This is a genomic window from Epilithonimonas bovis DSM 19482 (assembly GCF_900108115.1).
GTDB classification, from domain to species: domain Bacteria; phylum Bacteroidota; class Bacteroidia; order Flavobacteriales; family Weeksellaceae; genus Epilithonimonas; species Epilithonimonas bovis.
This window is the reverse complement of the sequence record NZ_FTPU01000011.1, coordinates 1-57671: the sequence shown is the minus strand read 5'-3', so window position 1 is coordinate 57671 and position 57671 is coordinate 1. Positions and strand designations below refer to the sequence as shown.

Genomic DNA, 57671 nt, shown 5'->3' with positions numbered 1-57671 from the left:
ACGATGATGATTATGAAGCAGCTTTGGAATGGGCTTGTCGTAATATCAATTTAACTTTGGAAGAACTAAAAGAAGAATTAATTAACCATCCTTCTATCATTTTTGGTATCGAACAAGCTTTGCTCAATCTTGAACATCAAGGAGAACTCTATTTCCCAAGCGATTTTACAGAAGGAAAAGATTCTATCAAAATTAATGGATTAATCTGGATGGGAGATGCAGACTATATGCACTCTCAGATTGAGGAAAAGTTAGACTTAGAATTTTCCTGCATCAAACTGAAAATTGGCGTTGATTGGAATTCCGAAAAAGAAGTCATCAAATCTTTAAGACAAAAATTCCCGAAAGAAAAAATCGAGCTTCGTGTAGATGCAAACGGCGCATTTTCTCCAAAGCAAGCCAAAGTTGTTTTGCAGGAATTAGCAGAATTAGACATTCACTCTATCGAACAACCCATACAAGCCGGCAATTGGAAAGCTATGGCTGAACTTTGCAGAACCACTCCTACTCCAATTGCTTTGGACGAGGAACTAATCGGTGTTCTGAATTTTGAATCTAAAAAAGATCTTCTCAGAGAAATCAATCCTCAATATATTATTTTAAAACCTAGTTTAATCGGTGGATTTTCAGGCGCTGATGAATGGACTGATTTAGCAGAAAAACAAAACATCGGTTGGTGGATTACATCGGCTTTGGAAAGTAATATTGGGCTCAATGCTATTGCTCAATATACTTACACTAAAAATAGTCCGATGCCACAAGGATTGGGAACCGGAGGATTGTTTACCAATAATTTTGAAACGCCATTACTATTGGACGGAGAAAACCTGTGGTTCAAAAAGTAAATTTTCTGCCAAAATTTCAGTCCATCAAATAAAAAACTGCCAAATCTATCTTCTGAGTTACAACTTCTAACCTGCATCCTATTTGGCACATTGTTGGAGAATATAGAGACAGAATAACTATAAAAAAATAATATATAATTATGTCAGTAAATTTTAAACCATTAGCAGACCGAGTTCTTGTAGAACCAACTCCGGCTGAGACTAAAACAGCATCAGGAATTATTATCCCTGATACCGCAAAAGAAAAACCACAAGAAGGTACCGTAGTAGCAGTAGGTCCCGGTAAAAAAGATGAGCCTACAACTGTAAAAGTGGGTGACAAAGTTCTTTATGGAAAATACTCCGGAACTGAACTAAAATTTGAAGGCAAAGATTATTTAATTGTAAAAGAAGGAGACCTTTTAGGAATAATTGGGTAAAATTTGTAAAAAGTAAAATGTAAAAAGTATTAAGGACTTTTTATTAATCAAAATTAAAAAATCATTGTACATATTACATTGTACATCAATACAAAATCAAAATTATGGCAAAAGAAATAAAATTCGATATCGAATCCAGAGACGCTCTTAAAAGAGGTGTTGATGCATTGGCAAATGCAGTAAAAGTAACATTGGGACCAAAAGGTAGAAACGTTGTCATCGAAAAATCTTTCGGTGCGCCTCATGTAACTAAAGACGGTGTATCTGTAGCAAAAGAAATTGAGCTGGAGGACAAAGTGGAAAACATGGGCGCACAGATGGTAAAAGAAGTCGCTTCTAAAACCAATGATATTGCTGGTGATGGTACTACTACCGCTACAGTTTTGGCTCAGGCTATCGTAAGAGAAGGTCTTAAAAACGTAGCTGCCGGCGCCAACCCAATGGATCTGAAAAGAGGTATTGACAAAGCAGTTTCCAAAGTTGTGGAAAACCTGAAATCACAATCACAAACTGTTGGTGATAACAATGATAAAATCAAACAGGTTGCTTCTGTTTCTGCTAATAATGACGAAACAATTGGTTCATTAATCGCCGAAGCATTTGGAAAAGTAGGTAAAGAAGGCGTTATCACTGTAGAAGAAGCAAAAGGTATCGATACAACAGTTGATGTTGTAGAAGGTATGCAGTTTGACAGAGGTTTCCAATCTCCTTACTTCGTGACAAATCCTGAGAAAATGGTGGCAGAATTGGACAATCCATACATTCTTTTGGTTGAGAAAAAAATCTCATCTATGAAAGAATTGTTACCAGTTTTGGAACCGGTTGCACAAGGCGGAAAATCACTTTTGATTATTTCTGAAGAGGTAGAAGGTGAAGCTTTGGCGACATTGGTCGTAAATAAATTAAGAGGTTCTCTTAAAATTGCTGCGGTTAAAGCGCCTGGATTCGGTGACAGAAGAAAAGCGATGTTAGAAGATATTGCTATCTTAACTGGCGGACAGGTGATCTCCGAAGAGAGAGGTTTCACTATGGAGAATATCACAACAGATATGTTGGGAACAGCTGAAAAAGTGGTTATCGACAAAGATAATACAACCATCGTAAACGGTGGCGGCGAAGAAGCTCAGATCAAAGGAAGAGTTTCTCAAATCAAAGCTCAGATGGAAACTACAACGTCTGATTACGACAGAGAAAAATTGCAGGAACGTTTGGCTAAATTAGCTGGCGGTGTAGCTGTACTTTATGTAGGGGCTGCTTCTGAAGTGGAAATGAAAGAGAAAAAAGACAGAGTGGATGATGCCCTTCACGCAACCAGAGCTGCAGTTGAAGAAGGTATTGTTGCCGGAGGTGGTGTTGCATTGGTAAGAGCTGTTGCTGCCCTGGATTTCGAAGGTGATAATGCGGACGAAACTACTGGTATCAAAATCGTAAAAAGAGCGATTGAAGAACCGTTGAGACAGATTGTTGCCAACGCCGGCGGCGAAGGTTCTGTGATTGTTGCGAAAGTAGCAGAAGGTACAGGTGATTTTGGTTACAATGCCAAATCTGACGAATATGTCAACATGCTGGAAGCCGGAATTATAGACCCAACTAAAGTAACAAGAGTTGCTCTTGAAAATGCAGCTTCTGTTTCTGGTATGCTTTTAACAACCGAATGTGTTATCACAGAAGTTAAAAAAGATGAGCCAGCTATGCCAATGGGTGCCGGAATGCCAGGAATGATGTAATCGAGCATCAACCGAAACAAATAAAGAAAAACCGTTCTACTTTTAGAACGGTTTTTTTATTTCATAAAAAGTATGATTTTAAGGATTTTCCTCGGCAAGCCACTCACCATAAGAATTTTCGGTCTCATGGAGTTTAAGATAAGCCAGTTCAATATTTCCCGATAAATTGGATTTGATTTTGGCTGCAATATCATAGAGCATATTTTCGCAGGTTGGCTGGTAATCGCAAAAAATGACTTTGTGGCCGGCACTTTGCAGATTCTCACCCAAAATCTTATGAGGAGAGTTGCCATTCACCAGGACTGCATGATCCCAAACATCTACCACTTCTTTTTTCACAATATCCTTAATCTCACCGAAATCCACTACCATCCCATTTTTATGATCATCCAGATTATTAATAGGATTCCCCTTGACTGTTACAAATAATTTGTAAGAATGGCCGTGCATATTTTTACATTTACCATCATAATTATAAAGAACATGAGCTGTTTCGAAAGTGAAAATTTTTGTAATTCTAATCATCCTGCAAAGATAATTAAAAAACCGATCTCTATTTTTTGATCAAAGATTTGTATATGAATTTTACATTAGCTTAATTTGTAACCAATACACATACAAATGAAAAAATTATTTATTCTGACTGGGATTATATCTGCGTCCTTTTTTAACGCGCAGAGTTACTCAGCAATTAATGATCTTCTTCAGAAAATAGAAGCTAAGCATGCAAAAATGATTGACGCATCCGGCTACACTATTAACAACAAAAAATTTGTACTGATAGAAGATTTTGAAGATCACAGTGAGCGTCATATTTTAGAATTCAATGCCGATAATACGTTGACATTAATTGAGTTGATTGATGACAAAGAAACCGGAAAATCTTATTCTAACATCTTCACAGGTGACTTCGTCCGCAAGAGAAATGCAATATCTGTAAGAGCTGACCTATTGGAAGGTAAAAAAATCGTGCGTCCGCTGGTATACAACCTTTATATTATGAAAGCTAATGATATCTGGTACCTTACCGATATCAACAGCAAAAAACGATGGATAGAAAATAATAACATTATAAAGAAAAAATAGCAAAACAAAAGGCTGCCCAATAACGGGCAGCCTTATTTTTGTAATTCTACAACTGATTATTTTAAATGAGATCTCAGCATCCAGGCTGTTTTCTCATGTTTTTCCATAAGGGTTGTCAAGAAATCACTTGTACCAAAGTCATATTCTTCTTCGATTTTATCGATATTCTCTCTTAAGAAAATAATGATGGCTTCGTGATCAGAAAGTAAATCTTTTATAAAGCTAAGGCTGTCATTTTTCTCAATACGCTGCTCAGTAAGGTGGGTCAATTCAAGATATTCCTGCAATGTGGCTGGTGCGTAATGACCAATTTGCCTGATTCTCTCTGCAACATCATCTATATACGTTTCCAACTCATGATACAAGGTTTCAAAATACAAATGAACGGTGTGGAAATCTGGTCCCTGCACGTTCCAGTGTGCATTCCTTGTTTTGGCATACAATACAAATTCATCTGCTAAAAGAGATGATAAAACTTCTGAGATAGACTCTGCTTTTTTGGGTTCTAGACCTATTTGTGCTTTCATAATTTATAATATTTAATAAACTAATAACCACAAAAACTAAACCAAACTACCAATTGAATATTACAAAATCTTAACAAAAAGATTTAATAAAACTATCAATTTTTTTTGATAAAATTAATGATTCTTTCTGTTGCAAGTTCCAAACCTATAGGCAGCTCTTTATCGTCCCACGGCTCTTTTGCACCAAATGTATGGTTTGCATTTTCAATCCATTTGATTTGAGAAGCTTTTGTCCATCTGTGAAGATTTTCAGAATGCTCCGGTTTCACGGACTCATCCTTAGTACCATGAATAAACAAGGCCGGGATATCCAATTTTACGCAGGCTTTTTCTACATCCAATCTCTCTTTATTATTTTCAAAATCCTGGTAGAACTGGAAATAATGAGGCATATTTTGATGAGTCCTGGCATTTTCTACAAAATAAACACCTTCTTTTTTCCAGTTTTCAAAAGCTTCATCTTTCGGAAACCGGTCAAGTGTAGAAACGCTGGCTAACGTAATCAATTTAGAAATTGATTTATTTTCAGAAGCTTTGATAACCGAAATTCCGCCGCCACGGCTGTGTCCCAGCAAAATAACTTCATCAGGATCTACTTCTTTCTGATTTTTGAAATGATTGATAACCACCTCCAGATCATCCAATTCTTTGGAATAATTATTCTGTCCAAACGCTTCCAGATCTGCAAATTCTTTCGGATTCTCAATCGTAGTTCCGTTATGAGAAAAATTGAATTTAACAAAATAAAATCCGGCTTTGGCCAGCTTCTCTCCCATCAGTTCCCAGGCGCCCCAATCTTTGTAACCTTTGTAGCCGTGGACAAAAATAATCAACGGCAGTTTCTCGTCAGATTCAGGAAAAATAGCATCTGCTAAAAATTCCCTGAAACTTTTTAGAACAATATTTTTATGTTTGATTAAATCCATAGTAAAAGAATTGTTTAAAAATTAAAATTGTCATTCCGCAGGAATCTTAGAGTTTAGATTCTTTCAGAATGACAAAGTGAATATTTTTTTATTTTAAGAACAGAATCAAAAGTCTATCATCTTTTCTCTATTATCTCAAATTCTCCCTAAATCGTCATCGAGAAAATCCGGGTTTCCGGTTTGTTTCTCATCATTCTGAGATCAAAAACCATTGCGACATTTCTGGTAAAAGCGCGTCCTTTTTCGGTAATTTTAATTTGATTGTCTGAAATTTCTACCAAACCGTCAGATTCCATTTCTTTCAGTTTTTCCAGAGAATTTTCCAGTTCAGGGAAAGAATTTTGCAAATCCCAGCTTGTCTCCAATTGGCACATCAGGTCGAGAATATGCCTTCTCACAATCAGATCCTCTTCATCCAAAATATGCCCCCGGAATACGGGAATCTTGCCTTCTTCTACAACCTTTTGATATTCTTCCACCGTTTTTACATTCTGTGCAAAAGCATACCAAGAGTCCGAAATTGCTGACATACCCAAACCAACCATCAGTTGCGTTTTGCTGGAGGTATAGCCCATAAAGTTGCGGTGCAGTTTTTTCTGGATCAGGGATTGATAAAGGTCGTCGTGTTCCAACGCAAAATGATCCATCCCTATTTCTATATAACCGAGATCTTCTAACAATTTTTTCCCATCCTCATAAAGTCGCCTTTTCTCATCTCCGCTTGGCAAATCATTTTCATCAAAACCTCTTTGCCCAACGCCTTTTACCCAAGGCACGTGCGCATATGAGTAAAACGCCAATCGGTCTGGTTTCAGTTCCAGGGTTTTTCGGATGGTAAATTCCATTGCTTCCCAGGTCTGATGCGGCAATCCGAAAACCAAATCGTGGCTCACGCCTTTATATCCGATTTCCCTTGCCCACTCTGTCACGTTTTTCACATTTTCAAAAGGCTGAATCCGGTTAATGGCTTTCTGAACTTTGGGGTCATAATCCTGAACGCCAAAACTCACCCTCCTGAAACCTAAATCAAATAAAGTCTGCAAATGTTCCTTTGTGGTATTATTAGGGTGCCCTTCGAAACTGAATTCCTGTTCATCTGCAATTTCTACAGTATCAAAAATCCCCTGAAGAAGCGTTTTCAGGTTTCCCGGAGAAAAAAAAGTTGGTGTTCCGCCTCCCAAATGAAGTTCTTTCAGTTTTGGTTTTTCATCGAATAATTCAAGGTACAATTTCCATTCTTTCAGGACACTTTCCAGATAAGGAACTTCTACAGAATGCTGTTTTGTAATCCTCTTATGACAGGCACAAAACGTACACAAAGCCTCACAAAAAGGCAAATGGATATAAATGGAAATCCCTTCTTTTGCGTTGCTTTCTGAAAAGGATTTGATAACCGAATTTTTCCAAAGTTCTGCTGCAAAATCTTCTTCGTTCCAATAAGGAACTGTGGGATAAGAGGTGTAACGCGGACCGGGGATATTGTATTTTGTAACGAGCGAATTCATTGGTGCAAAGTTACGAAAATTGATTTTGGAATATTTTTGAATTAAGGATGATTTTCATTGGTAAATTCTATTAAAAGTTGAGTGGATGACTAATGCCATAGCCCCGATAGCAACGGCATCCTTTTTTTGGAGCGAGGCGGCGGAGCGCAGCGGAGCCGACCGAGATCCAAAAAAAGATATAGTGGATAGCGGGATTAAGCTCCTAAAAAATAAAAGTTGTGAATAAAAAACTCTGTCAGAGTTTAAAACTCTGACAGGGTTATAGCATAAAATAAATTTTGTCAAAGATTTGATGAAAATTATCTCAATTCTGCTTTGAATTCTTTTTCAAAAGACTTGATGAGAGAGTTCATTACTTCTGTAATGTCTTTATCTTCTAAGGTTTTTTCTTCGTTCAGAAGTTCAAAACTCAAGGCGTAAGATTTTTTACCTTCCGGAAGGTTTTTGCCTTCGTAAACATCAAACAGATTGATATTTTTCAGGAAAGGTGATTTGTTGGATTTTGCTAACTCATACAATTCTGCATAGGTAATGGTTTTATCAACCAACAAAGCCAAATCTCTTCTAATTTTATTGAATTTCGGAATATCAACAAATTTCAGGTTGGTTTTAGATCTCAATGCCTGGCAATTTTCCAGTTCTATTTCTGCATAGAAAACGTCTTGGCTGATGTCAAAATCCTTCAATAATTGTGGTGCAACTTTACCTAATCTTGCCAAGGTTTTACCTTCTGATTTGATTTCCAGAGCATCAGAAAAACGCTCGTCTTCCAGGGCAGATTCATGCAGAACAAGGTTCAGTTTTTCCAAAAGAATTTTTACATAAGCTTTCAGATGATAAAAATCTGTTGCGCTTTTTGGCTGCAGCCAGTTTTCTGCCACTTCTCTTCCCGAAGTCAAAATTGCCAACTGTTTTCTTTCTTCGTATTTCTCTTTTTTATGGTAAATTTTCCCTAATTCGAAAAACTTGATGTCAGATGATTTTCTATTGATATTGTAGATTGCATTTTCCAAAAGCCCTTCCAGCAAAGACTTTCTCATAAATGCCAAATCACTGCTTAATGGATTAAGCAATTTTACAGCATCCGTTTCGTCTTTTACAGAAGTCAACGAGTTGTTCATCACTTCGTGGAAACCGTTGGATTGCAATGTTCTGGCCCAAGAGTTTTCTAAAGCATCCTGATCTTCAAAACTTAGTTTTACCGGTGTAAAGGAGATTTTCTTAGGCGCATCGATCTTGTTGTAGCCGTAGATCCTCAACACTTCCTCGATCACATCAATTTCTCTTGTGACATCTGCTCTGTAAACCGGAACGGACAATTCCAATCCATTTTGGATTTCATTAAGAATCTGAATACCAAGTGATTTCAAAATTTCTTTGATCTTTTCCCTATGGATTTTTGTCCCAAGGATCTGATCTAACTTAGAATACCTGAAAACCACATAATGGTCTTTGATTTTTTCAGGATAATGTTCTAAAATCTCACCCACCAATTTTCCGCCTGTTAATTCATGAATCAGATTAATCGCGTGCGTCAAAGCTGTTCTCGCATTGTTAGGATCTACGCCTCTCTCGAAACGGAAAGAAGCATCTGTATTAAGACCATGGAATTTGGAAGCTTTCCTGATAGCAACCGGGTTGAAATAAGCACTTTCCAGGAAAATAGTTTTGGTTTCAGAAGAAACGCCACTGTCACTTCCACCGAAAACGCCGGCAATGCAAAGCGGCTGATCTTTTCCGTCTTTGATAATGATTTCGGAACCGTTCAATGTTCTTTCCACACCATCCAACGTTTTAAATTTTGTTCCTTCTTTTATCGTACCGACTTTCACGGTTTTATCAGCAATCTTGTCTGCATCAAAAGCGTGAAGCGGCTGTCCAAGACCGTGAAGGACATAATTGGTGATATCTACCACATTATTAATTGGCGAAAGGCCAATCGCTTTGAGCCTGTTTTTCAGCCAATCCGGTGAATCTTTTATTTCAACATTTTCGATAACTGCTCCTAAATACCTTGGCGTTAATTCAGAATCCTCAACTTCCAGTTTAAAATCGTGAGAACCTTCGATATTTAATGGAACAGAAGTGATTTTTTCAAACTCAGATTTCAAATCATTGGAAATGAGAAATGCCTGCAAATCCCTGGCAACGCCATAATGCGACATTGCATCGGTTCTGTTTGGTGTCAGTCCAATCTCATAAACCTCATCGTTTGTCAAATCAAAATAATCAGCAAATGGTAGTCCAACTTCATATTTAGTTTCATCCAAAACCATAATCCCGGCGTGATTATCGCTCAGGCCTAATTCATCTTCTGCGCAGATCATCCCTTCGGAAACCTCGCCACGGATTTTAGCTTTTTTGATCTCGAAAGAACTGCCGTCTTTGGCGTAGATTTTTGTTCCGACAACCGCAACCGGAACCGTCTGTCCGGCAGCAACATTGGGTGCGCCACAAACGATATTAAGGATTTTCCCATTCCCGACATCAACAGTTGTTTTGCTTAGTTTATCGGCATTGGGATGTTTTTCGCAAGTCAAAACTTTACCAATAACAATCCCTTCCAGACTTCCTTTTACGCTTTCGAATTTATCAACACCTTCTACTTCCAAACCAATGTCGGTAAGGTAAGCACTGATTTTTTCTGTGTTAAGGTCTGTATTGATGTAATCTTTAAGCCAATTATTAGAAATTTTCATTTGATTGATTTGAAATTCTAGGTTTGAAATACAAACCCAATTAAGTTTGCAAATATCGTGATTTTTTGAGAAACAGGAAAGTGATTGTAACCAATCCATCAATTAAAATATTTCATTAACTTTGAAATAAGCAAATCAAAAAAAATAATGGATACAATAATAGATATCAGAAAAAGAATCCACGCCTTTGTAGACCAAGCCGATGAGAAGATGTTGCGAATTTTCAATGAATTGATCAGTGCCAAAAGTTCTGAGGATGAATCATCCATTCCAAAATCATTTTATGAAGAACTAGATAAAAGAAGAGAAAGACATCTAAAAGGGGAGTCTAAATCTTACACCTGGGAAGAGGTAAAGAATAAAGCAAGAACTTCTGCAAAGTAATGTATACTTTAGAAATCAAAGAAGAGGCAAATCTAGAAATCATTGATGCCTATTCATATTACGAAAGCCAACAACCCGGATTAGGAGAAACATTTTTCGAGCAATTAGGGTTATACTTCAAAAGAATTACTGAGAATCCAAAACATTTTGAAATCAAAAATAATTACAGAGAAGCTTATATCAAGAAGTTTCCTTATCTGATAATTTACAGAATTGAGGAAGATAATGTGGTTGTATATTCAGTTTTCAATACGGCACAAAACCCAAAAAAGAAACCAAACTAAAGTTCTTCGACTCCGCTCAGAATGATAATAAAAAAATGCGACTTAAAAATTAAAGTCGCATCTTTTTTATTGTTTCAATAGATAATCAATTATCATTCATCAATTATCGTCTATCTTAAAGCCCTATCACCGGCATTGACAGCATTAGGATACTCTCGTTCTCCTCTAGTCCATCAACCGGTTCTACGATACCAGGTCTGTTGGGTTGAGACATCTTCATCGTAATATCATCAGATGCCAACACAGATAACATCTCCATCAAAAATTTGGAACTGAAACCAATGTTGATATCATCACCGTTATAGTCACAAGGGATCTGCATATCCGCTTTGTTAGCGTATTCTGTATCTTCTGCGTGAAGATGAAGCACATTTCCTGACAATTTGAATCTTACCTGATTGGTCGATTTGTTTGACATAATAGACGCTCTTCTTATCGAACTCAAAAGCAAACCTCTGTTAATGGTCAAAACATTGGGGTTTTCTTTCGGGATTACCGCATTGTAATTCGGATATTTCCCATCAATCAAACGGCAAATCCAGATGTTGTTCCCAAATGTAAATTTCGCCATATTATCACTGAATTCTATCACAACATCATCGCTGGAATTATTCAGAATATTCTTGAAAATTGACAACGGTTTCTTTGGCATAATAAATTCCAAAGTTTCCGGATTCACGATATCTGTCCTTTTGTAAACCACCAGTCTGTGAGAATCTGTAGAGACAAAATTGGCTTCATCTTCTTTGAACTGAAACAAAACGCCTGTCATCACCGGTCGCAGAGAATCGTTGCTGGTCGCAAACAGTGTGTTAGCCAAAGCTTCAGCCAAAACACCGCCAGGAATCGTCACCTTTTGGGAAGCATCAAATTCCGGCAACTCTGGATAATCATCCGCATTGTCCAGCGCTACTGCAAAGTTGTCTTTCTCATCCAGAATTTCCAAAACGCTTCCATTTCCGTCTTCTGAATCTTTCACAGCTAATGTCAAAGGTTGCTCGCCGTAAGTTTTAAGGAAATCCTGAAAAATCTTACCCGGAACTGCTATTTTCCCTTTGTCATCCGACTTTACTTCGAGAGAAGTAATCAGCGTTGTTTCGCCGTCAGAAGCCGTCACTGTCAACAAGTTCTGATCTAGCTCGAAAAGAAAATTCTCCAAAATTGGTCGGGACTGCGAGCCGGAAATTACGCCACTCACCGTCTGTAAAGCTTTTTGCAAATCGCCACTGGCAACAATAAATCTCATAAACTGTATTTATTTCAATTCTACAAAGATAATGATTCTGATTCGATTTCAAAAACTGTATTTCTTTAGTTATTAACAATTTTTGGATTGGAGTAAAATAAGTTTGAATAACTTTGTGGAAATTTGATTATTGCTGAATTTTTACACGCAAAGTCCGAAAAGATTTTTTTGAACTTATTGAAAATATTTTTATGGTTCGCAAAGACAATTCGACAAGCTCAGTGTAAACTTCAAACTTAGCAAAAATTAAAAGATTAGTTTAAATCTGGATATTGATTTTATTGAATTAATAATGAAAAAACCGCCATTTTATAAAAGTGTACAATTCACTATCAATGGATTGATCTGGATCCTGAGAAACGAGCGAAATTTTCAGTTTCACATTGTAGGCTTGCTTATTAATCTGTTTCTGATTGTTTTCCTCGGCCTTTCTAACCTAGAAGCGGCTTTGATTCTGTTATGCAGCTTTTTTGTTTTGGTAACCGAAGCTTTGAACACTTGTGCAGAGAAAATCTGTGATTATATCCAACCGAATTTTGATACAAAAATTGGCGTTATCAAGGATTTAGCCGGTGGTGCGGTTCTGCTGTCGGTCATTGCCGCAGTCTGTGTTGGGATTTTGGTTTACTGGCCTTATTTGAAATTATATTTTTATTGATTTGATTAATCCAAAGGCGCGACGATTTTCTTAATATTGGAATGTTTTAAGGCACAAGGAAATCAATGTCAGGCTGAGGCTCTCGAAGCCTTTATTATTAAATTTAATGAAATTAAACTTTGTGCCTTAAATGCAATAAATTTGTCATTGACTCTTGTGCCTTTGTGTTTAATTATTTCATACATTAATTCGTCATTTTAAAAAATCAGAAAAATTTAATCCTGTTTTTTATAAAATCTTTACATTTGTTTTCAAGAAAATTAGATAATGAGCAAAAAAAATGTAGCCGTTGTAATGGGCGGTTATTCTGATGAATACAAGGTTTCTCTCAAAAGCGGACAATTGATTTTTGATTCATTGGACCGTGAACTTTATAATGTTTACAAAGTCGTTGTCCTGAAAGATGAGTGGTACTTTCTCGAAGACAATGGTAGTAAAAAACCCATTAATAAAGCTGATTTTTCTGCCGATCTGGGAAATGGTGAAAGCCTGAAGTTTGATGCTTGTTTCAATATTATCCACGGAACTCCGGGCGAAAACGGCAGTTTGCAGGCTTATTGGGATGCCGTTGGGCAAAAATACACCGGTTGCGATTTTTACCAAAGTGCACTCACATTTAACAAAAAAGATACCTTAGCTGTTTTATCTAAATATGGAATCCCTTCCGCAAAAAGTATTTATCTAAGAAAGGGCGAAGCGATTTCTGATGATGAAATTGTAAAACAACTGGGGCTTCCGGTTTTTGTAAAACCCAATCAAAGCGGTTCTTCCCTCGGAATCTCCAAAGTGAAAGAAAAAAGTGAACTGAATGCGGCTATAGAATTCGCTTATAAAGAAGACGATGAAATCCTTATAGAAAGCGCTTTGGCAGGAATGGAAGTCTCCGTTGGCGTTTTGGATTATAAGGGTGAAGTCATCGTTTTGGGCATTACAGAAATTGTTCCGGATAAAGAATTTTTTGATTATGAAGCCAAGTATGAGGGTGCTTCCCAAGAAATCACGCCGGCAAGAATTGATGAAGAAACCAGAAAAAAAGTTGAAGAAATCGCGATAAAAGCCTATAAATCGTTGGGAATGAGCGGATTTTCGCGGTCAGAATATATCATTGTAGATGGCATCCCACATATGCTGGAGATGAATACCAATCCCGGTTTTTCACCCGCAAGTTTGCTGCCGCAACAGGCCAAAATCTACGGAATCTCCATCAAAGACCTTTGCGGAAACGAAGTAGAGAAAGCACTTTTAAAATAAATGATAAGAGATAATTGATTAATGATAAACTTCAATTATAATCTCAAGAATTAATCATTATCAACCATAATCCATCAATTATAAAATGAAAATCGCTGTTTTTCCCGGGTCGTTTGATCCCATTACACTTGGCCATTATGATATTGTAGAACGCGCCGTTCCGCTGTTTGACAAGATTATCATTGCCATCGGAAAAAATTCCCAGAAAAAATATATGTTCTCTCTGGAGCAACGTAAAGAATTTATCAGAAAAACTTTTGAAAAGTTTCCGAATGTAGAAGTAGACGATTTTGAAGGGCTTACCATCGATTACTGCAAAAGTAAAAACGTTAAATTCATACTGAGAGGCCTTCGCAATCCAGCCGATTTCGAGTTTGAAAAAGCTATCGCGCAGACCAACAGAGCATTAACCAGAAAAAATACCATCGAAACCATTTTCCTATTGACCTCATCGGGAAAATCTTACATCAGCAGCAGCATCGTACGAGAGATTATTTCTTTTGGTGGCAATTATGAAATTATGGTGCCTGATGCCGTAAGAGTAGAGAGAAAATCATAACTTATATTTAAACAAAAAGTCTGTATTTTTGCCGTCTTATAATGCCTGATGAATAAGACAGAATATATCCAAAAACAACTGGAATTACCATCCAAAAGTATAGAGAGCACGCTTCAACTTTTGCAGGAAGACTGCACAATCCCCTTCATCGCTCGTTACCGGAAAGACCGCACAGGCAACCTGGATGAAGTCCAGATAGAAAAAATAGCCAAACTTAACAAGCAGTTTGAAGAAATCCTGAAACGCAAAGAAAGCATCCTAAAATCTATTGAGGAGCAGCATGCGCTTTCCGAAGAACTGCACCACAAAATAATACAGACCTTCGATTTACAAGAATTGGAGGATCTTTATCTGCCTTATAAAAAACGAAGAAAAACCAGAGCCGACACCGCCCGAGAAAAAGGACTTGAGCCATTGGCAAAATTGATCATGAGCCAGCGAGCAGATGACATCCAATATCAGGCAGAAAGATATATTAATAATGATATTGCAGATGCCGAAGAAGCATTGCAGGGCGCAAGAGATATCATCGCAGAATGGATTAATGAAAACCTTTTTGTCCGAAAAAACCTGCGCCGATTTTTTCAAAAAACGGCCATGATTGGATCTAAAGTGGTAAAATCCAAGAAAGAGGATGAGGCGGCTCAGAAATTTTCACAATATTTTGACTGGGAAGAATCTTTGGGAAGAATCCCGTCGCACCGGCTTCTCGCCATGTTGCGTGCAGAGCAGGAAGGTTTTGTAAAAGTGAGTATCAATACAGAAAAAGACGAGGCGCTGGAAATCATCGGGAGAGCCGTCCTCAAAAATCACAATCCGTCATCGGAACAGATCAGGCAGGCAGTGGCAGATTCTTATAAACGCCTACTGGAGCCAGCCATTTCTAACGAAGTATTGCAGGAAGCGAAACACAGAGCAGACTCCAAAGCGATTCAGGTTTTTTCTGACAACCTGCAACAGCTTCTGCTGGCTCCGCCTTTGGGTGAAAAACGGATTTTAGCCATAGATCCTGGTTACAGGACTGGTTGCAAAGTGGTTTGCCTGGATGAAAAGGGCGACCTCCTCCATAACGAAACCATCTATCCGCATGCGCCACAAAACGAAAGCGGGATGGCCATGAAAAAAATCCGCTCTATGGTGAATGCCTATCACATAGAAGCCATCTCTATCGGGAACGGAACCGCCCGCCGGGAAACCGAATTTTTTATCAAGAAAATTGCATTTGACAAGCCCATTCAGGTTTTTGTCGTGTCAGAAGCGGGTGCATCAGTCTATTCTGCAAGCAAAATTGCAAGAGATGAGTTTCCCAATTATGATGTGACGGTGCGTGGAGCCGTTTCTATTGGCCGCAGACTGGCAGATCCATTGGCAGAACTGGTGAAAATAGATCCAAAATCGATAGGTGTCGGGCAATATCAGCACGATGTAGACCAGGCAAAACTGAAAGAAGAATTGGATCAAACGGTCATTCGCTCGGTAAATTCGGTTGGGATTAACCTGAACACTGCCAGCAAATCTATCCTGAGTTACGTCTCGGGGATTGGTGAAAAAATGGCTGAGAATATTGTATTGTACCGATCAGAAAATGGTGCTTTTTCACAAAGGAAAGATCTTAAAAAAGTTCCCAGATTAGGGGAAAAAGCGTATCAGCAGGCGGCAGCATTTGTGAGGATCAAGAATGGGAAAAATCCGCTTGATAATTCGGCAGTGCATCCGGAAGCTTACCAAACCGTCGAAAAAATGGCCAAAGATTTGGGAATCAAAACAGATGAACTGATCGCCAACCATGATAAAATCAGAAAAATTAACCCTTATTTATATGCGACCGAAGAGATTGGTATTCTCAGCATCCGCGATATCTTGAAAGAACTTGAAAAACCAGGCCTTGACCCAAGGAAAGCAGCCAAAGTTTTTGAATTTGATGCCAATGTAAAATCAATTAAGGATGTAAAACCCGGCATGATCCTGCCCGGCATCGTTAATAATATTACCGCATTTGGATGTTTTGTGGATCTTGGGATCAAGGAGAGTGGCCTTGTACACATTTCCCAGCTGAAAGATGGTTTTGTTTCTGATGTAAATGAGGTCGTAAAGCTGCATCAGCACATCCAGGTAAAAGTAACCGAAGTAGATGAGGCCCGAAAAAGAATCCAACTGACAATGGTCTTTTAAATGATTTTTAAACAAAAATAGTTTTAAGGATATCGGAAACCTGTTTGGCTTTGGTTGCAGGAAAGAGATGTGTGGCATTTTTTATCACATAATCCGGCCGCGAATTTTTGAGTGGAAAAACAATGTCCCGGTCTCCCATAATCTGGATAACATCATCTATAGCATCAAATCGCCAGGCGGAAATTTTATCTACAGACCATTTGAGATAATAAGGATCTCTTACCCGAAAATATTGTAGCAATGCAGGATTTTTGGGATCGAAAAGTTTGCGGAAGAAGGTGTAGAAAGCGGCACTGTTTTCATTAAAAAGCCGAACAGGCAGGTATTTGGTAAGATGCGTGACTTCTCCCAGTTTGATAAGCCGGGATTTTTCTTTATCTGAACGGATGCTTCCCAGTATTACTACTTTTTTTGCCGGTTTTATCTTATGGATCTCCTGCACAATAATCCCTCCGAAAGAATATCCCATCAGGTAAAAATCCTCGGTATTATCTATACAATCGGCCATCCTCCCGATATAATGGTGAAATTCTTCGTCTTTTTCCGGGATCAGCCAGGAGATATGCACCGGCTGAATATTGGGATTAAAGCTCAGTTTTTCCAGGACTTTTTCGTCTGCACCAAGTCCACTTATGATGTATAATTTCAATTTCTATGTTTATTTTATGCCAAAGTTAAGAACAAAAAAGAGCAGAAAAAATCTGCTCTTTAAAATTTATGATCGGTAAAATTATTTTACAGTAATTTTAATCTTCATATCAACATCATCTTTTACCAGTGCATCTTGCATGGCAGCTTTGTAAGCCACATCAAATTTTTGTCTGTCAAAAGAGAATTTATCAGACTCTAATGTGATTATACCTTTGTTAGAAGTGATTTTTGCCGGGAAAGAAACCGGATTGGTTTTACCTTTCACAGTCAGATTTCCGTTGACTACAAAGTTATAATCTTTGTTTGTATTTTTCTTTACAGAAGTGATTTTATATGTTGCTGTAGGATATTTTTCAACTTCGAAAAAATCACCATTTTTAAGATGTCCTTCTAATTTTGTTTTGCCTTCTCCGGAAAGGTCTGTAGCGCTGATAGTTGTCATATCCAAAACGAAATCACCACCGACTACTGCGCCATTTTTCAGAACAAGGTTTCCTGATTTCACTTTTACGGTTCCGTCATGAGAAGAAGCCTCTGTTTTAGCTATTTTATAACCCCACCAGTGTACATCAGAACCTATAACTTTTTTCGTCTGTCCAAATGCCAGTCCGCTGGCCAACACGGCAAGTAATAATACTTTTTTCATTTTTTAAATAATTTAATTGCACAAATTTACTTAGAATGATTCAAAATTAAATTGATTTATGATAACTTTTAAATAAAAAAATTAACGCTCTCATTATTCATGAAAGCGTTAATATGACATAGTTTAATTTTAATGTTTTAGCAATCTTTATGATATTAAAACATTTTTTATTTTCCTAAAGGAATGTTGTAACCAAATCCAACACCGATTGCACCGGCATTGTATTTTTGATCTCCAATCTGTCCCTTGTCACCTGTAAAGGTTTTGTTATACTGTACAAAGAAGTTCCAGTCACGGTTATGATATCCAATTTCCGGCTTGATGTAAAAACCGCCATCAGGTCTGTCAACATTATTATATGCTACATTAGTTGGGTTTGTACTTGATGCCACTTTATCATCACCTACGATAAAACCGTAACCTAAGTCAGCTCCAAAATAGAAACCTGTTTGTTTAGGATAAATTCTGAAAAGTGCTGCAACAGGTATTACACCAAAATCGTTATTTTTTACGTCAACGCCGTTTATAGTCCTATCTTTTGCAAAATAATGGTTATAACCAGTAGCGATACCTAAACCAAAACCAGGCGTAATCAGATTTTGGTAAGACAAATCAACACCGAGGTTTGCCGCTGTATTACCGCCTGTAGAAACACCACCGTTAAGACCTACTTTGAACATATTAGTCATATCCGAACTTTGAGCTGAAGCAACTCCGCCAACCAAAATCCCTAGTCCTAATACCAACTGCTTTAAAGTTTTCATATTTTTAAATTTTAAATTTTACAAAGGTCTTCATTGTAAATACCGTGCCAAAGCATACCTTTTGTTTGACAAATCTAACACAGCATTTAACAAGCGTCTAATTTTCAGTTAATTAATTTTAAATTACTATTAAATTCTGTTAATGACAGCCGGAATTCGTTTTGTCATGTTTAACTATGCTGTAACAATCAACTCCAACTGTCATAATCTTTACCTTATGAATAACTTTCTCAAAAATAAACATTTGATTTCCAGAGCGGGTTTTGGTATCCATCATAACGATATTGAGAAATATAAAAATAGAAGCCCAAAGGATTTTTACAAAGAAATCAGTAACACTGGCGATTACCATATTCTGCAAACCGATATAGCAGGCCTCAGCCCCGAAGAATATCAAGAACTCGCTAAGGCTGTTGATAAAAAGCCTGTTAACCTTTTCAACAAAAATTATAATAATGCTGTTAAAAAATCCTGGCACGAGGAGATGATAAAAAGTCCTAGCCAGCTTCAGGAGAAAATGGCCCTGTTCTGGCACGGCCATTTTGCCACAAGAATCCAGCAGGCGCTTTTTAATAAGGAGATTATCGAGATTTTCAGAAAAAATGCGCTCGGAAACTTCCGCGACCTGGTTTTCGCTGTTTCAAAATCTGCAGCGATGCTTAATTTCCTCAACAACCAACAGAATAAAAAAGCCAATCCCAACGAGAATTTTGCCCGAGAACTGATGGAATTATTTACCCTGGGAAGAGGGCAGTATACCGAAAAAGACATCCGTGAATCTGCAAGGGCTTTCACGGGCTGGAGTTATAACGGGCTTGGCGAATTTACAGATAATAAAAAGCAACACGATACCGGCGAAAAAGAATTTTTGGGTAAAACCGACAATTTTGACGGTGCTGATATCATCAATATTATTTTAGAAAAGCCGGCCTGCGCAGAATTTATAACCGGAAAGATCTACCAGTTTTATGTAAATGAAGATCCTGATGAAAAACTCATCAAATCCTTAAGCCAAAAATTCTACCAATCTAATTATGACATCATGGCACTGATGGATGAGATCTTCTTATCCGACTGGTTTTATTCAGAAAAAAACATTGGGGCTAAAGTAAAATCTCCGGTAGAGCTGATTGTAGGCATCAGGCGTATTTTACCAATGGATTTGCAAAACCGCGACATCGTCTACAATTTTGAAAAACTCTTGGGCCAGGAACTCCTACAACCGCCCAATGTTGCAGGCTGGCCAAGCGGTGCCGCATGGATAGACGCCTCTACCCTATTGCTCAGAATGAAAATCCCGGCGGTAATAGCTGGCTACAAAACGCTGGATATTGAGCCAAAAGCCAATGATGATGTCAATATGGGAAAATCCGACCAAAATATAGTGGTTAATAAAAAACAAAATACCATTACCATCCATTGGGAAAGTATGGCGAAGATACTAGATCAGGACCTTTTTAATCTGTTGCTTGCCAATCCAGATAAAAGTCTGGAAAAGCTGATTGCACAATTCAATACAGAAAAGAGCAAAAAACACCTGATGATCAGTATCATGTCAACTCCAGACTATCAACTTTGCTAAAAACAATGCTATGATTATCAACAGAAAAACCTTTATAAAAACCAGCAGCCTTGCCGCCGCTTCTTTCCTTTTCCCCAACTTTCTCAAAGCTCTGACGTTGCCGGAAGCAATTGCCATGAATGGGAAAACACTGATTATTCTTCAGTTGTCCGGCGGTAATGATGGCCTCAACACGATTATCCCTGTGAAAAACGACATCTATTATAAAGTGAGAAATCAGATTTCTATCAAAGAGAATGATGCGTTTCGCTTGACAGATGAGGCAGGGATTAATCCCAACTTAAAATTCTTCAAAGAACTATATGATAACGGCGAACTGGCAGTGATGAATAACGTTGGCTATCCCGATCCCAATAAATCCCATTTCCGGAGTATGGATATTTGGCAATCCGCCAGTGCCAGCAATCAGTTCATCAATACCGGATGGCTTGGGCGTTATCTGGATGAAGCCTGCCACAATTGCCAAAAGCCAACACAAGCTATTGAAATTGACGATCTGCTGAGCCTGGCGATGAAGGGCGACAATAACAAAGCCATTGCCTTCCGAGATCCGAAAAAACTGTATGATAACAGCCAGGAGACGCTTTATAAAAAACTGGCAGCAGACAACCATGACCACGAGCATCATCTTGCATCTTATCTCTATAACACTCTGGGGAACGCCATCAGCAATTCGGGTTACATTTTTGAAGAAAGCGAGGCAAAACCTACCGATAAAACCTATCCCAATACCCAAATTGGTAAAGATTTCCAAACCATTGCATCACTCATCAAGTCGGATATCAATACCCAGGTTTACTACCTGTCTACAGGTAGTTTTGATACGCATACCAACCAAAACAGCAGGCAAAATCAGTTATTTAAAAATATCAGTGACGCGGTCGAGATTTTTACAAAGGATATAAAGGAGAATGGGAAATTCCAAGATGTGATGATCATGACTTTTTCTGAGTTTGGCCGCCGCGTGGCTCAGAATGCCAGTAACGGAACCGACCATGGCACTGCCAATCAGATGTTTTTCATAAGTGGCAGCCTGAAGAAAAAAGGTTTACTGAATACACTTCCTGATCTCGAAAACCTTAGCTATGGTGACTTGATCTATACCGAAGATTTCCGAAAAATATATGCTACCATCCTAAAAAAATGGCTCCATTCTGACGATCAAAAAATCCTTGGAAAACCCAATGGCTATTATGATTTTATTTAAAAGAATGATTTAGAAAATGATAAAAACAAAACCCGAAGAGGAGACTTCGGGTTTTAATATGATTTATAATCATAAATTAATATTCAAAAAGGACGCTTCCCCATGTAAAACCGCTACCAAAAGCAGACATACAAACGAGGTCGCCACGCTTCATACGCCCTTCCTGGATGGCTTCGCTTAGCGCAATCGGGATAGATGCAGCGGTGGTATTACCATAGTTCTGGATATTGATAAACACTTTCTCATCCGGCAGATGCAGCAATTGCTGAACATACTGCGCAATCCTGATATTGGCCTGATGCGGAATTAAAAGATCCAAATCTTCTATCGATTTTCCGGCTTTTTCCAGAGCTTCCATAATGGTTTCAGGAAAACGGGTTACCGCATGTTTGAAGACAAAATTACCATTCATTACAGGATAAATATCTTCCGGCTTGATAGAATCCGGATTAGTAAGAAGCGTATCGCTCCAGCCTAATTTGGTGCCCGGGAATTTCACCGCCAGTTCCTCTGCATATTTCCCTTCCGAATGCATATTAACAGAGAGAATACCACTCTTGTTATCGTCCTCGGATGCCGATAAAACCACAGCGCCGGCACCGTCTCCGAAAATAACAGAAACACCACGGCTGCGGTCTGTAAAATCAAGGCCAAAGGAATGGATCTCTGCTCCTACAACCAGAACATTTTTATACAGCCCTGATTTTATAAAAGCGTCTGCCACACTCATGGCATATACAAAGCCAGAACATTGGTTTCTGACGTCCAGCGCGCCAATAGTACCACAACCCAGCATGTCCTGCAAAAGCACGCCGGACCCCGGGAAAAAGTAATCCGGTGATAGGGTTGCAAAAACAATATAATCGATGTCTTTAGCTGTAAGATTGGCATTTTTAAGAGCGATTTCTGAAGCTTTCAGGCCGTAGAACGATGTTGTTTCTTCTGCATCTGTACGGTTTTTGCGGTGTCGTCTTTCTTTGATACCAGTTCTCTCGGTAATCCACTCATCGTTGGTGGTCATCAGTTGAGAAAGATCATCATTGGTTACTATATTTTCCGGTACATAATGTCCTACACCAGCTATCACACTTTTAAACATTTCTCTGATTTCAAAAATTCCCGGCAAAAATAATTATTTTATTTAATACATAAGGTTTTAATTAATAAAATCATAATCTGCAATTAATCATCAGCGATGTCAAAAGCCATTTTTTTGGAGATTATTGGCCTCTAATCGATAAGAGAAAATTTTCACCAGCAATTAACACTTCCACATCTCCGACTGACTTTTCGGCGAACCGCACCTGAAAATATGGCTGAAGAAAACTGAAAAATTATCATATTTATCCGGATTTTATTTAGATTTGTTATATGCCAATAGAACAGAAATACAAACATGCCAATTGGGAATGGCTAGACGTTATTGCACCAACCGAAGAAGACCTGCAGTTTTTGCACGAGCGTTACCATATTAATGAAATGCTTCTGGAAGACACTATTGATCCTAATCACCTCCCAAAATATGAGGAAGTAGATCAGGTAAAATTCTTCCTGACGCGGGAATCCACAGACCTTGAGCGGCGTGCTCTCAACAATATCAGCGATATCAGCAGCAAGCTGGGCATTTTTTTGGTTCCCGGCCTTATCATTACCATGCACAGAGCTCAAAGCAAAAGTATCAATAAGGTCTATGAAGAATTACTGAAAGAAAAGCCTGATGATATCACACGGGACAGACTGGCATTGCGGCTGGCTCTAAAGATTATTAAAACCTTTGATGATGAGAGCAACACGCTCCTTGAGATAATGGATGCTATAGAAAATGAAATTTTCCTTAAAAATACCAATCAAACCAACCAGATCCGAAGGCTTTATAACTTAAAGAGGAAATCCGGCCTTAATACCCGTATCCTGAATATCTCTGCAGAATGGATCACCAAATTTAAAAATCTTGATTTGCAGGAAGTTGAAGTAATGGACCTGCTGGACAAGCAAAAAGATGTGATTGCAGATTTTGACCATGTCAACGCCCAGACCGTCAACCTCATCTCTATGTTTTTGGCCCTGTCTGACCAAAAGGCCAATCAGGTGATGAAACTCCTGGCTATCTATTCTGTTTATTTTTTACCAATCACCTTTATAGCAGGCATCTACGGGATGAACTTTGACAACATGCCGGAACTGCACCACAAAAACGGCTACTATTTTACTCTTGGGCTTATGCTGTTGATTGTCGTAATAACTTTTATTTATATGCGCCGGAAAAGATGGTAGATCAGGCAGCATCCGAGATCCTGATGTTCTACAATACCGAGAATTTTTATCCGCCAGACAAAGATGACCTTCCGAATTGTGGGATGCGGAATTGGGATGATTACAAATATAAGCTCAAACTCCACAAAATAGGGCAGGTTTTTAACCTTATCAACGATAATTATAATGGACAGCCTGCGTTAATTGGTTTGGCAGAGATTGGTGACCTATCGGTTTTGGAAGATCTTGTCAGTCAAAATTCAGTTATAAAAGATTATGGAATCATATATCAAAAATCTGCAGATCCCAGAAATCTAAGCGTTGCAATATTATACAACTCATCCGTTTTCTCATTGGTGAATTTCCAGGTATTACGGTTTCACCAGGATAACCAAAACGATATCGGAACCCGCGATATTCTGCATGCGGAAATGCTATACAAAGGAAAAACACTACACACCTTCGTACTACATCTGCCATCCAAAAGGGATCGGGATGCAAAAAAAGATCTGCGGCACCACATTTTGGGACAGTTAAAGGAAACTGTGCAAAATCTGATGAAAAATAATGAGGAAGTTATTATTATGGGCGATTTCAATGAAGATCCCGACAGCGAAATTCTACAGCAATTCCTACATTGTAAAAATAAGGACAGAATACTGGAAAACCCTTTCATAAAATTTTTTGAAGCTGGTCATTTCTCCACCTACCATGGCAAAAAGGGTACTTGTTTTGACCAGATTATTTTTACCGACAGCTTGTGCACGACATTCGGATTTAATGTAATCGAAACAGATATTTGCCGATCGGAAAAACTGAGGAATAAAGACTGCAAAAACAGTCAATATCCTTACAGGACTTATTCCGGATCGAGATATATGGGCGGTTACAGCGATCATTTCCCTGTTGTTATAAAATTATTGCAAAATCCACAACCATAATACGTTTTGATTTATAAAAAAGAAAGGACACAGATTATGCTTATAACAGTATATCACATCAAAAATTTATTATTATGAGAAATCTGTTATGGCTTGTCGCCGTTATCTGCATCGTAGTCTGGCTCTTAGGAATGTTGGGAATTGTTCCCGGCATGAGTACGGGATATCTTGTCCATGTACTTTTGGTAATTGCCGTTATTGTAGTATTGTTTAATATTATCTCCGGCAGAAAACCACTGGATTAATAATACTAATCTCTATTCAAAAAAACAAATGACAGTCTCAAAAATAAGACTGTCATTTTTATTTACCGTAACGGATTATTTATTAAATTGATAATCATCAGCTGGTGCTTTTCGAAGCTTATTTAAGATTTTCACTGTTCATCCAACAGTTCTCTGGCCTGATATTCCTGAACGATTTCTATAGCATTATTAATCACATCACTCAGCGCAGTAATAAAAGTGCCTTCCTCTGCCAGGCTCATGGCATGCTTAAGGGCATCAATCTCTTTTGGGATAATCTCATAACTCACATTATTCCCGGAGCTGTGGATCCCATCAATAATCAACCCATTGATCTCATCCTCTGTACGGCCCCTAAGATGTTTCTCGTTGCGGATGATGATATGATCAAACATCCTTGCAGCAATTTTACCACACTCACGGATATCACTGTCGCGCCGGTCACCAACGCCGGAGATAATACCTATTTTTTTGTTTGATTCTACATTTTTCAGATAATCTTCAATCGCTTCATAGCCTGCAGGATTGTGGGCAAAGTCAATCATGACTTTGAAATTTTTAAAATTAAAGACATTCAGCCTGCCCGGCGTCAACTGTGCACTTGGGATAAAAGTGGTGAGCGCCAATGCAATATTAGGAATCTCAAACCCATAAACATAAGCCGCCAAAGATGCTGCTAAAACGTTCGCAATCATAAATCTGGCTTTGCCGTCCATGGTAATCGGAATATTCTTAACGCGCTCGATCCTGATTTTCCATTCTCCTTTTTTGATGGTCACAAATCCTTCTTCGTATACACAGGTTACCTTGCCTTCTTTCGCAAATTTTTTGATATGCGGATTATTTTCATCCAGGCTGAATAATGCCACCTTAGAATGCAGGTCGTTCATAATCCTCATAGAATAGTCATCATCGGCATTCAGGATACACCAGCCATCTTTTTTCACGCTGTCCAGCACCACTCTTTTTACACGGGTCAAATCCTTCAGGTTATGGATATCGCTGATCCCCAGGTGATCTTCTTTGATATTCGTTAAAACGCCAATATCACAGGTTCCAAATCCAAGCCCCGAACGCAGGATTCCGCCTCGTGCGGTTTCCAGCACTGCGAATTCAACCGTCGGGTCTTTCAGGATAAATTCAGCAGACAAAGGTCCTGTTGTATCGCCTCTTTCAAGCAGTGTGTTGTGGATATAGATCCCGTCCGAAGTGGTAAAACCAACCCGTTTGCCATTATTTTTCACAATATGCGCCAAGAGCCTTGTAGTAGTAGTTTTCCCGTTGGTCCCCGTCAAAGCAATAATCGGAATCCTGAATTCTTTTCCCGGTGGATAAAGCATGTCCACCACCGGCGCGGCTACGTTTCTTGGCAAACCTTCGCTTGGCGCCAGATGCATCCGGAAACCGGGAGCCGCATTCACTTCCAGGATGGCGCCGCCACTTTCTTTTAGTGGCTGAGTAAGATTTTCCGCCATAATATCGATACCGCAGACATCCAAACCTATTATTCTGGAGATACGCTCTGCCATCTGGATATTCTCGGGGTGAATCATATCTGTCACATCAATTGACGTCCCGCCTGTGGAGAGGTTAGCCGTAGATTTAAGGTACACAATTTCGCCTTTTTGCGGAACTGTTTCTAAGGTATAATTAAGTTTTGCGAGCAATTCATTGGTATCTTTGTCTACCTCTATTTCTGTCAGAACATTTTCATGGCCATAGCCTCTTCTTGGGTCTTCATTTTCTTTATCTATGAGTTGCTGAAGATTAAGCTCACCATCGCCCATCACATGGGCGGGAACACGCCTTGCAGCAGCAACCATCCGATGATCAATCACCAGCACCCGGAAATCATACCCCGTAATGTATTTTTCTACAATCACTTTTCTGGAGTATTTTTGAGCGTGCTCTAATCCTACCAGAGCCGTTTCATAATCTTTTACATTAATAGAAGCACCTTTCCCATGATTCCCGTCCAGCGGTTTCAGCACAAGCGGATAGCCTATTTTCTTAATCACCCGTTGCAAGCCTTCTTCATCCAGCACCAAGTCTCCGGAAGGTACAGGGATGGCTGCATCTTCCAACATTTTTTTTGTCAGTTCTTTGTTGCAGGCAATATCCACCGCAATACAACTGGTGTTACCTGTGATAGTTGCCTGAAAACGCTGCTGATTGATTCCGTAACCTAATTGTACCAATGAGTTTTTCCCCAATCTGATCCACGGGATTTTTCTGGAGGCCGCTTCCTCTACAATACTTCCGGTGGAAGGGCCCAGCCTTTCGCGTTCACGGATCTCTTTCAGTGTCTGGATGCAGGCATTGATGTCATAATCCGTTGCGTTCATCAATGATTCTGCGATTTTTACCGCTTCCTCTGCTGCGTAGACACCTGCACTTTCCTCGATATAATTAAACACAACATTATAAGTTCCCGGTGTTTTGGTCTCACGGGTTCTTCCAAAACCAACATCCATCCCTGCCAGCGTTTGGATTTCCAGTGCAATATGCTCTATCACATGCCCCATCCATGTTCCCATCTCCACGCGTTTAAAAAATCCACCTTCTGTACCTTCGGAACATCGGTGGGTGTACATTGATGGCAAAAGCGTCTCTATCCTTTCCCTAAATCCCGGGATTTTATTGGTTGGTGTATGCTCTGTCTCTTCCAGATCCAGACGCATCTGGATGAGTTTTTTTCGGGTGATGCTCCAGATATTAGGCCCTCTCAGAACCTGAATTTTTTCTATTTTCATATGTAGTCAGAAGATGGTTGATAATAAAAACCTCGGTATCAGAAATATCCAAGGTTAGGACAGATAATGGTCACTTGATCCATCAACTTTATCAAAGATAATGCAAAATGTAATTAAATCGGAAATAAATATTGCATGATCACAAGTATCTTTCATTGTTGACTTATGATTTTTAAAAATATATTAATCTGTATAATTATTTATACAAATGAGATGTAAAAAGATGAAATTTTGAATTATTATTTGTGATTTTTCCTTTTTAGAAAGCCTTATTCTGTAATGATTTGCTATTTTTGTTAATATGAAATCAAAAGGAAAACTAGTCATCATTGGCGGTGCTGTAAACAAAGGAAGTTTTACAGAAATCAGTTATGACCAAAATGTTGAAAAAAACCTCAACTTTTTTGAAAGAGGAATCCTCAGAAAAATCATTGATGAGTCTAAGAAAAAAGAAAATTCTGTTATAGAAGTTATTACGACCGCTTCGCAGATCCCTGATATTGTGGGGCCGGAATACAAGAAAGCATTTGAATATCTCGGCAACAAAAACTGCAACATCCTGAATATCCAAAACCGTGAGCAGGCCAATAGCGATGCTATTGTAGCCAGAGTTAGCGCGGCAGATGTGGTGATGTTTACAGGTGGCGACCAGCTCCGTTTAACCTCTATCCTCGGTGGAACAAGATTCCACGATGCTATTCTGACCAAATACCAAACCGAAGATTTTATCTATGCCGGAACTTCTGCCGGAGCAGCGGCGGCTTCTGAAAATATGATCTATCAGGGTTCCAGTTCCGAAGCCTTGTTAAAGGGCGAAATCAAAACAACGCAAGGCCTTGGTTTTATAGAGAATGTGATTATTGACACGCATTTTGTACAGCGCGGCAGAATCGGAAGGCTTTTCCAAGCGGTTGTGAACAATCCGAGAACATTAGGAATCGGCCTTGGAGAAGACACCGGGCTTTTTATTGATGATGATAAAATGACCGCTATTGGTTCCGGCCTTGTAATTATCGTGGATGGCCTACAGATCAAAGATACCAATCTTACTAATATCGAGTTGGGACAGCCTATTTCCATCAAAAATATGATTGTGGATGTTTTGTCTATGAATGATACTTTTGATCTCAAAACCAGAGAAATGACTATTGTTAATTCGCAATATAATCCCATCCCTCAGGTGAATCCTGAAGACTGAAGTTGATCTGTATTGTCCCATTTAGAATATCAATTTCACAAAAAAAATGTGAGCCTAAAGTTCTAGAAGACCCTATAAAAATTTAAACTCCATCCAATGAAAATAATCATCCACGGCGGATTTTTCTCCGAAAGCAGCCAAAGCCACGACGTGAAACTGGCAAAACAAAACTCATTAAAAGCTATTGCTAAAAAAGCCTTTGAGTTTTTGAAAGACAATTCGGCGTTTGACACTGTGGCTTATGCGGTATCATTACTGGAAGATGATGAGCTCTATAATGCTGGGATTGGTTCTCAAATCCAGAGTGATGGTGTGATAAGAATGAGTGCGGCCATCATGAACGGCGAAACGCAAAAAATGAGTGGTGTTATCAATATTCAGGATGTGAAAAATCCGGTTTTTGTGGCAAAAGAGCTCATCAACGAGGATGACCGAATCCTGGGAGGAAAAGGAGCTAAAGAATATGCCGAACAACATGGGTTCCAAAATTTTTCGACTGAAATCCCTCAGCGTAGAAAGGAATATGAAGATAAAATAAAGTCCGGAGGCAAAGGGACGGTTGGCGCTGTCGCGATTGATAAGGAAGGCAAATTGGCCGTTGCAACATCCACAGGCGGTAAAGGTTTTGAAATCCCGGGCAGAATCTCCGATTCTGCCACCGTTGCAGGAAATTACGCCAATCAATATTGTGCTGTGAGCTGCACCGGCGTTGGCGAAGATATCGTGAGCAATGCAACCGCGGCAAAAATTGTAACACGGGTTACAGATGGCCTCTCGATAGAAAATGCTTTTGACAGAACCTTTGAAGAACTTAAACAGATTGACGGATTTGCCGGCGCTATTGGTATTGATTCAGAGGGGACCGTTTACCATCAGGATTCTTATCCTACCATGGTTTTTGCCAGTTTTGACGGAGAAGATTTTGAGGTTTTTGAGTAATCTCAATATACCATCAATAAAAAACCGCTGAAAAAGCGGTTTTTTTTATATCTGATTAGTCCAGCCAGCCTTGCTCACGCATCCACTCATCATTGTAGATCTTGCCCACATATCGGGAGCCGTGATCATGCAGCAGAACGACAATAATGTCGTCTTTGGTAAACTGATCTTTCATCTGTACCAGCGATGAGATAGCACTTCCGGCAGAGTAACCACAAAAAATCCCTTCTTCTTTGGCCAGCTTTCTGGCAAAGACAGCACCGTCTTTATCCGTTACTTTCTCAAAGTGATCAATAACACTCATATCATAATTCTCCGGGATAATATCTTCGCCAATCCCTTCGGTGATGTAAGTGTAAGCATGGTCGTAATGCAATTCTCCGGTCTCATGAAATTCCTTCAAAATTGAGCCATAAGTATCTACACCAACAATCTTGATGTCCGGATTTTTTTCTTTGAAGAATTTGCCGCAACCGGTAATCGTTCCGCCTGTTCCTGCACCAGCTACAAAATGAGTCAGTTTCCCTTCGGTTTGTTCCCAGATTTCCGGGGCCGTACTCTCATAATGCGCCTGCCTGTTGGATAGATTATCATATTGGTTCACGTACCAGCCGTTGGGTGTCTCATTGGCCAGCCTTTTGGAAACCGAATAGTAAGAGCGCGGATCTGTTGGTTTAACATCCGTTGGGCAAACAATAACTTCTGCCCCTACAGCACGCAGGATATCACATTTTTCCTTAGACTGTTTGGAGTTGGTCACAAAGATACATTTGTACCCTTTCTGGATAGCCACCAAAGCCAATCCCATTCCTGTATTCCCGGAAGTCCCTTCTATAATAGTTCCGCCTGGCTTTAGTCTTCCATCGGCTTCTGCATCCTCTATCATTTTAAGAGCCATACGGTCTTTTACAGAATTACCTGGATTGGTGGTTTCTACTTTCGCTAAAACCAAAGCCGGAAAATCAGGTCCTAAAACTTTGTTGAGTTTTACCAAAGGCGTGTTACCAATGGTTTCTACGATATTATTGTAATATTTCATATTTCTTTTTTTTATTGATAGCAAATTGCACGCAGCCCGACTTGGGCGGAAATCCTTCTTGTAGCCTGGAGCAAAAGTGTAAGAAGCCCCAGAAAGATTAACTCTATCAAACTGCTTCGTTAGTTTGTGAGCCCTTTGACAAGCTCAGGATAAACTACAAGCGGATTAGCAGCGCTAATTTTTCTACTTTATTGCATTATATTGTAATGTTTTAACTGTACTTAATGGCCTTAAGCGGCGAAATCCTGCTAATAAGATAACTTGGCAAAATCATCGCAATTCCAGAAACAATAAATATACCTACCGAAACCGAAATGATGTAAAAAGGATTAAGCTCTACCGGAACCGTGCTGATAAAATAATTCTGCGGATCCAGCTTGATCACGCCCGTATATTTCTGTATCAGCAAGAGCCCTATTCCAATGGCATTGCCAGCCAGCAATCCCGGTACCATAATCAGCAATGTATAATTGATAAATATAGATCTGATCTGCGCGTTAGAAGCCCCAAATGTTTTGAGGAGGCCAATGGAATTAGTCCGTTCTATAATCAGGATCAACAGAACCATAATGATATTAATGACCACCACAATCAGCATGATGGCAATAATGAGCGAAATGTTCTGGTTAAAAATATTGACCCAATCCAGGATCTGAGGGTATTTTTCTGTGACTTTTTCCGCATAATTCTTGTAACCAATATATTTCTCGATCTTCGGAAAAACTGAATCAATCTTATCGGTATCATCCAGAAAAATATCCAATCCGCCTACTTCTTTCTCGCCCATGTTCATCACTTTTCGGACATGATTGATATCGCCGATCATATACAGGTCATCGACGAGCTTAATATCGGTTTTGTAAATCCCTTTGATGAGAAATTTTCTGTAAATCGGCTTTTGGTCTTCTTTGGAAAATATGGCCACAATACTGTCGTTAGCTTTGAGCGCCAGGTCATTAGCAATTTTTTCAGAAAGGATGATCTCATTGTTATAACCGTCTTCATTATAATCCGGGATTGAGCCGGCAATCATAAATGGCTGGAAACGGTCTTTATCAAAATCCTTCCCTACACCCTTCAGGATAACACCTGCAAAGTCTTTGTCTGTCCGCAATATCCCACTTACTGATGCATAGGACTGTAATCCAGCCACGCCGGAAGTTGCTTTGATAGCATTAATATCCAAGCCTTTGGTATCCAAAACCGAAGAGTTGTAAGAAGAATTGGAACGTGTAGATTTTACAGAAATATCGCCACTAAAGTTAGAAATCCGGTCTTCTATTGCCCTTTTGGAACCCAAACCTGTGGAGATTGTAATCAGCGAAACAATGATGCCCAGCGCAACGGACAGCCTGCCGATGTAGACAATCACTTTGGAGAGATTATTTTTGTTATCTTTGGAAAACGCTATTTTTTTCGAGAAATATAACGGAAAATTCAAATCTATGATTTTAAGTTTCAAAAATAAAACTTTAGTTTTTATCCTGCTAATTTATTTTGGTACATTAACTTTTATTAAGTCTCAAAACCCGTGCAAAGACTGCTTTACCACCGCTGCAGACCGGCCTGAACTTTATTTGCCACTGCTTAAGGGTAAAAATGTAATCGTCGCCGCCAACCAAACCAGCGTGTTGAAAAACAAAAAGCATCTGGTAGATTTTTTGGTTGAAAACCATATTAAAATCAAATCTATTTTTGCACCGGAACACGGTTTCCGTGGGATAGCAGATGCCGGAGAACATGTAAAAAACGGCACCGACAGCAAAACTGGTTTACCTATTGTCTCCCTTTATGGTGATAATAAAAAGCCAAAAGCGGAATATCTGAAAGGCGCAGACGTCATCCTTTTTGACATTCAGGATGTTGGTGTTCGGTTTTACACTTATATCTCTACCCTGTCTTATATTATGGAAGCTGCAGCCGAAAATAATGTAGAAGTGATTGTCCTGGACAGGCCCAACCCTCATGACGGTTATACCGATGGCCCCATGATGCGCAACCAATGGAAAAGTTTTATAGGGCTGCACAATGTTCCTGTGGTCTATGGCCTCACCATCGGTGAATACGGGAAAATGGTCAACGGGGAAAAATGGTTAAAAAATGGCGTCACTGCAAAATATACTTTAATTCCAATGCTTAATTATCATAAGCAAAAACGATACGGCGTTTCTGACAAACCATCTCCCAATCTCCCAAACGACAGGTCAATCAACCTTTATCCAAGCCTCTGCTTTTTTGAAGGTACGCAGGTCTCTGTTGGCCGAGGTACAGATCTGCCTTTCCAGATTTATGGTTCACCCTGGACAAAGGATTTCCCCTATCAGTTCACGCCAAAACCAACCGAAGGCGCCAAAGATCCTTTCCTGAACGGGAAATTATGCTATGGCGAGAATTTGAGTAACAATAAAGAAGACTTGAGAGCGATTAACATAGACTGGCTGCTAAAGGCGTACAAAGATTATAAAAACCCGAATCAGGATTTTTTCCTTAAGAATCTGTTTTTTGATAAACTGGCAGGCAGTGATGAACTGAGAAAGCAAATGATCTCTGGAAAGTCTGCTAAAGAAATCAAAGACAGTTGGAAAAATGACCTTAATAACTTCGAAAAGATAAGACAGAAATATATTGTTTATCCCAACTAAAAAAGTCTCGCAAATTGCGAGACTTTTTTTTGTAAATTGTATCTATTTAAATTTATAACCAACACCAACTTGGAAAAAATTTAGATGTACCTTTTCTCCGTATTCAGACTTTTTCACCATATTGGTTACTCCAAAATTATACCTCGCATCAAAAAACAATCCGTTTGATAATGTATATTCAGCACCTACAAATGGTGATAGATTAACAGTCTTAATATCATCGGTGAAGTCATCTTCACCCTCGTAACTATTTATGTAACTGGCATATTCCGAAGGAAGATTATGATCTACAGTTACTTTTGATTTTGCGGATAAAACAAATCCAACATTTACACCCGCTGATAAAGAGAAAGCATTAGCAACAAAATATTTTGCAGAAAGAGGCAAAAGCAAAGAACTAATATTATTTTTGCCTGTAGCTTTTACATAATAACCTCCCATAGATTCTTCTTCGGTTGTTTTTCCTCCAAGATCAGCATACAATAGTTCTGCCTGCAAAGCAAATTTATCAGTAAGTTTATGTTCTACCAAACCACCAACATAAAAAGAAGATTTTCCATCTGTAGTTATGGATGAATTATCTACTTTGTATTTTAAATTTGACAACGCATAACCAGCTTTCACTCCAAATGTTGTCTGAGCATTCACCGCTCCGAAAAGTGCTAATGCACCAACTAAAAATAGCTTTTTCATAGTTTATTAATTTAAGTCTGCAATGTTAATAAAATTTACGCAAAAGAAAAAATCACTTAAAAATATGTAAATCAACGAATTACAACCTATCGATACCTCAACGCAATACAAAAACAGCCAGGCAGTAACCTGTTGGCATTTTTTTGATAATAAAAAAAAAGGATTTAAAATTAATTAAATCCCTATTTTTTTATTTTCTATTGCCCGATCTTATCTTTCAGATCCTTGATGTACTTTTTGAGTTCTTTGTCTATTTTGGAAACATCGCGAATAGTATCGCAGGCATACATCACCGTTGAGTGGTCTTTTCCGCCCATCTCTTCACCAATTTTTGTAAACGTTGCATTGGTATATTCTTTTGCAAAATACATTGCCAGCTGCCTTGGCAAAGCAATTTCTCTTTTTCTGGTTTTAGAAAGCAACTGTTCTCTTTTTATCCCAAAATAATCGCAAACAATCTCCTGAATATAAGGGATATTGATCGTTTTTTTCTGAGTGGTTGCTAGTTTGTTGATGGTATCCTTTAAAAGATCCAGGCTAAAATCGGATTTGTAAACCGTAGAATAAGCAATCACCGCATTCACAACCCCTATCAGCTCTCTCACACCATTGGTTTTAACTTCAGATGCCAGATAATCCAGCATATCGTCTGTCAACTCTATCCCGTCGCGGTTGAGTTTGTCAACTATAATTTTTCTTCTGGTCTCAAAGTTTGGTGATTTTATTTCCGCAGAAAGCCCCCATTTGAAACGGGAAATAATCCGCTCCTGAGTATCAAGGATATCAGCCGGAGCTTTATCAGACGTTAATATAATCTGCTTGCCATTCTGATGAAGGTAGTCAAAAATATGGAAGAAACTGTCCTGTGTAGCAGCTTTCCCGGACAAGAACTGGATATCATCAATGATCAAAACGTCAATCATCTGATAATAATGCTGAAAATCAGTTTTGTTCTGAGATTTGGCTGCCTTTACAAAATCCTGAATAAACTTCTCCGAAGACTGATATAGTACCACTTTCTCTGGGTAAGAAGCCTTCACTTCCAGGCCAATGGCTTGTGCCAGGTGTGTTTTACCAACACCATAACCACCGTAAACAAATAAAGGGTTAAAGGCGGTAGAACCTGGCCTTTTGGCTATATTTTTTGCAACGGTATAAGCAAACTTGTTACTCTCACCTTCTACGAAGTTGTCAAAAGACTGATCCGCTTTCAGGTTAGAATCGATATTGACTTTTTTGATTCCCGGTACAACAAAAGGATTCACGTTGCTTTCTTTGGGAACCGGTCTTGCTTCCTGTATTTTTGGTGTCTGGGTAGAGATTCCTTTTACATTCACTGTAATTGGCTTTTCTTTACCCACAGGTTTGTTCTCCATAACGGAGTACCATAATTTTACACCTTTACCGATATTTTTTTTAAGCGCAGCAGAGAGCAGAGACAGATAATTGTCCTCGATATATTCTTTGTAAAAATCACTTGGAACTAGCAACGTAAGATTATTGTTCACCAACGAAATTGGCTGAACTTTATCAAATAATAAGTCAAAAGAGTTTTCTAACTTTTTGAGGTCTGTATTATCCTCCGCTGCGTTTAGATTGTCCCGCATAAATTGGAGACACCTATCCCAGATTAATACTAAATTTTCATTCATTTTTCTGCTGCTATTTCCGGTAAGATTTTAGTTTTTTTAGGAGAAGACAAATATCTAATTATTAATCTTTATAAAAAAATTATTTAACTATTGATTATTTAAAAATATATTTGTATGACTTAGAAAAGACAAAAAATGATACACACAACACACACATTACGAGTACGTTACGGAGAAACAGACCCAATGAAATATGTCTACTATGGCAACTATGCAGAATATTTTGAGGTCGCAAGGGTTGAGCTTTTCCGACAACTGGGCATGTCTTATGATGAGATCGAAAAAAGAGGTTTTTTCCTGCCCGTTTCAGAATATAAAATCAAATATATCAGACCGGCATTTTATGACCAGATTTTGGAAATCCACACCTATGTAAAAAAAATACCTGGCGTAAAAATAGAGTTCGATTATGAAATTTATAACCAGGAAGGCATCAAAATTACGGAAGCTTCTACTACGCTTTTTTTCCTGACTTCGGATACCAATAAGATTGTAAAATGCCCGGAGTTTCTCATGCAGTTAATAGAAAAAAGCTGGAAATAACATTTTTTGCTCAAAATTTGTATTGCTTCAGGGGAATAAAGATAACAACTGGTTGTCTCCTAAATTTACCTGATGAAAAATACCGTCTTAGTTTTATTGCTGCTTAATCTTTTATCGTGCATGAGAACCGATATGGATCTCAAAACCCTACAGCATATCATCAGCAAGAGCTCTTTTACAAACAAGCTGAGCACCAATGACGATATGGTATTTTACAAACCTGACGGCAAAAGAGACACCTATTTTGAAAATTATCTCTAAAAAAACAACGTCATCACCATGATCTCAGGCGATTTCAACCACGATGGCGAAGAGGACTACCTGGCGAATGTTTCCAACAGCTTCAACAGGACTTCGGCAGTGCCTTCGCAGTACTTCCCTATTATTATTACCATAAAAAACGGGAAATATTTTATCTATAAGCTCGATCAATTTTACGATGCCAAATCGGTAGGAGGAAAAATTAATATCAATGATCAGGATTACATCCTCCTTTTTTCCAAAAATCCTGATGATGATCATACCATTACAAAAGACACTTTCAATTTTGCAAATAATAATATTATGATGCTGGATAAGAAAACGCTCAAGTAACACCCAAAACCATTTTGAAATCATCAGCTTCTGAAATATCTTCAGAAGTTTTTTTATTCTTCAGGGTATTTTTTCAACACCATCAATTTCTCATTAATTCAACAATTATTAATTTAAGATTAATTTTCGTCAATAAAATTATTTTTATAAATAAAAATACGCAAGAGTTATCCCATAATTAGATTTATTTTATAAATTTATATTCAATTAACGAATTTTAAAAAGTAATGGAATTTTTTCTGACATCAGAAGACAATGATGAACGAGCCGTCTTTATCACAGGTAATTTTAACAAATGGAATCCAAAAGATTCAAAATTTAAACTGGAACAATTAGATGACAGTCATTATTATATCAACATCGCTGATGAATTATTGAATGACAATATTGAATATAAATTCACAAAAGGTGGCTGGGAAAATGTGGAAATTGACAGATATGATAACATCACGCCCAACAGAACTGTAACCAAAACCCAACAGAAAACACAGGACGTTGTAGAAAAATGGCGACTGAACTGGGGACCGTTCAAAAAAGAATTTTTCCCGATTGTGGAATTGGTAAATGAAGAATTTTACATCCCTCAACTCGATAAAACGAGGAAGGTTTGGGCGCTTCTGCCGCATGATTATTATGAGTCAGATGCACAATATCCTGTTCTCTATTTGCAGGATGCACAGAATCTTTTCAACAACGGTTCAGCGTATGGCAATTGGGAAATTGATAAAAAACTGGCGCTCCTGGCAGAATATGGCCGTGGCGAGTTGATAGTTATCGCAGTAGAACACGGCGAAGATGACCGTATCAAAGAGTACATTTTTGACAACGAGGATGTTACAGAGAGTGCAGAAGGCAAAAAGTATCTGAGATTTATTACCGATACTTTGAAACCATGGATCGATAAAAACTACAGAACGAAGAAAGACCGGGAAAATACCGGGATTGGCGGAAGCTCTTTGGGCGGATTGATAAGTATTTATGGAGGATTTCTTTATCCGGAAGTCTATTCCAAACTGTTGATTTTTTCGCCGTCACTTTGGGTGGAACCGGATAATAATTTCCCGCTGATGTCATTCAGTAATCCTTATAAGATCAAGGTTTATCTCTACGGAGGCCGTCTGGAAGGCTCCCGAATGGTAGGCAGAATAAGATTGTTTGAAAAATCTCTGAAAAAATGGGAGTTGCAGAAACTTTTTGATTTTGAAGTCAAAACCAGCATCAATGACAAAGGCACGCATCAGGAATTTTTCTGGTCCCAGGAGTTCCCCAGAGCTGTAGAATGGCTCTACATCGACAGTTTGGAAAGCCCGGTAAAAGCAAAAAATGAATTGGAAAATAACAGCAATAATGTCGGGTAACGTCATCCTGAGCAAAGTCGAAGGAAGCCCGATCAAGAATTAAAAATCAGATTTGGTTTTAGCCAAAACTTATAAAAACTATGATTAAAATTTACAATAAAAAAGAATCAACAACTCAAAATATATATCTGTTCAGCGAAGACGATTGGGAACAGGAAAAAAGCTCGCATCCGAATGTTGAATTATTCTTCAATGGAAAAAAGAACGAAGTTTTTATTAAAACAAATCCAGATGAAATTAGCTTTTTCATTGGAATTGGGAAAGATTCAAAAGGATTCGAAATACAAGCGATTGCCAACAAATTTGCAAATGATTATAAAAAAAATCTGCAGGCAGTTCCAACTTCGGTTCATTCAAAGTTAGGATTGGATTTGACGGAAGAATTTGTGAAAGGTCTGTTTTTGGGAACTTACCTCTACCCTTTTGAAAAATCGCATCCGTTTTGGCAGGAGAATTTTGAACTTCATTTTGAAAATATTTCTGAAGAAGAAGGAAAAAATTTAGCTTTAAAAACAGCAGCGCTTTGCAACGGACAATTTGCCGGAATGGAATGGCTGAACAAACCTGCCAACCATAAAAAAGTAAATCAGATTTCAGATTTTCTGAAATCGACTGCAGAAAAATATAGTTTAAAGTATAAATCATTCAACAGAGAAGAATCAATTAAAGAAGGTTTAGGTGCGTTTGTTGCTGTGAATCAAGGAAGTTCACAGGAAGCATCTTTTACAATTTTGGAATACAATTGCGGAAAAGATGATGCTAAAACCTTCGGATTGGTAGGGAAATGCGTTTTGTTTGATACTGGAGGGATTTCCATCAAACCATCTGACAATATGCATTACATGAAAAGTGATATGGGCGGTGCAAGCGCAGTCATTGGAGCTTTGATTACAGCTTCAGAACTCAAGCTTCAAGTCAATATCATCGCTATTCTTCCGATTACTGATAATGCTGTATCGGAAAATGCGTACTTGCCGAGCGATGTTGTGACGGCTTACAACGGAAAAACAATTGAAGTTCTAAACACCGATGCAGAAGGAAGAATGACATTAGCAGACGGACTTTCTTACTTGTCAAAAAATTATAAAACTGATGTTTTGATAGACTTGGCGACTTTGACGGGAAGCTCAGTAAGAATGTTCGGTTATACTTGCGGTGCGTATTTTTCCAACAATAATGATTTGAAAATCAAGCTGGAAAAATCTGCGGATAAAACCAATCAGCGGCTTTGGAATCTTCCGCTTTGGGATGTATGGAAAGATGATTTTGCTTCGGATGTGGCAGATTTCAAAAACATCTCGATGAAGCCTTTTGGCGATTGCATTATTGCCGGGAAATTCTTGGAGCAGTTTATAGAAGACCATCCCAACTGGGCACATCTGGATATTGCGGGCGTTGCATTTGGTAATGTTGGTTATGCTAAAGATAAAGCGGCGACTGGTTATGGCGTTCAGCTTTTGTTAGATTTAATTGAAAATTATTAGAAAATGGAGACAATTATAAAAGAAAGTTTAAGGGAAGATTTTTATATAAGGCTTTTCTTTGATACAAAAAATGGTTTTTACAGCGCTGGAATAAAAAGAGCTTTTTTGGATTTTAGCAGAACATTAAGAATAAAGGATAAAAATCGTTTAGAATTAAAGAAATCCGCAGAATTTTTTTTACACGAAAATCTGTATAAGCTAACTAGAAATAAACTAGAAAATCAAGAAGAATTCGATAATTTTCATAAATACACCGCAGAAGAACTAACTAAAATCTGGAATGAACTTTCTTTTGGACAAGCTCAAAAATGGATTAATATGACACTTAAGTATTGGTTGCTTTTTGGAGAAAATAGAATTAGTGGAATTGAACTTAATGCAAAATATTTCCATATTCCAATTGACAGTTTTGTACAGAAAGGAATGTTTGAAGAAAAAAAACCTAAACCGTGGAGCAAAATTTCAGATTATGAAACTTACTTACAATATCAGATAAGACATAGAGAAAAAAACACAGGAAACTTCCCCATTGTTGATGAATTTGAATTTTTTAATGTTTACAATCCAAAATGATGCATTACCAACAGAAATTAGACAAAATATTTTCGAAAGGAAATCTTTGGAAACATAGAACTTTGAGAACATTATTTGACCCAAATTCAAGTCAATACAATCAAACTACAATGGAGAAAAAGATTGAAATCTTAAAGATTATTCGAGAAAACAAAATCGACTTAGTGGAATTATTAAATGAGTATAAAGAATTCTATTTCGAAGAAAATAAAATTTACGTCGTAGATACTGCAGATGAAGGCTTTGAAATCTTATTAAGAAACGAAAAAATTTAATTATGGAAAAAACGATTGTCTGCATCTCCTGCTATTATAAAGGTTACGATTTTATGGACGAGTGCAAAAAACTCGGTGACAAAGTCATTCTCATTACTTCGGAAAACCTGAAAGAAAAACCGTGGCCGTGGCACGCCATAGATGAAATATATTATATGCCGGAGCTCGAACCGTCCGTCTGGAACCTCGATCAACTGGTTCAGGGCTTTGCTTACCTCATGAAAAATCATCAGATAGATGCGGTGATCGCTCTGGACGATTACGATGTGGAAAAAGCGGCGATGATCCGTGAAACCTACCGGATTCCCGGGATGGGACAGACAACGTACCGCTATTTCCGGGATAAACTGGCCATGCGCCAGCAAGCCAAAGACAATGGGATCTCTGTACCGGAATTTTCCTCGATTTTCAATGATGAAAAACTTCACAAATTCACGCAGGACGTTCCCGGTCCGTGGGTTCTGAAACCTCGTTCCGAAGCGTCCGCAAGCGGCATCAAGAAAATTAATTCGGTAGAAGAGCTCTGGCCTGCAGTGGAAAGTCTTGGTGATGAGCGTTATAAATTTCTTCTGGAAGCCTTCAAACCCGGCGATGTCTATCACGTAGATTGTTTGGTTTACAACAAGGAGATCGTATTTTCGTGTTTTTCAAAATACCTTTCTCCGCCAATGAAGGTCTCTCACGAAGGCGGCGTTTTCCGTACCAAAACCCTGGATAAAAATTCGGACGAAGCAAAAGGTTTGGAAAAAATCAACAAAGAAGTTCTAACAAAATTCGGGATTCAGAACGGCGCAACTCACAGCGAATATATCAGAGGAATTGACGGACAATATTATTTCCTTGAAACGTCATCAAGAGTTGGCGGTGCCCACATTCCCGATATGGTAGAAGCGGCAACCGGCGTCAATATCTGGCGAGAATGGGCAAAGCTGGAAAATGCGCTTTTAGATTCTCGAAGCTATAAAGTAGAAGAATCGCAACATCGTTTTGCAGGCTTAATTGTAGCTCTGGCCAAAGAAAAACATCCTGACACAAGCATCTTGGAAAACCCTGAAGTGGTCAAATTTCTTCCTATAGATTATCATATCGGTATTGTTTACCAATCGGATAGCGCAGACAAAATACAGCAACGGCTGGATGAGGCTGCACAAATTGTAACAGAGCAAATCCTGAACATTTTACCACCAAAAGAAAAACCAACCAGCTAATCTGTGAGCTTCGAGAGCTTCAGCCTGACAACAATGTCAACTTAACGATCTTGAAAGAGAAATCATTCATCAATTATCATTTATAAAAAACATATGCCTCAGATTATACATACAGATTATTATTCACATATTCTTGGGATGAGCCTTCCGCTGGAGGTTACCGGTCATTTCGGTTATCCCATAATTATGTTTCCGACTTCGCAGGGTTCTTATACCCAGAACGCAGATTTTCATCTTAACGGAAGTATTTCCCATTTCACAGACAATGGCATTTTGAAATTATTCAATGTTCAGACGATTGATAAATTCAGTTTTTATGACAAAGGAATTTCTCCTTACGAAAGAATTAGAAATTACGAAATGTATGTTCAGTTTTTGGTTCAGGAGTTCATTCCTTATATCCAAAGAACGCATAACACACATCGTGTAGCTGTTGCAGGCGCAAGTTTTGGTGGTTATCACGCAGCAAATTTTGCGTTTAGATTTCCAGATTTGGTTTCACATCTTTTCTGTCTGTCTGGTGCTTTTAACATCCGGAATTTTATGGACGGCTATCAGGATCAGCTGATTTATTTCAATTGTCCGGATGAATTCGTGAAGAATGATGAAGCCTGGAAATATAAGCATATGCATATTGTACTCAGCACTTCGGACGGCGACATTTGCCTGGAACCAACCAGGAAAATGGCGGGCATCTTAACATCAAAAGGAATTAATCACTGGTATGATGAGCAAAAATGGATAGATCACGATTGGGTGCTTTGGAGAATGGTTTTCCCGAAATTTATTGGAAGGTTTTTCGGGTAAATCAATCAATCAATCAATCAATAATAATCTCTCGCAGATTTTAGTGATTTAGCAAATTTAAAATATAAAAAAACAACTTAATCCATGAGACAATAGTTTTAAATTAATAAAATAAACATACAAACTTCAGATATCCAACATCGGACTTCTGACCAAAAAACAAAACATTATGGCAAAAAAAATTGGAATCTTATTCGGGATGGAGGACACTTTCCCTTGGGCTTTTATCGATAAAGTGAATGAACTCGGCAAAGGGGAATATATCGCAGAACCGGTAATGATCGACAAACTGGAGCAAGGCGCAGATTATGGCTACGCTGTCATCATCGACCGGATTTCGCAGGATGTGCCTTTCTACAGGGCTTATCTTAAAAATGCTGCTGTTAACGGGACTTATGTTATTAATAATCCATTCTGGTGGAGCGCAGATGAGAAATTCTTCAACAACGCGTTGATGTCAAAAATCGGAATTCCGCTTCCGAAAACCGTTTTGCTGCCTTCTCACGAGAGACCAACCAATACTACGGAAACGTCTTTCAGAAACCTAAAATTCCCTCACGATTGGGAGTACATCTTCAATTACATCGGTTTCCCAGCTTATATGAAACCTCACGACGGTGGTGGCTGGCGCAATGTTTATCGTGTAGAGAGCCCCGAAGATATGTGGGCAAAACACGCAGAAACAGAGCAATTGGTAATGATGGTACAGGAAGAGATCGTTTTCGAGGATTATTACAGAGTATATTGCCTGGGCAGAAAATATGTCCACATTATGCCTTACGAACCAAGAAACCCTCATCCTCTGCGCTACGCAACCACTCACAAAACCGAAGGCAAAGAACTCGAAAAATTATTGAAAACCATTACCGACTACACCCTCAAGATGAATGAAGCGTTGGGCTATGATTTCAATACGGTAGAATTTGCTGTGAGAGACGGTATCCCTTACGCTATAGATTTTTGCAATCCTGCACCGGATGCAGACCGGAATTCGGTGGGCGAAGAAAATTTCCAATGGATTGTAGAACACGCCGCAAAACTCGCAATTGAGAAAGCAAAAGGCTACAAACCCGGCAAAATCAATATCGAATGGGGAACATTTGTAACCAATAAACTTTAATTTTTTGGGCAGCTAATCCGTCCTCCGTTCCCGCTATTTTTTTGCCAGCCTCACTTCAAAGCAAAAAAAATGAGCTTCACTCAGGCCGGGCTGCTTTGCCATTCGCTGTTACAAAAACATTGCAAAACTTACACTACTAACTTAACTAACACAAGAAAAAAAATGCACAAATTCACCATTGGTGTCGAGGAAGAATACCAGATCATCGATGCCGAAAGCCGCGATTTGGTTTCCCATGTCTCCAAAATTATAGAAGGCGGAAAAGCCGTCCTCAGCGAAAACCTAAAACACGAGATGCACGAATCAGTCGTGGAAATGGAAACGGGGATCTGTGAAAACATACAGCAGGTCCGCCAGGAGTTGACCGACCTAAGGAGACATCTCGTAAAAACCGCTCATGAGCAAGGTTTGCGCGTTTCCGGCGGTGGCACGCATCCATTTTCGCACTGGAAAGATAATATTATCACAAAAGATGCTCGTTATGATAAAATCGTAAGAGATATGGGCGATGTTGCAAGGTCAAATTTGATTTTCGGATTGCACGTTCACATTGGGATTCCTGACCGTGAAGAAGGCATCAGGATCCAGAATGTGATGCGCTATTTCCTGCCGCATGTTTATGCACTGTCTACCAATTCCCCGTTTTGGGTTGGAAGATTGACGGGTTTCAAATCTTATCGACAGGAGGTTTTCGCCAAATTCCCAAGAACCGGATTGCCTAGCTACTTCAGCAGTGTGGCGGAATTTGATGCTTATGTCAACCTGATGGTGAAAACCGGAACCATCGATAACGCCAAGAAAATCTGGTGGGATCTCCGCGTGCATCCGTTCTACCCAACGATAGAATTCAGGATTTGCGATATGCCTTTGACGATTGACGAAACAGTTTGCCTCGCAGCAATTATGCAGGCTTTGGTGGCTAAAGTTTACAAAATGCATCAGCAAAATACCAGTTACAGAAGCTATAGGAGATTGCTGCTGACAGAAAACAAATGGCGTGCTTCCAAAGACGGGATTGATGCGCATCTGATTGATTTTGGCAAAGAAATCAGCGTCCCTTATAAAGATCTGTTGGAGGAATTGTTAGCTTTTATTGATGATGTTGTGGATGATCTTGGATGCAGGAAGGAAGTAGAATACGCACGGGAAATCGTGAAAAACGGAACCGGAGCAGACAGACAACTCAGAGTCTTTGAAGAAACAGGCGGCGACCTGAAAAAAGTAGTAGATTATATGATCTATGAAACCGAGAAAGGACTTGTGTAACTTTTCTTAAAGATAATTGTCAGGAAAACAACCATTTCATTTTTTATAAATTTGCAAAAACATTGGTTATGAATATAGAAGCAACCAAATTAGAATTGATGAATCTTTTACTAAATACTCAAAAAGAAAGTGTACTTGAAAAAATAAAAGATATTTTTCGACAAGAAGGATCTCAGGATTGGTGGGAAGAATTGAGTAAAGAAGAACATCAGGATATCGAAGTTGGACTTAAAGATGCCGAAAATGGACAAGTAAAATCACACCGGGATGTGATGAAATTGTTTGATGAATGGAAATAGAAACCATATGGACTGTACGTGCAGAAAAAGGCCTTCGTAAAACAGTTGAATATCTTAAGCAACACTGGACAGAAAAAGAAATATTGAGACTGGAGAATCATCTTAACCAATTCATAGAAAGGATAAAACTGCAGCCAAATCTATATCCTAAGACTGCAAAATTCAAAAACCTGCACAAAGGAATGGTTGATGAGAATAACTATATTGTTTACAAAATAAACGCAAAAAAGAAACAGATTGTAATCATTAACTTCAGAGATGGTAAACAAAAATCAATTTATTAAAGACGATTATGAATATGACTAAAAATGATGTAAGAATTGCACTTCTGGATATGAATAACAATCATCCCAACCAAGGGATGCGCAATATAAAAGAGCTGGCAAAAGCGTTTCAGGAACAGTCAGACTATGATGTTTCTGTAGATATCTTTGATGTCCGTTACAAAGCTGAAATGCCCAAAATTGAAGATTTTGATATCTTTATATCTTCCGGAGGACCAGGAAATCCGCACAGAGAAGGCTACATCTGGGAAGGTAAATATGCTAAGTTTTTAGATACCATTTGGCAACATAACAAAGATAATGATCAGAAAAAATATGCGTTTTTGATCTGCCATTCTTTCCAGCTGGCGGTTATTCATTTTGGGATTGCCAATGTCTGCAAGCGTAAGTCCTACTCTTTTGGTGTGATGCCCATCCACAAATCCGAAGACGGCGAAAAAGAATTTTTGTTCAAAAACCTGCCCGAACCTTTCTATGCTGTAGATTCCAGAGCGTATCAATGCATCGAACCAAATCAGGAAAAATTGAATGAACTGGGAATGAAAGTGGTGGCTTTGGAAAAAATCCGTCCCAATGTACATCTGGAAAGAGCCCTGATGGCAGTACGTTTTTCTGATGAAATCTTCGGAACGCAGTTCCATCCGGAGGCCGATCCTATAGGTTTTATCAAAAATCTGGAAGACCCTAAAAACAAAGAAGCCATGGTAGAAACATTTGGGATGGAAAAATACCTGGAAACGATCGACCGGATGGATGATGATGATAAGATTGTGCTGACCAGAGCCCAAATCATCCCAAGATTTTTACAGTCTGCGGCTGAACAAATTACTAAAAATATGGTATTGAATAGATGTTAGAATTTAGATGTCAGATCTTAGATTAAAATTAATGCTCTAAATCCTGAATATATTGTTAAATCAGGATGATTATGATAAGTTATTCTAATGGTGAATTATTTTAAAAAATAACTGTCACATACCAACAACCAAACACAAACTATGATAACAAAATACAGATCTCAATTTAACCAGGAATTTTCCGAAGAAAAATATCAGAAAACCAAGGATCTTGTAAAAGAAGAAACCGGCCAGGGATCTGTTTTCCGTTTATCAGAAAGCCCGATTTTCCTCACCAAAGATTTTTGGGAAAAGCTGGATGACGCTTCTCAGTCCATCATTTCGCAAATCAAACAGATGCCTGAAGAAGAGCTGAGAAAGGCCGTCCCTAATCATTGTAACGTCCCAAATGATACGCAAAAACCGCACTTTTTAGCCATAGATTTTGGAATCTGCCAGGATGAGAACGGAAAAATAGTCCCGAAATTGATAGAATTGCAGGCCTTCCCCAGCCTGTTTGGGTTTCAGAAGTTGTATGAAGAAATCATCACTGAAGTTTATCCTTTTCTGGATGCACTTAAAAACAGCCTTCCAAAAGAAGAATACATCCAAAAGCTGAAAGAGGTGATTGTTGGGGACGAAAATCCAGAAAACGTGATTCTGCTGGAAATCTATCCTGAGAAACAGAAAACCGCAGTTGACTTTATCATCACCGAAAAATACCTGGGAATCAAAACCGTTTGCCTGACCAAAATCAAAAAAGAATGCAAAAAATTATTCTATGAAAATGACGGACAATTGATCCCTATCAACCGGATCTATAACCGTGTGATTTTTGATGAGCTTGATAAGATCGAAGGTCTGGAAACCGAATTTGATTTCCGCGAAGAAGTGGACGTAGAATGGGTCACCCATCCGAACTGGTTTTTCAAAATATCCAAATATATTCTGCCAAAACTAAAGCACGAATTTGTCCCAAAAAGTTATTACTTATCCGATTTTCCTCAGAATGAATCTCTGGAAAACTTTGTACTGAAACCTCTTTTTTCTTTTGCGGGCAGTGGTGTGAATCTCAACCCAACTCAGGAAGTCATTAATGAGATTAAGGACAAAAACAACTATATCATGCAGCGCAAAGTAGATTACGCACCGGTTTTTAAAGATATCAACGGCGAATTTTCCAAAGCAGAGATCCGTTTGCTTTTTGCATGGAATCCCAAATCAGAAAACCCGGAACTTCTCGTGAATCTGGTAAGGATGACAAAAGCGGCCATGGTAAATGTAGATTTTAACAAGAAAGACGCCATCTGGATTGGCAGTTCTATGGCTTTTTTCGAACAATAAACATATTTTTAAGCCATGAAATCAATCATCACGATTTTAGCAGTTACTATTTTCACTCCATTTTTTGTGGCTCAGCAGTCTCTAAAGACCGATTCACTCATCAGCGACAGTACAAATCTGAGAAAGAATGTACAGTCGATCCGTCAGCAACTGGCTTTTTTGGGCAATCAAAAAACAGGAAACTCCGGTAAAAAATTCCGTTTTAGCTTGGGCAGAGAAAATACAAGTATTTACAGAGATACGTTTACTAACCGCCTATACTACCAAAATGGTTTTGGCAGGATCAAGGTCACACAAAACGACAACTAAGTTTTACAAATCCGCAATCCTGGTTGGGTCTAACTCATCAAAATGCTGAATGACCATATCTGCCAGTTCATAATTCTGATTTTTGCTGTTGGCACTTTTATAACCCACACAAAATATATCAGCACGGTTGGCCGCCAAAATTCCGTTGGTACTGTCTTCTATAATGATGCAACTGGTTTTAACGTTACCCGAAAGTCTCTGAGCTTCGATGAAAATAGCCGGATTTGGTTTTGACTCGGGGAAATCCTCTCCACTTACCAAATATGAAAAGTAAGGAAACAGATCGAAGCGTTTGAAAACCCTGTTAATAGTAGATTTGGCAGCAGACGATGCTAATATCAACTGAAAATTGGCCGAATGCAGATTTTTGACCAGATCCTCTACACCATCCAATAATTGCAGCGCCGGATCGGAATCAAACAATCCATAAAAAATGGTCCTTTTTCTCTGGATAAGCGCCTCAACATCAGTACCGATCTTAAAAATCTCTTTGATCATCTGGTAGACATTGCGCGTAGATTTACCGGTAAACCTGGAGAATAATTCGGCATCTACCTCAATACCCAATTCTCCAAAGTGCTGGTAATAGGCCTTTTTATGCAGTGGTTCCGTATCCACAATCACACCGTCCATATCAAAAATAACCGTATTTTTCATCAGTAGCTTTTGTAATTTTCATGGGTCTTATTCAGAACAAATGCTTCATAAGATCATCTTATTTAACCGGTGCAAAAGTATTTAATTTTAAATTAACATTTTTGAACGTTAATTTATTACTTCATTATGAGCATTTTTTGTCACGCCATGTTATTTTTATCCAATGAAACATGCGGATTTTTACAAACCTCAATCAGAACTATTGTCCAGACATATAGAAGGTTATTATTTTATGAATCAGAAGGATGCTTATCCGTTTCAGTATTATACATTTCCCAACAATTTTTGCATACTAACCCTGATGAATAATGCATATCTGGAAATCAAAGGCCATGATGTACTGATAAGTCGTTCACCTATCCCGGCACAAATCTCAAGCCTTACTTACCATTACAAAACGCAGTTAAGCGTACAATATCTGGAGCCGGTTGAGGAATTAACTGTTTATTTCAAACCAAACGGGATTAATCATTTCATTAATAACATGACCGATTTTTATCGTGCAGAATCTATGGTTTCCTTTGATCCTTACGAAGATTTCAAATCTGTATTTTTCAAAATATTTGATTTGGAAAGCAGGACATCACAGATCGACTATCTAGAAAATCAGTTGACTTCGTTGTTTTGCGAACAGAAGGATCTTCTTATAGAAAATATTTTATCAGATTTAGATTCTGACCGCAGCATCGAAGATATTGCTCAAAAACATAAGATATCCAGGCAATATCTTAATCAGTATTTTAAACTGAAAATTGGCAAATCGCCGTCTGAATTTCGGAAGGTTTCCCGCTTCAGAAGATTATTAGAATCCTATAAAAACAAAGAAAAAAGCCTGACACAAATTTCTTATGACCACCTGTTTTTTGACCAGTCTCATTTCAACAGGGACTTCAAGGCGATGACGAAGCTCAACCCCAAAGAATTTCTTGCAAAAACAGATCTTGGGCAGCAAAACAAGTGGCTCATTTTTTAACATATTTTTGTTTACATTTTTACAATTTCCGGAATTAGAGAATCCTTAGTTTTGCATTATAATATCCATTACATGAAAAAACTAATACTCTTTTTTTTACAGTTCCCGATACTTTTTTTCGGTCAGCAAAAAGTGCAGATACTGGATTCCGAAACATCAAAACCTATCCCTAATGCCAGAATAATCTCCAATAATCAGGTCTATTACCCGAATGACGAAGGCTTTATATTGTTAGCAGAAAATACAGGTGATCTGTCCATTTCGGCCTTTGGTTATATCAATCAAAATATTAAATATGCGCCGATCATAAAGCTGCGTCCAAAATATCAGGACATTGACGAAGTTAAAATCACCTCTATTGACGTGACCAAAATCCTCAAACTGGTCTCCAAAAACTATAATGATGTCTATTACGATAAGCCACAACTTTATGACATTACCATCAGCCAACGCTCTTTTGAGAATAATAATATGAAGCTGCTGATGATTGCCGACGGAAAATTCTGGAGCAGAGATGGCCAATATAACGCTAAAGAAGCCTTCAATAATAAGTATAATAACTTTTTGCAGGTAGAAATCGATCATTTGCGCTACCTAAAATCTGAAAAGGCCGAGAATCCCGTAAAAGTAAAAAAACAGGATACATCACAGGATTATACCGGCGATATGTTTTTCAGTTACGAACTCTTCCTGACTTTACGCTTGGCAACCGGAAAAAATGTAAAAACCAGCGGAAAATTACTGGCCGAGAATGGTGACGAGCAGGATATCTCATTCATGATAAAAACAGACCGGAATATGATATACAAAGGTTTTATCCTTTACAACAAACGCGATAAAGCTATTACCCATTTTGAACTGGATTTTAACCAAAGTTCATCTGAGCCCTACAAGCTGAAAGACGAAAACGGTGTTGACTATCAGAAACAGCTGGGCGACGGACTCATCATTTTCGATTTTTATAAGAGCGGCGAAAAATATGCCCCTTCCAAAATATCGGTACAAGGCCACGGTTTTAAAACGATGATCGGCGACAAAACTTATGAATACAGATCCGCAAGAGTAATTATTTTTAAAAATTTCCGGAAAACTGATAAAAATGGCCTTCAGAATCCGGTGGAGATAAACAAGGCTTTTTGGACAACAATGAAAGTAAGTCAGGATAAAGGCGACATCCTGTTAACAAAAGAGGAACAAAATTTTATCAATGAAAAATCAAACGGGAATGAAGACTAATTTTATTGCTTTCCTGCTGCTCATAGGTTGTTTTGCCCAAGCTCAAAACTACCGCTATATCTATGATGTGGTGTATAAAAAAGATTCCACCTCTGAGATTACAAGCAAAGAAAATTACAATCTGGATATTAAAAAAGATGAGATCCTGTATTACACTCGCGATTACTTTATCGCCGATTCTCTCATTGTAAACGATATCCCATTCCCGAAAAATGCAAAACTCAATACATCCAACATCATCCGCCACAAGCCTGGCAGCAATCAATTTGAAGACTATGACTTATTGGAAAATACCGTCCTGAAACTGGCAACTTCTGACCATCAAATTTGGAAACTTTCTGATGAGAAAAAGGAAATCAACCAACTGAAGCTGCAAAAGGCGACAAGCCGATGGGCAGGCAGAAACTGGACTGCGTGGTTTTGTGAAACAATACCTTTTCCCGAAGGACCATATAAATTCCGTGGACTGCCGGGACTGATTGTAGAGCTCTATGACGATAAAGGTAATTATCATTTTGCCCTGGTGAAATCGGAAAAATTAGGCCGTACTGATGATAACCAGTTTTTAGCTGCAGCAAAAGAAATGGGAACTGCCGTGACTTGGGAGAAATATAAATCAGCCAAACTTCAATATTATGAATCTCCTGTTAATTATATCAAAAATGGACTGGGGACTTCTAATGATAATGAGTTTTTCCTGAATGACGGTACGGTGGTAACTGCCGCCAATTCCAGAGAGATCAACGCCAATCTCCGCAAAGCCATCAAAAAATATAATAACCCCATAGAACTGACCCGTATTATAAACTATCCTTAACCTGATAATTAATCAAACTTCAAGCGAATAATCCTGTTCTTCCCGGCTAAAATCAACGTGTTATTATCCAGCCAATCGCAGGCATACAGGTTCTTTTCGTCTGAGATCTTTGTCCAGGTTTTTCCGTAATCGGAAGAAAAGCTGATGTGCTGGTCGCCCACTGCAACAATGTCTTTGCCTTTGGTTTTCGGGCGGAATTTGACACAGGTCATATAACCGGCATTTTCCCCGGATGCCTGAATTTGCCAAGTCTGTCCACCGTCCTTGGTTGTAGCAATATTGTTGATATTATCGGCTTGTTTGGTATAATCGCCACCGACTGCAATGCCAAAATTCTTATCATAAAAATCGATGGAATAGATACCTTGTGAAGATGTTCCCTGGATAAAAGGTGTTTCGAAGACTTGCCAGTTACAGTCTTTATTTTTCATCCTGTAAATCCTGGACTTTGTACCACCAGTTGCAATCCAAATAAAATTCCCTACTGAGGCGATATTACTATTGCTGGCAGCAAAGGCTGCTTCTCCTTTTTCCAGAAGAGGGAAATCCGGACAATTATTACAGTGGATCCAGCTATCTCCACTGTTCCTTGTTAGAGAAATATTGAGCTTTTGATTTTCTGTAGGATCACTAAATGCGATAGCGTAGGAATTATCAGTAAATTTAAAAGCATCATAAAACGCCGTTTTATCCTGATCTGTAAAAACAACTGATGTATGCAACGTTTTTCTGTTCACTTTAAAAAAATAGGCCGGACTTTCTATATTAATTGTATAAAAATTGCTTTTGTTATAGGCCAGTGTCCTGAACTGCAAGTTTTTAGCGGAAAGTAAAATCTGTTTTCTGTCTGATTTATCTTTTATACCAACATAGCCAAATTTGGAATCTGTTCCCGCATACCAGACTTTCCCGTCCCAAAGCTGAATGGCTCTGATGCTGATTTTATCCGTCAACAATGTATCAATTTTAAATTTTTGCGAAGATAAAATTGATGAAATAATGGTGAAGGAAAGTAGTAGTAGTTTTTTCATGATATGAAATTAATTAAAATTGACAAATAAACACCATAATCGTCAAAAATTGGTTTTGTAAACCAAGCTCATAGCCCCGATAGGAACGGCATCCTTTTTTTGAGCGAGGCGGCGGAGCGAAGCGGAGCCGACCGAGCGAGAAAAAAGATACAGTGGATAGCGGGAATAGCTCCAAAAATAATCATCATAAAAAATTCCGCTAAGAAAAGCGGAATTTAAGTTTTTAATCTTTGTTATCAATATCAATATCGACATCCTCCAGAGGTTCCTGCTCAGACTTAAAAGTCTCTCCCAAACCTTTTTTGTGAAGTTTACTGTTTTTGATACTGTACAGGAAGTAGATCACCACACCCAGAAGCAGCCAGCCTGTAGAAAGTAATTTGGCATCGTGGCTAAGGTTCCAGATCAAATACACATTGATAAGTATACCTAATGTGGCAATAACCGGCAATGCGGGAACCCTGAAATTCCGGGGCAAATTAGGTTCTTTTTTTCTAAGGATCCAAACAGCCACACATACCATGGTGAAGGCAAACAGCGTCCCAAAACTGGTCATATCCGCCAGCTTGCTGATTGGTGTAAATGCGGCAATGGTCGCTATGAGAATCCCCAGTAGCATAAGGCTTTTTGCAGGTGTTTTTCTTACCGGATGTATATCACTGAACATCTTAGGAATCAGTCCGTCTTTTGACATTCCCAGAAAAATCCTTGACTGTCCCATGATCATTACCATGAGTACAGAAATAAGACCTAGCGTAGCAGCAATGGTGATAATATAACCGGCCCAGCCCTGACCTGCGATCTCAAAAGCGTAGGCTACAGGCGCCTTAATAGCGTCGGGGAATTTGCCCTGAGGATTAAAATCTGTGTAATGCATCATCCCGGTTAATACCAACGATACCAGGATGTAAAGCAACGTACATGTTAATAAGGAAACAATAATGGCAAACGGTACATCTTTTTTGGGATTGATTGCTTCACCGGCTTGTGTGGAAACCGCATCAAAGCCGACATAAGCAAAGAAAATAGCAGCGGCACCAGAGATAATACCCTGCACGCCGTAGGCCTCTTTCAGTGTATCACCTTCTTTTACCATCTCCGGCGCAGGGATGAATGGCGACCAGTTGTCTGTATTGATAAAAAATACACCGGCTATAATGACAAAAAGTACTGCTGACACCTTCATAATCACAATCATATTGTTGGCTTTAGCAGCTTCTTTGGTCCCTTTAATTAATATCGAAATAACAAATAACACAATGAAAAAGGCTGGCAGGTTCATAGAAAACCCTTCGCCCGTGTAACTTGCCGGGTCCGAGGTGAGATAATCCGGAAGATGGAGGCCAAACATCTTCAGCAATTTATTAAAATAGCCTGACCATGAAACAGCAACAGTCATAGATCCCATCGCATACTCCAGGATAAGGCCCCAGCCGATAATCCACGCGAAAATTTCGCCCACAGTTCCGTAAGCGTAGGCATAAGCAGAACCCTCTACCGGTAAGATCGACGCAAATTCTGAATAACACAGCGCCGCAAAAACGCAGGCAATACCTGCAATTACAAACGAAAGGGCCAACGCCGGGCCCGCATGATAATAAGCACCTGTACCTGTGAGTACAAAAATTCCTCCTCCAATAATAGCTCCAATTCCAATGGCAGTAAGACTCCATTTACCCAATACCCGCTTTAGTTCGCTGCTCTTTACATCAGCTTCAAAAGCACTCATTGGTTTTTTTGTCCAGATTTTTGACATAAGTTAATTTTTTTATCCCCTATAAAAACAGGGGCTTTTCTAATATTTAATTATTTTGAATTACGAAAGTATTAAAAAATTGCTTTCATTAACTTTTTTTAAGTAATTAATTTTACTTATTTGTATTAAATAGAGATAGCCGCATCTGTTTCTGAACTTTTATAATTATCTTTGAGACCATGAACTTTTTAGAAAATCTAACGGCACAATATCAGTCTTATGATACCTACCTAATCATTTTTGAGGCTGTAGCCGTTTTTTTTGGATTGCTGAGTGTCTACTTTTCAATCAGGAAGAATATCTGGGTGTACCCTACCGGGATTATTTCTACGCTGCTTTTTATTTATATAATGTTTGTATTCGGGCTTTTGGGCGATATGCTCATCAATGTTTATTATACTGTTATGAGTATCTACGGCTGGATTTTGTGGGCAAAAAATGCAGACGACCATGTACACGTAGAGGTTAAAAAAGCCAGCAAAGCCGACTGGAAAACTGGAAGTATTCTATTTGCAGGAAGTTTGATTTTCGTAGGGACGGTCTATTATCTTAAACCGTATATAGACAATCGTTTTTCTATGAACGGTGTGCAGCTCGGGCTTTACCACCTGGATTGGGCCAACTACACCGATATTGTTACCACTTCCCTGTTCCTTGTCGGGATGTATTTTATGGCCAAGCGAAACCTCGAAAACTGGCTGTTCTGGATCGTTGCAGATATGATATGCGTTCCCATGATGTTTTACAAAGGATTGGCATTGACGGGATTACAATATTTCATTTTCACGGTAATGGCTATTATCGGCTATCTGGAATGGAAAAAGAATTTGGTTGAAAAATAATTAGGATTAACACTCAAAACCAAGCAAAATTATTAAACACAAAGACACAAGAATTTAAAAAAAAACTCTTGTGTCTTTGTGTTTTACCTTTAAGATTTTATGTTGATTGATGTCAATTAAGCCCTGATAATTTCTCAGCATATTCTTTGGCGAAAAGCACTTTGTCCTCCTGCAGTTTTTCTATAGTTGCTGGCAAAACGTAATGGAAAATATATTGTTTATCATCATTCAGGAAGACAATTTCTTTTTCTTCACCATCAATCATTTGGGCAAAAACATCCCACATGGACTGGTCTTTAAGTTTAAGCAATTCAAAAAAATCGTTGGCTTTTATCGTGATATTTTGCATTTGTAAAAAGTATTAATGTAAGTTATATAATGTATTATATCGTTTCAATCATAAATGCTATAAAATCTCTGAGTTCTTTACTGAGTTTACGCCTTTGCGAACTTAAAAACATTGAATAATAGTGAGATTCTTTGCAAGCTTTGCGTTAAAAAATAATTTGTTGCATTTTAAGATTTATTTGGTATTAATGTAGGTTGTATAATGTAAAATGTTTATTTGTGAATGTATTTTTTCTTCTTCCAGCCTCCATCCATCAGACATCTTTTATAAAATCTTCATATTCATAATAGAAGCGTTCAAAACCATCCATTTTCTCGACAAAGAATTCGAAAATATGCGGCCAGGTTTGCTTATTATAAATACTGAGATCTGTTTTCTCTACCCAAATCCTGCTGATGACTTTCCCGTTATCCAAAGTATAAAACTCATCTTTTGTAAAATCACCAACAAAATCCTCAAGTATCGATTCCAAAGACCAGATTTTCTCGTAATAAGCATTTCGGAACAGTTCATCCTTCATCTCGATATCCAATGAAACCTCAGCTTTTTTGTTGTCAGCAGAAAATTTGAAAGAAAAATCCTTGATTTTTGTATCGTATAATAACCATTTTCTCGGGAACGCTTTTCCGAAGGCTGTCCAGAATTCTGATTTAAGTTTTTGAGCTTCTTGTTTGGAGAACATCTTTATGGGTTGATAGTTGTTGATTGACTGTTGATAGCCTTGTCTCTTTTTACTTTAATCTTGTTTCTTCCTACAACGTGAGTTCTACTTTTGCTTCATTAAATTCCCTAATCAGGTTTTCAAAGACTTTTTCAACCGGGAGGATTTCGTCGATCAAAGCAGATACCTGCCCAATTTCCAATTCGCCTTCCACTAAATCCCCTTCGAACATGCCGCGTTTAGCTCGCGCTCTTCCCAATGTTTCTTTCAGAGCTTCAATATTCCTGCCTGTTTCATATAAATTTTCCAGATCGTGGAAGAATTTATTTTTTACTAATCTTACGGGTGCCAATTCTTTCAGGGTTAATTGGGTGTCACCTTCTTTCAGTTCAACAATTTTGTTTTTAAAATTTTGGTGAGAACTCGCTTCTATTGTTGCCGCAAAACGGGAACCAATCTGCACGCCATCGGCACCGAGAATCATGGCAGCTTTCATCTGGCTTCCCAAACCGATTCCGCCCGCTGCAATCAATGGAATATCGATATGTTGTCGCACATTCGGGATCAGGCAGAACGTTGTCGTCTCGTCTCGCCCGTTATGACCGCCGGCTTCAAAACCTTCTGCAACCACAGCGTCCACGCCAGCTTCCTGGCATTTCACAGCAAATTTCACACTCGACACCACATGAGCGACTTTGATGCCTTCTTTTTTCAGAGTTTCCGTATAGGTTTTGGGGTTTCCTGCCGATGTAAACACAATTTCCACGCCTTCTTCCAGGATGATATTTATAACTTCTTCCAGATTGGGATAGAGCAACGCGATATTCACTCCAAAAGGTTTATCGGTCGCAGCCTTGCATTTTCTGATATTTTCCCGCAAAATATCGGGATACATGCTTGCAGAACCAATCAATCCCAGGCCGCCATTGTTGGAAACTGCTGAAGCCAATCGCCAGCCGGAATGCCAAATCATCCCGCCTTGTACAATTGGATATTTGGTTCCGAAAAGTTGAGTAATCCTGTTCATCTTGTTATATTGTTTTTGGGCCAATCCAAAGTCTATGAAGCTTGACACTTTATATGATTAATGATTAACAGTTAAAGTTTTACCTAAAGCCAGATGATAAATATATCAGAAATTATAGTTACAACCAAAAAAGTTAAATAGTAAAAGTTTATAGGTCATAAGATATTTCATACCACCAAATATTCTTGAAGGATTTCTGATTATTTTTAATTCTCGCAGATTATTCGGATTATGCAGATGCTCAATTTATCTACAAAATCTGCCTCATTAGCGAGAATAACTTATTTCTTAGGATATCATTAAATGATGACCTCACAGATTTTTCTGATAACGCAAATGCTCAATTTAAAATCTGTAAAATCTGCCTCATCAGCAAGAATATTATATTTCTCAGTATATCATTAAATGTCTACATTGTCAGGCTGAGGCGTAGTTTATCCTGAGTTTATCGAAGGGAAGCCTTTATCATAAAAGGATTTCTGATTATTTCCAATTCTCGCAGATTATTCGGATTATGCAGATGCTCAAT

General features: G+C 38.5%; 59 protein-coding genes (1 of these 59 running past the window's edge). 38 read left to right on the top strand and 21 right to left on the bottom strand.

Annotation, left to right across the window (positions count from 1 at the left end; genetic code table 11):
* The 3 genes from B0B05_RS06435 to groL all read left to right on the top strand — a co-directional run.
* Window positions 1–845: the 3' portion of an o-succinylbenzoate synthase gene (locus tag B0B05_RS06435; protein WP_076782840.1), read on the top strand. Its footprint begins 163 nt before the window's first position; only the last 845 of its 1008 coding nucleotides appear in the window; its start codon lies off the left edge, out of view; it ends in the stop codon at window positions 843–845.
* 140 nt (window positions 846–985) lie between these two features.
* A complete protein-coding gene (locus B0B05_RS06430) occupies window positions 986–1264 on the top strand; it encodes a co-chaperone GroES (RefSeq protein WP_072998155.1) in 279 nt (92 codons plus the stop codon).
* Window positions 1265–1368: 104 nt separating this feature from the next.
* Window positions 1369–2991, top strand: a complete 1623-nt coding sequence (gene groL, locus B0B05_RS06425; protein ID WP_076782839.1) for a chaperonin GroEL — start codon at window positions 1369–1371, stop codon at window positions 2989–2991.
* A 78-nt stretch (window positions 2992–3069) separates the two neighbouring features.
* Here the strand turns inward: groL and B0B05_RS06420 are convergent, their stop codons facing one another.
* Complete coding sequence (locus B0B05_RS06420; protein WP_076782838.1) at window positions 3070–3516, bottom strand: 6-pyruvoyl trahydropterin synthase family protein; 447 nt, start codon at window positions 3514–3516, stop codon at window positions 3070–3072.
* A 96-nt stretch (window positions 3517–3612) separates the two neighbouring features.
* Here B0B05_RS06420 and B0B05_RS06415 point away from each other — a divergent pair, with 96 nt between their 5' ends.
* On the top strand, window positions 3613–4077 hold the full coding sequence (locus tag B0B05_RS06415) for a hypothetical protein (RefSeq protein WP_076782837.1): 465 nt from the start codon (window positions 3613–3615) through the stop codon (window positions 4075–4077).
* 56 nt (window positions 4078–4133) lie between these two features.
* On the opposite strand, the gene B0B05_RS06410 is transcribed toward B0B05_RS06415, so the two are convergent.
* From B0B05_RS06410 to pheT, 4 genes are all read right to left on the bottom strand, one after another.
* Complete coding sequence (locus B0B05_RS06410) at window positions 4134–4604, bottom strand: Dps family protein (RefSeq protein ID WP_076782836.1); 471 nt, start codon at window positions 4602–4604, stop codon at window positions 4134–4136.
* Window positions 4605–4699: 95 nt separating this feature from the next.
* On the bottom strand, window positions 4700–5530 hold the full coding sequence (locus tag B0B05_RS06405; RefSeq protein WP_076782835.1) for an alpha/beta hydrolase family protein: 831 nt from the start codon (window positions 5528–5530) through the stop codon (window positions 4700–4702).
* 146 nt (window positions 5531–5676) lie between these two features.
* A complete protein-coding gene (hemN, locus tag B0B05_RS06400) occupies window positions 5677–7035 on the bottom strand; it encodes an oxygen-independent coproporphyrinogen III oxidase (RefSeq protein WP_076782834.1) in 1359 nt (452 codons plus the stop codon).
* Between the two features lie 299 nt (window positions 7036–7334).
* Window positions 7335–9734, bottom strand: coding sequence for a phenylalanine--tRNA ligase subunit beta (gene pheT, locus B0B05_RS06395; RefSeq protein WP_076782833.1), 2400 nt, complete (start codon window positions 9732–9734; stop codon window positions 7335–7337).
* A 147-nt stretch (window positions 9735–9881) separates the two neighbouring features.
* Between pheT and B0B05_RS06390 the strand changes: the two genes are divergently transcribed.
* Both B0B05_RS06390 and B0B05_RS06385 read left to right on the top strand, forming a co-directional pair.
* Window positions 9882–10118 carry an addiction module protein gene (locus tag B0B05_RS06390; RefSeq protein ID WP_076782832.1) on the top strand — a complete coding sequence of 79 codons (237 nt, stop codon included), beginning with the start codon at window positions 9882–9884 and terminating at the stop codon, window positions 10116–10118.
* Window positions 10118–10402: a type II toxin-antitoxin system RelE/ParE family toxin gene (locus tag B0B05_RS06385; protein WP_076782831.1), complete on the top strand. Its 285-nt coding sequence runs from the start codon at window positions 10118–10120 to the stop codon at window positions 10400–10402. Before B0B05_RS06390 ends, B0B05_RS06385 begins: the two co-directional genes overlap by 1 nt.
* 115 nt (window positions 10403–10517) lie before the next feature.
* Here the strand turns inward: B0B05_RS06385 and dnaN are convergent, their stop codons facing one another.
* On the bottom strand, window positions 10518–11648 hold the full coding sequence (dnaN, locus tag B0B05_RS06380) for a DNA polymerase III subunit beta (protein WP_076782830.1): 1131 nt from the start codon (window positions 11646–11648) through the stop codon (window positions 10518–10520).
* Between the two features lie 292 nt (window positions 11649–11940).
* Here dnaN and B0B05_RS06375 point away from each other — a divergent pair, with 292 nt between their 5' ends.
* From B0B05_RS06375 to B0B05_RS06360, 4 genes are all read left to right on the top strand, one after another.
* Window positions 11941–12306: a diacylglycerol kinase family protein gene (locus B0B05_RS06375; protein ID WP_076782829.1), complete on the top strand. Its 366-nt coding sequence runs from the start codon at window positions 11941–11943 to the stop codon at window positions 12304–12306.
* 267 nt (window positions 12307–12573) lie between these two features.
* Window positions 12574–13557: a D-alanine--D-alanine ligase gene (locus B0B05_RS06370; RefSeq protein ID WP_076782828.1), complete on the top strand. Its 984-nt coding sequence runs from the start codon at window positions 12574–12576 to the stop codon at window positions 13555–13557.
* Window positions 13558–13642: 85 nt separating this feature from the next.
* Window positions 13643–14116 carry a pantetheine-phosphate adenylyltransferase gene (gene coaD / locus B0B05_RS06365; RefSeq protein WP_076782827.1) on the top strand — a complete coding sequence of 158 codons (474 nt, stop codon included), beginning with the start codon at window positions 13643–13645 and terminating at the stop codon, window positions 14114–14116.
* Between the two features lie 48 nt (window positions 14117–14164).
* Window positions 14165–16288 carry a Tex family protein gene (locus tag B0B05_RS06360; RefSeq protein ID WP_076782826.1) on the top strand — a complete coding sequence of 708 codons (2124 nt, stop codon included), beginning with the start codon at window positions 14165–14167 and terminating at the stop codon, window positions 16286–16288.
* Window positions 16289–16295: 7 nt separating this feature from the next.
* Here B0B05_RS06360 and B0B05_RS06355 read toward each other — a convergent pair whose 3' ends face one another.
* The 3 genes from B0B05_RS06355 to B0B05_RS06345 all read right to left on the bottom strand — a co-directional run bounded on the left by B0B05_RS06355 (window position 16296) and on the right by B0B05_RS06345 (window position 18349).
* Window positions 16296–16937 (bottom strand): alpha/beta hydrolase, encoded by a 642-nt coding sequence (locus B0B05_RS06355; RefSeq protein WP_076782825.1) that lies wholly within the window; start codon window positions 16935–16937, stop codon window positions 16296–16298.
* Between the two features lie 81 nt (window positions 16938–17018).
* Entirely contained in the window at window positions 17019–17585 is a 567-nt protein-coding gene (locus B0B05_RS06350; protein ID WP_076782824.1) for a YceI family protein, read from the bottom strand.
* A 167-nt stretch (window positions 17586–17752) separates the two neighbouring features.
* The gene (locus tag B0B05_RS06345; RefSeq protein WP_076782823.1) at window positions 17753–18349 is read right to left on the bottom strand and encodes a hypothetical protein; all 597 of its coding nucleotides are present in this window, start codon (window positions 18347–18349) and stop codon (window positions 17753–17755) included.
* A gap of 142 nt (window positions 18350–18491) precedes the next feature.
* Between B0B05_RS06345 and B0B05_RS06340 the strand changes: the two genes are divergently transcribed.
* Window positions 18492–19931, top strand: a complete 1440-nt coding sequence (locus B0B05_RS06340; RefSeq protein WP_245799229.1) for a DUF1800 domain-containing protein — start codon at window positions 18492–18494, stop codon at window positions 19929–19931.
* Window positions 19932–19941: 10 nt separating this feature from the next.
* Window positions 19942–21138: a DUF1501 domain-containing protein gene (locus B0B05_RS06335; RefSeq protein ID WP_076782822.1), complete on the top strand. Its 1197-nt coding sequence runs from the start codon at window positions 19942–19944 to the stop codon at window positions 21136–21138.
* 76 nt (window positions 21139–21214) lie between these two features.
* On the opposite strand, the gene B0B05_RS06330 is transcribed toward B0B05_RS06335, so the two are convergent.
* Window positions 21215–22237 (bottom strand): 3-oxoacyl-ACP synthase III family protein, encoded by a 1023-nt coding sequence (locus B0B05_RS06330; protein ID WP_076782821.1) that lies wholly within the window; start codon window positions 22235–22237, stop codon window positions 21215–21217.
* Between the two features lie 272 nt (window positions 22238–22509).
* Between B0B05_RS06330 and B0B05_RS06325 the strand changes: the two genes are divergently transcribed.
* The 3 genes from B0B05_RS06325 to B0B05_RS16420 all read left to right on the top strand — a co-directional run bounded on the left by B0B05_RS06325 (window position 22510) and on the right by B0B05_RS16420 (window position 24577).
* The gene (locus B0B05_RS06325) at window positions 22510–23412 is read left to right on the top strand and encodes a magnesium transporter CorA family protein (RefSeq protein WP_076782820.1); all 903 of its coding nucleotides are present in this window, start codon (window positions 22510–22512) and stop codon (window positions 23410–23412) included.
* Window positions 23406–24332, top strand: coding sequence for an endonuclease/exonuclease/phosphatase family protein (locus tag B0B05_RS06320; protein WP_076782819.1), 927 nt, complete (start codon window positions 23406–23408; stop codon window positions 24330–24332). Before B0B05_RS06325 ends, B0B05_RS06320 begins: the two co-directional genes overlap by 7 nt.
* Window positions 24333–24406: 74 nt before the next feature.
* On the top strand, window positions 24407–24577 hold the full coding sequence (locus B0B05_RS16420; protein WP_027383282.1) for a lmo0937 family membrane protein: 171 nt from the start codon (window positions 24407–24409) through the stop codon (window positions 24575–24577).
* A 131-nt stretch (window positions 24578–24708) separates the two neighbouring features.
* Here the strand turns inward: B0B05_RS16420 and cphA are convergent, their stop codons facing one another.
* A complete protein-coding gene (cphA, locus tag B0B05_RS06315) occupies window positions 24709–27330 on the bottom strand; it encodes a cyanophycin synthetase (RefSeq protein WP_076782818.1) in 2622 nt (873 codons plus the stop codon).
* A 301-nt stretch (window positions 27331–27631) separates the two neighbouring features.
* Here cphA and B0B05_RS06310 point away from each other — a divergent pair, with 301 nt between their 5' ends.
* Together B0B05_RS06310 and B0B05_RS06305 are read left to right on the top strand one after the other, a co-directional pair.
* Entirely contained in the window at window positions 27632–28528 is an 897-nt protein-coding gene (locus B0B05_RS06310; protein WP_076782817.1) for a cyanophycinase, read from the top strand.
* A 96-nt stretch (window positions 28529–28624) separates the two neighbouring features.
* Window positions 28625–29467 (top strand): isoaspartyl peptidase/L-asparaginase, encoded by an 843-nt coding sequence (locus B0B05_RS06305; RefSeq protein WP_076782816.1) that lies wholly within the window; start codon window positions 28625–28627, stop codon window positions 29465–29467.
* A gap of 55 nt (window positions 29468–29522) precedes the next feature.
* Here the strand turns inward: B0B05_RS06305 and B0B05_RS06300 are convergent, their stop codons facing one another.
* Window positions 29523–30506, bottom strand: a complete 984-nt coding sequence (locus B0B05_RS06300) for a PLP-dependent cysteine synthase family protein (RefSeq protein WP_076782815.1) — start codon at window positions 30504–30506, stop codon at window positions 29523–29525.
* A 211-nt stretch (window positions 30507–30717) separates the two neighbouring features.
* Window positions 30718–31947 carry an ABC transporter permease gene (locus B0B05_RS06295; protein WP_076782814.1) on the bottom strand — a complete coding sequence of 410 codons (1230 nt, stop codon included), beginning with the start codon at window positions 31945–31947 and terminating at the stop codon, window positions 30718–30720.
* Window positions 31948–31951: 4 nt separating this feature from the next.
* Here B0B05_RS06295 and B0B05_RS06290 point away from each other — a divergent pair, with 4 nt between their 5' ends.
* Window positions 31952–33148: an exo-beta-N-acetylmuramidase NamZ family protein gene (locus B0B05_RS06290; RefSeq protein ID WP_076782877.1), complete on the top strand. Its 1197-nt coding sequence runs from the start codon at window positions 31952–31954 to the stop codon at window positions 33146–33148.
* Between the two features lie 42 nt (window positions 33149–33190).
* Here the strand turns inward: B0B05_RS06290 and B0B05_RS06285 are convergent, their stop codons facing one another.
* Together B0B05_RS06285 and dnaA are read right to left on the bottom strand one after the other, a co-directional pair.
* Complete coding sequence (locus B0B05_RS06285; RefSeq protein ID WP_076782813.1) at window positions 33191–33841, bottom strand: porin family protein; 651 nt, start codon at window positions 33839–33841, stop codon at window positions 33191–33193.
* Between the two features lie 197 nt (window positions 33842–34038).
* Window positions 34039–35493: a chromosomal replication initiator protein DnaA gene (gene dnaA, locus B0B05_RS06280; RefSeq protein WP_076782812.1), complete on the bottom strand. Its 1455-nt coding sequence runs from the start codon at window positions 35491–35493 to the stop codon at window positions 34039–34041.
* Between the two features lie 135 nt (window positions 35494–35628).
* Here dnaA and B0B05_RS06275 point away from each other — a divergent pair, with 135 nt between their 5' ends.
* The 16 genes from B0B05_RS06275 to B0B05_RS06205 all read left to right on the top strand — a co-directional run bounded on the left by B0B05_RS06275 (window position 35629) and on the right by B0B05_RS06205 (window position 47793).
* Entirely contained in the window at window positions 35629–36036 is a 408-nt protein-coding gene (locus B0B05_RS06275) for an acyl-CoA thioesterase (RefSeq protein WP_076782811.1), read from the top strand.
* Window positions 36037–36108: 72 nt separating this feature from the next.
* Window positions 36109–36297, top strand: coding sequence for a hypothetical protein (locus tag B0B05_RS16415; protein WP_143745958.1), 189 nt, complete (start codon window positions 36109–36111; stop codon window positions 36295–36297).
* An 18-nt stretch (window positions 36298–36315) separates the two neighbouring features.
* Entirely contained in the window at window positions 36316–36630 is a 315-nt protein-coding gene (locus tag B0B05_RS06270; protein WP_076782810.1) for a hypothetical protein, read from the top strand.
* A 227-nt stretch (window positions 36631–36857) separates the two neighbouring features.
* On the top strand, window positions 36858–37988 hold the full coding sequence (locus B0B05_RS06265) for an alpha/beta hydrolase-fold protein (RefSeq protein WP_076782809.1): 1131 nt from the start codon (window positions 36858–36860) through the stop codon (window positions 37986–37988).
* Window positions 37989–38068: 80 nt separating this feature from the next.
* Window positions 38069–39472 (top strand): leucyl aminopeptidase family protein, encoded by a 1404-nt coding sequence (locus B0B05_RS06260; RefSeq protein WP_076782808.1) that lies wholly within the window; start codon window positions 38069–38071, stop codon window positions 39470–39472.
* 3 nt (window positions 39473–39475) lie between these two features.
* Window positions 39476–40045: a hypothetical protein gene (locus B0B05_RS06255; protein WP_076782807.1), complete on the top strand. Its 570-nt coding sequence runs from the start codon at window positions 39476–39478 to the stop codon at window positions 40043–40045.
* Window positions 40042–40320, top strand: a complete 279-nt coding sequence (locus B0B05_RS16560; RefSeq protein WP_076782806.1) for a hypothetical protein — start codon at window positions 40042–40044, stop codon at window positions 40318–40320. Before B0B05_RS06255 ends, B0B05_RS16560 begins: the two co-directional genes overlap by 4 nt.
* Window positions 40321–40322: 2 nt before the next feature.
* Entirely contained in the window at window positions 40323–41528 is a 1206-nt protein-coding gene (locus B0B05_RS06245; RefSeq protein ID WP_076782805.1) for an ATP-grasp domain-containing protein, read from the top strand.
* Window positions 41529–41621: 93 nt separating this feature from the next.
* A complete protein-coding gene (locus B0B05_RS06240) occupies window positions 41622–42335 on the top strand; it encodes an alpha/beta hydrolase-fold protein (RefSeq protein ID WP_076782804.1) in 714 nt (237 codons plus the stop codon).
* A gap of 169 nt (window positions 42336–42504) precedes the next feature.
* Window positions 42505–43455, top strand: a complete 951-nt coding sequence (locus tag B0B05_RS06235; RefSeq protein WP_076782803.1) for an ATP-grasp domain-containing protein — start codon at window positions 42505–42507, stop codon at window positions 43453–43455.
* A 162-nt stretch (window positions 43456–43617) separates the two neighbouring features.
* Window positions 43618–44721, top strand: a complete 1104-nt coding sequence (locus B0B05_RS06230) for a carboxylate-amine ligase (protein ID WP_076782876.1) — start codon at window positions 43618–43620, stop codon at window positions 44719–44721.
* Window positions 44722–44789: 68 nt separating this feature from the next.
* A complete protein-coding gene (locus B0B05_RS06225) occupies window positions 44790–45020 on the top strand; it encodes a hypothetical protein (RefSeq protein ID WP_076782802.1) in 231 nt (76 codons plus the stop codon).
* Window positions 45011–45304 (top strand): type II toxin-antitoxin system RelE/ParE family toxin, encoded by a 294-nt coding sequence (locus B0B05_RS06220; protein ID WP_076782801.1) that lies wholly within the window; start codon window positions 45011–45013, stop codon window positions 45302–45304. The genes B0B05_RS06225 and B0B05_RS06220 overlap by 10 nt, the downstream gene beginning before the upstream one ends.
* An 8-nt stretch (window positions 45305–45312) precedes the next feature.
* Window positions 45313–46161 (top strand): type 1 glutamine amidotransferase, encoded by an 849-nt coding sequence (locus B0B05_RS06215; protein ID WP_228455122.1) that lies wholly within the window; start codon window positions 45313–45315, stop codon window positions 46159–46161.
* A gap of 141 nt (window positions 46162–46302) precedes the next feature.
* Window positions 46303–47484 (top strand): ATP-grasp domain-containing protein, encoded by a 1182-nt coding sequence (locus B0B05_RS06210; RefSeq protein ID WP_076782799.1) that lies wholly within the window; start codon window positions 46303–46305, stop codon window positions 47482–47484.
* Window positions 47485–47499: 15 nt separating this feature from the next.
* Complete coding sequence (locus tag B0B05_RS06205) at window positions 47500–47793, top strand: hypothetical protein (RefSeq protein WP_076782798.1); 294 nt, start codon at window positions 47500–47502, stop codon at window positions 47791–47793.
* Between the two features lie 3 nt (window positions 47794–47796).
* On the opposite strand, the gene B0B05_RS06200 is transcribed toward B0B05_RS06205, so the two are convergent.
* Window positions 47797–48450, bottom strand: coding sequence for an HAD family hydrolase (locus tag B0B05_RS06200; RefSeq protein WP_076782797.1), 654 nt, complete (start codon window positions 48448–48450; stop codon window positions 47797–47799).
* Between the two features lie 163 nt (window positions 48451–48613).
* On the opposite strand from B0B05_RS06200, the gene B0B05_RS06195 reads away from it, so the two are divergent.
* The 3 genes from B0B05_RS06195 to B0B05_RS06185 all read left to right on the top strand — a co-directional run bounded on the left by B0B05_RS06195 (window position 48614) and on the right by B0B05_RS06185 (window position 51476).
* Entirely contained in the window at window positions 48614–49423 is an 810-nt protein-coding gene (locus B0B05_RS06195) for a helix-turn-helix domain-containing protein (RefSeq protein ID WP_076782794.1), read from the top strand.
* A gap of 72 nt (window positions 49424–49495) precedes the next feature.
* On the top strand, window positions 49496–50659 hold the full coding sequence (locus tag B0B05_RS06190) for a hypothetical protein (RefSeq protein WP_076782792.1): 1164 nt from the start codon (window positions 49496–49498) through the stop codon (window positions 50657–50659).
* Window positions 50631–51476, top strand: a complete 846-nt coding sequence (locus tag B0B05_RS06185; RefSeq protein ID WP_084173894.1) for a GLPGLI family protein — start codon at window positions 50631–50633, stop codon at window positions 51474–51476. Before B0B05_RS06190 ends, B0B05_RS06185 begins: the two co-directional genes overlap by 29 nt.
* A gap of 8 nt (window positions 51477–51484) precedes the next feature.
* Here the strand turns inward: B0B05_RS06185 and B0B05_RS06180 are convergent, their stop codons facing one another.
* Both B0B05_RS06180 and B0B05_RS06170 read right to left on the bottom strand, forming a co-directional pair.
* Window positions 51485–52507 carry a WD40/YVTN/BNR-like repeat-containing protein gene (locus B0B05_RS06180; RefSeq protein WP_076782790.1) on the bottom strand — a complete coding sequence of 341 codons (1023 nt, stop codon included), beginning with the start codon at window positions 52505–52507 and terminating at the stop codon, window positions 51485–51487.
* 223 nt (window positions 52508–52730) lie between these two features.
* The gene (locus tag B0B05_RS06170) at window positions 52731–54263 is read right to left on the bottom strand and encodes an APC family permease (RefSeq protein ID WP_076782785.1); all 1533 of its coding nucleotides are present in this window, start codon (window positions 54261–54263) and stop codon (window positions 52731–52733) included.
* Window positions 54264–54442: 179 nt separating this feature from the next.
* Between B0B05_RS06170 and pnuC the strand changes: the two genes are divergently transcribed.
* Window positions 54443–55105 (top strand): nicotinamide riboside transporter PnuC, encoded by a 663-nt coding sequence (pnuC, locus tag B0B05_RS06165; RefSeq protein ID WP_076782782.1) that lies wholly within the window; start codon window positions 54443–54445, stop codon window positions 55103–55105.
* 112 nt (window positions 55106–55217) lie between these two features.
* Here pnuC and B0B05_RS06160 read toward each other — a convergent pair whose 3' ends face one another.
* The 3 genes from B0B05_RS06160 to B0B05_RS06150 all read right to left on the bottom strand — a co-directional run bounded on the left by B0B05_RS06160 (window position 55218) and on the right by B0B05_RS06150 (window position 57142).
* Window positions 55218–55454: a hypothetical protein gene (locus B0B05_RS06160; protein ID WP_076782781.1), complete on the bottom strand. Its 237-nt coding sequence runs from the start codon at window positions 55452–55454 to the stop codon at window positions 55218–55220.
* A 253-nt stretch (window positions 55455–55707) separates the two neighbouring features.
* Entirely contained in the window at window positions 55708–56136 is a 429-nt protein-coding gene (locus B0B05_RS06155; RefSeq protein WP_076782778.1) for a DUF4268 domain-containing protein, read from the bottom strand.
* A gap of 70 nt (window positions 56137–56206) precedes the next feature.
* Window positions 56207–57142: an NAD(P)H-dependent flavin oxidoreductase gene (locus B0B05_RS06150; RefSeq protein WP_076782775.1), complete on the bottom strand. Its 936-nt coding sequence runs from the start codon at window positions 57140–57142 to the stop codon at window positions 56207–56209.
* Window positions 57143–57671: the final 529 nt, after the last annotated feature.

Bases quoted from the DNA above. Each gene is read 5' to 3' on its own strand.
- B0B05_RS06430 (WP_072998155.1), top strand. From the start codon at position 986: ATGTCAGTAAATTTTAAACCATTAGCAGACCGAGTTCTTGTAGAACCA.
- groL (WP_076782839.1), top strand. From the start codon at position 1,369: ATGGCAAAAGAAATAAAATTCGATATCGAATCCAGAGACGCTCTTAAA.
- B0B05_RS06420 (WP_076782838.1), bottom strand. From the start codon at position 3,516: ATGATTAGAATTACAAAAATTTTCACTTTCGAAACAGCTCATGTTCTT.
- B0B05_RS06415 (WP_076782837.1), top strand. From the start codon at position 3,613: ATGAAAAAATTATTTATTCTGACTGGGATTATATCTGCGTCCTTTTTT.
- B0B05_RS06410 (WP_076782836.1), bottom strand. From the start codon at position 4,604: ATGAAAGCACAAATAGGTCTAGAACCCAAAAAAGCAGAGTCTATCTCA.
- B0B05_RS06405 (WP_076782835.1), bottom strand. From the start codon at position 5,530: ATGGATTTAATCAAACATAAAAATATTGTTCTAAAAAGTTTCAGGGAA.
- hemN (WP_076782834.1), bottom strand. From the start codon at position 7,035: ATGAATTCGCTCGTTACAAAATACAATATCCCCGGTCCGCGTTACACC.
- pheT (WP_076782833.1), bottom strand. From the start codon at position 9,734: ATGAAAATTTCTAATAATTGGCTTAAAGATTACATCAATACAGACCTT.
- B0B05_RS06390 (WP_076782832.1), top strand. From the start codon at position 9,882: ATGGATACAATAATAGATATCAGAAAAAGAATCCACGCCTTTGTAGAC.
- B0B05_RS06385 (WP_076782831.1), top strand. From the start codon at position 10,118: ATGTATACTTTAGAAATCAAAGAAGAGGCAAATCTAGAAATCATTGAT.
- dnaN (WP_076782830.1), bottom strand. From the start codon at position 11,648: ATGAGATTTATTGTTGCCAGTGGCGATTTGCAAAAAGCTTTACAGACG.
- B0B05_RS06375 (WP_076782829.1), top strand. From the start codon at position 11,941: ATGAAAAAACCGCCATTTTATAAAAGTGTACAATTCACTATCAATGGA.
- B0B05_RS06370 (WP_076782828.1), top strand. From the start codon at position 12,574: ATGAGCAAAAAAAATGTAGCCGTTGTAATGGGCGGTTATTCTGATGAA.
- coaD (WP_076782827.1), top strand. From the start codon at position 13,643: ATGAAAATCGCTGTTTTTCCCGGGTCGTTTGATCCCATTACACTTGGC.
- B0B05_RS06360 (WP_076782826.1), top strand. From the start codon at position 14,165: ATGAATAAGACAGAATATATCCAAAAACAACTGGAATTACCATCCAAA.
- B0B05_RS06350 (WP_076782824.1), bottom strand. From the start codon at position 17,585: ATGAAAAAAGTATTATTACTTGCCGTGTTGGCCAGCGGACTGGCATTT.
- B0B05_RS06345 (WP_076782823.1), bottom strand. From the start codon at position 18,349: ATGAAAACTTTAAAGCAGTTGGTATTAGGACTAGGGATTTTGGTTGGC.
- B0B05_RS06340 (WP_245799229.1), top strand. From the start codon at position 18,492: ATGACAGCCGGAATTCGTTTTGTCATGTTTAACTATGCTGTAACAATC.
- B0B05_RS06335 (WP_076782822.1), top strand. From the start codon at position 19,942: ATGATTATCAACAGAAAAACCTTTATAAAAACCAGCAGCCTTGCCGCC.
- B0B05_RS06330 (WP_076782821.1), bottom strand. From the start codon at position 22,237: ATGTTTAAAAGTGTGATAGCTGGTGTAGGACATTATGTACCGGAAAAT.
- B0B05_RS06325 (WP_076782820.1), top strand. From the start codon at position 22,510: ATGCCAATAGAACAGAAATACAAACATGCCAATTGGGAATGGCTAGAC.
- B0B05_RS06320 (WP_076782819.1), top strand. From the start codon at position 23,406: ATGGTAGATCAGGCAGCATCCGAGATCCTGATGTTCTACAATACCGAG.
- B0B05_RS16420 (WP_027383282.1), top strand. From the start codon at position 24,407: ATGAGAAATCTGTTATGGCTTGTCGCCGTTATCTGCATCGTAGTCTGG.
- cphA (WP_076782818.1), bottom strand. From the start codon at position 27,330: ATGAAAATAGAAAAAATTCAGGTTCTGAGAGGGCCTAATATCTGGAGC.
- B0B05_RS06310 (WP_076782817.1), top strand. From the start codon at position 27,632: ATGAAATCAAAAGGAAAACTAGTCATCATTGGCGGTGCTGTAAACAAA.
- B0B05_RS06305 (WP_076782816.1), top strand. From the start codon at position 28,625: ATGAAAATAATCATCCACGGCGGATTTTTCTCCGAAAGCAGCCAAAGC.
- B0B05_RS06300 (WP_076782815.1), bottom strand. From the start codon at position 30,506: ATGAAATATTACAATAATATCGTAGAAACCATTGGTAACACGCCTTTG.
- B0B05_RS06290 (WP_076782877.1), top strand. From the start codon at position 31,952: ATGATTTTAAGTTTCAAAAATAAAACTTTAGTTTTTATCCTGCTAATT.
- B0B05_RS06285 (WP_076782813.1), bottom strand. From the start codon at position 33,841: ATGAAAAAGCTATTTTTAGTTGGTGCATTAGCACTTTTCGGAGCGGTG.
- dnaA (WP_076782812.1), bottom strand. From the start codon at position 35,493: ATGAATGAAAATTTAGTATTAATCTGGGATAGGTGTCTCCAATTTATG.
- B0B05_RS06275 (WP_076782811.1), top strand. From the start codon at position 35,629: ATGATACACACAACACACACATTACGAGTACGTTACGGAGAAACAGAC.
- B0B05_RS16415 (WP_143745958.1), top strand. From the start codon at position 36,109: ATGAAAAATACCGTCTTAGTTTTATTGCTGCTTAATCTTTTATCGTGC.
- B0B05_RS06270 (WP_076782810.1), top strand. From the start codon at position 36,316: ATGATCTCAGGCGATTTCAACCACGATGGCGAAGAGGACTACCTGGCG.
- B0B05_RS06265 (WP_076782809.1), top strand. From the start codon at position 36,858: ATGGAATTTTTTCTGACATCAGAAGACAATGATGAACGAGCCGTCTTT.
- B0B05_RS06260 (WP_076782808.1), top strand. From the start codon at position 38,069: ATGATTAAAATTTACAATAAAAAAGAATCAACAACTCAAAATATATAT.
- B0B05_RS06255 (WP_076782807.1), top strand. From the start codon at position 39,476: ATGGAGACAATTATAAAAGAAAGTTTAAGGGAAGATTTTTATATAAGG.
- B0B05_RS16560 (WP_076782806.1), top strand. From the start codon at position 40,042: ATGATGCATTACCAACAGAAATTAGACAAAATATTTTCGAAAGGAAAT.
- B0B05_RS06245 (WP_076782805.1), top strand. From the start codon at position 40,323: ATGGAAAAAACGATTGTCTGCATCTCCTGCTATTATAAAGGTTACGAT.
- B0B05_RS06240 (WP_076782804.1), top strand. From the start codon at position 41,622: ATGCCTCAGATTATACATACAGATTATTATTCACATATTCTTGGGATG.
- B0B05_RS06235 (WP_076782803.1), top strand. From the start codon at position 42,505: ATGGCAAAAAAAATTGGAATCTTATTCGGGATGGAGGACACTTTCCCT.
- B0B05_RS06230 (WP_076782876.1), top strand. From the start codon at position 43,618: ATGCACAAATTCACCATTGGTGTCGAGGAAGAATACCAGATCATCGAT.
- B0B05_RS06225 (WP_076782802.1), top strand. From the start codon at position 44,790: ATGAATATAGAAGCAACCAAATTAGAATTGATGAATCTTTTACTAAAT.
- B0B05_RS06220 (WP_076782801.1), top strand. From the start codon at position 45,011: ATGGAAATAGAAACCATATGGACTGTACGTGCAGAAAAAGGCCTTCGT.
- B0B05_RS06215 (WP_228455122.1), top strand. From the start codon at position 45,313: ATGAATATGACTAAAAATGATGTAAGAATTGCACTTCTGGATATGAAT.
- B0B05_RS06210 (WP_076782799.1), top strand. From the start codon at position 46,303: ATGATAACAAAATACAGATCTCAATTTAACCAGGAATTTTCCGAAGAA.
- B0B05_RS06205 (WP_076782798.1), top strand. From the start codon at position 47,500: ATGAAATCAATCATCACGATTTTAGCAGTTACTATTTTCACTCCATTT.
- B0B05_RS06200 (WP_076782797.1), bottom strand. From the start codon at position 48,450: ATGAAAAATACGGTTATTTTTGATATGGACGGTGTGATTGTGGATACG.
- B0B05_RS06195 (WP_076782794.1), top strand. From the start codon at position 48,614: ATGAAACATGCGGATTTTTACAAACCTCAATCAGAACTATTGTCCAGA.
- B0B05_RS06190 (WP_076782792.1), top strand. From the start codon at position 49,496: ATGAAAAAACTAATACTCTTTTTTTTACAGTTCCCGATACTTTTTTTC.
- B0B05_RS06185 (WP_084173894.1), top strand. From the start codon at position 50,631: ATGAAAAATCAAACGGGAATGAAGACTAATTTTATTGCTTTCCTGCTG.
- B0B05_RS06180 (WP_076782790.1), bottom strand. From the start codon at position 52,507: ATGAAAAAACTACTACTACTTTCCTTCACCATTATTTCATCAATTTTA.
- B0B05_RS06170 (WP_076782785.1), bottom strand. From the start codon at position 54,263: ATGTCAAAAATCTGGACAAAAAAACCAATGAGTGCTTTTGAAGCTGAT.
- pnuC (WP_076782782.1), top strand. From the start codon at position 54,443: ATGAACTTTTTAGAAAATCTAACGGCACAATATCAGTCTTATGATACC.
- B0B05_RS06160 (WP_076782781.1), bottom strand. From the start codon at position 55,454: ATGCAAAATATCACGATAAAAGCCAACGATTTTTTTGAATTGCTTAAA.
- B0B05_RS06155 (WP_076782778.1), bottom strand. From the start codon at position 56,136: ATGTTCTCCAAACAAGAAGCTCAAAAACTTAAATCAGAATTCTGGACA.
- B0B05_RS06150 (WP_076782775.1), bottom strand. From the start codon at position 57,142: ATGAACAGGATTACTCAACTTTTCGGAACCAAATATCCAATTGTACAA.